Source organism: Pseudonocardia nematodicida (genome assembly GCF_040105385.1).
Classification (GTDB): domain Bacteria; phylum Actinomycetota; class Actinomycetes; order Mycobacteriales; family Pseudonocardiaceae; genus Pseudonocardia; species Pseudonocardia nematodicida.
In genome coordinates, this window is record NZ_JBEDNQ010000009.1 from 112,166 (window position 1) to 169,255 (window position 57,090).

The 57,090-nt window shown below is 73.3% G+C and carries 50 protein-coding genes (1 of these 50 running past the window's edge); 25 read left to right on the plus strand and 25 right to left on the minus strand.

What is annotated here, in order from left to right; genetic code table 11:
• Nucleotides 1-26: 26 nt before the first annotated feature.
• Nucleotides 27-251 (plus strand): hypothetical protein, encoded by a 225-nt coding sequence (locus tag WIS52_RS21170; protein ID WP_349300055.1) that lies wholly within the window; start codon nucleotides 27-29, stop codon nucleotides 249-251.
• 38 nt (nucleotides 252-289) lie between these two features.
• Here WIS52_RS21170 and WIS52_RS21175 read toward each other — a convergent pair whose 3' ends face one another.
• Nucleotides 290-646: a VOC family protein gene (locus tag WIS52_RS21175; protein ID WP_349300056.1), complete on the minus strand. Its 357-nt coding sequence runs from the start codon at nucleotides 644-646 to the stop codon at nucleotides 290-292.
• A gap of 186 nt (nucleotides 647-832) precedes the next feature.
• On the opposite strand from WIS52_RS21175, the gene WIS52_RS21180 reads away from it, so the two are divergent.
• Both WIS52_RS21180 and WIS52_RS21185 read left to right on the plus strand, forming a co-directional pair.
• Nucleotides 833-1,606 (plus strand): SDR family oxidoreductase, encoded by a 774-nt coding sequence (locus WIS52_RS21180; RefSeq protein WP_349300057.1) that lies wholly within the window; start codon nucleotides 833-835, stop codon nucleotides 1,604-1,606.
• Between the two features lie 19 nt (nucleotides 1,607-1,625).
• On the plus strand, nucleotides 1,626-2,636 hold the full coding sequence (locus WIS52_RS21185) for a zinc-binding dehydrogenase (RefSeq protein WP_349300058.1): 1,011 nt from the start codon (nucleotides 1,626-1,628) through the stop codon (nucleotides 2,634-2,636).
• Between the two features lie 115 nt (nucleotides 2,637-2,751).
• Here the strand turns inward: WIS52_RS21185 and WIS52_RS21190 are convergent, their stop codons facing one another.
• Entirely contained in the window at nucleotides 2,752-3,999 is a 1,248-nt protein-coding gene (locus WIS52_RS21190; protein ID WP_349300059.1) for an MFS transporter, read from the minus strand.
• A gap of 7 nt (nucleotides 4,000-4,006) precedes the next feature.
• Nucleotides 4,007-4,684 (minus strand): GntR family transcriptional regulator, encoded by a 678-nt coding sequence (locus WIS52_RS21195; RefSeq protein WP_349300060.1) that lies wholly within the window; start codon nucleotides 4,682-4,684, stop codon nucleotides 4,007-4,009.
• A 220-nt stretch (nucleotides 4,685-4,904) separates the two neighbouring features.
• Here WIS52_RS21195 and WIS52_RS21200 point away from each other — a divergent pair, with 220 nt between their 5' ends.
• Genes WIS52_RS21200 through WIS52_RS21230 form a run of 7 tightly spaced genes read left to right on the plus strand, consistent with a single transcriptional unit; the run spans nucleotide 4,905 to nucleotide 15,104 of the window.
• Nucleotides 4,905-6,248, plus strand: coding sequence for an MmgE/PrpD family protein (locus tag WIS52_RS21200; protein ID WP_349300061.1), 1,344 nt, complete (start codon nucleotides 4,905-4,907; stop codon nucleotides 6,246-6,248).
• Nucleotides 6,249-6,285: 37 nt separating this feature from the next.
• Nucleotides 6,286-7,434, plus strand: coding sequence for an acyl-CoA dehydrogenase family protein (locus tag WIS52_RS21205; protein WP_349300062.1), 1,149 nt, complete (start codon nucleotides 6,286-6,288; stop codon nucleotides 7,432-7,434).
• A complete protein-coding gene (locus WIS52_RS21210; RefSeq protein WP_349300063.1) occupies nucleotides 7,431-8,834 on the plus strand; it encodes an MmgE/PrpD family protein in 1,404 nt (467 codons plus the stop codon). The genes WIS52_RS21205 and WIS52_RS21210 overlap by 4 nt, the downstream gene beginning before the upstream one ends.
• Nucleotides 8,831-10,975 (plus strand): acetate--CoA ligase family protein, encoded by a 2,145-nt coding sequence (locus WIS52_RS21215; protein WP_349300064.1) that lies wholly within the window; start codon nucleotides 8,831-8,833, stop codon nucleotides 10,973-10,975. The genes WIS52_RS21210 and WIS52_RS21215 overlap by 4 nt, the downstream gene beginning before the upstream one ends.
• Nucleotides 10,966-12,165 (plus strand): ABC transporter ATP-binding protein, encoded by a 1,200-nt coding sequence (locus tag WIS52_RS21220; protein WP_349300065.1) that lies wholly within the window; start codon nucleotides 10,966-10,968, stop codon nucleotides 12,163-12,165. The genes WIS52_RS21215 and WIS52_RS21220 overlap by 10 nt, the downstream gene beginning before the upstream one ends.
• 3 nt (nucleotides 12,166-12,168) lie before the next feature.
• On the plus strand, nucleotides 12,169-13,932 hold the full coding sequence (locus WIS52_RS21225; protein WP_349300066.1) for an ABC transporter permease: 1,764 nt from the start codon (nucleotides 12,169-12,171) through the stop codon (nucleotides 13,930-13,932).
• A 29-nt stretch (nucleotides 13,933-13,961) separates the two neighbouring features.
• Entirely contained in the window at nucleotides 13,962-15,104 is a 1,143-nt protein-coding gene (locus WIS52_RS21230) for an ABC transporter substrate-binding protein (protein WP_349300067.1), read from the plus strand.
• 49 nt (nucleotides 15,105-15,153) lie between these two features.
• On the opposite strand, the gene fabG is transcribed toward WIS52_RS21230, so the two are convergent.
• From fabG to WIS52_RS21250, 4 genes are read right to left on the minus strand one after another with little or no spacing between them, the layout of a single operon-like run.
• Nucleotides 15,154-15,897, minus strand: coding sequence for a 3-oxoacyl-ACP reductase FabG (fabG, locus tag WIS52_RS21235; RefSeq protein ID WP_349300068.1), 744 nt, complete (start codon nucleotides 15,895-15,897; stop codon nucleotides 15,154-15,156).
• Nucleotides 15,894-16,700 carry an enoyl-CoA hydratase/isomerase family protein gene (locus WIS52_RS21240; protein WP_349300069.1) on the minus strand — a complete coding sequence of 269 codons (807 nt, stop codon included), beginning with the start codon at nucleotides 16,698-16,700 and terminating at the stop codon, nucleotides 15,894-15,896. The genes fabG and WIS52_RS21240 overlap by 4 nt, the downstream gene beginning before the upstream one ends.
• A gap of 46 nt (nucleotides 16,701-16,746) precedes the next feature.
• Nucleotides 16,747-17,430: a class II aldolase/adducin family protein gene (locus tag WIS52_RS21245; RefSeq protein ID WP_349300070.1), complete on the minus strand. Its 684-nt coding sequence runs from the start codon at nucleotides 17,428-17,430 to the stop codon at nucleotides 16,747-16,749.
• On the minus strand, nucleotides 17,427-18,290 hold the full coding sequence (locus WIS52_RS21250) for an alpha/beta fold hydrolase (RefSeq protein WP_349300071.1): 864 nt from the start codon (nucleotides 18,288-18,290) through the stop codon (nucleotides 17,427-17,429). Before WIS52_RS21250 ends, WIS52_RS21245 begins: the two co-directional genes overlap by 4 nt.
• A 154-nt stretch (nucleotides 18,291-18,444) precedes the next feature.
• Between WIS52_RS21250 and WIS52_RS21255 the strand changes: the two genes are divergently transcribed.
• Together WIS52_RS21255 and WIS52_RS21260 are read left to right on the plus strand one after the other, a co-directional pair.
• Complete coding sequence (locus WIS52_RS21255; RefSeq protein WP_349300072.1) at nucleotides 18,445-19,491, plus strand: M29 family metallopeptidase; 1,047 nt, start codon at nucleotides 18,445-18,447, stop codon at nucleotides 19,489-19,491.
• Nucleotides 19,488-20,237 carry a maleate cis-trans isomerase family protein gene (locus WIS52_RS21260; RefSeq protein WP_349300073.1) on the plus strand — a complete coding sequence of 250 codons (750 nt, stop codon included), beginning with the start codon at nucleotides 19,488-19,490 and terminating at the stop codon, nucleotides 20,235-20,237. Before WIS52_RS21255 ends, WIS52_RS21260 begins: the two co-directional genes overlap by 4 nt.
• A gap of 146 nt (nucleotides 20,238-20,383) precedes the next feature.
• Here the strand turns inward: WIS52_RS21260 and WIS52_RS21265 are convergent, their stop codons facing one another.
• The 11 genes from WIS52_RS21265 to WIS52_RS21315 all read right to left on the minus strand — a co-directional run bounded on the left by WIS52_RS21265 (nucleotide 20,384) and on the right by WIS52_RS21315 (nucleotide 33,669).
• Nucleotides 20,384-21,559 carry an outer membrane protein assembly factor BamB family protein gene (locus WIS52_RS21265; protein ID WP_349300074.1) on the minus strand — a complete coding sequence of 392 codons (1,176 nt, stop codon included), beginning with the start codon at nucleotides 21,557-21,559 and terminating at the stop codon, nucleotides 20,384-20,386.
• A gap of 270 nt (nucleotides 21,560-21,829) precedes the next feature.
• Complete coding sequence (locus WIS52_RS21270) at nucleotides 21,830-22,684, minus strand: alpha/beta fold hydrolase (RefSeq protein ID WP_349300075.1); 855 nt, start codon at nucleotides 22,682-22,684, stop codon at nucleotides 21,830-21,832.
• Nucleotides 22,685-22,702: 18 nt separating this feature from the next.
• A complete protein-coding gene (locus tag WIS52_RS21275; RefSeq protein ID WP_349300076.1) occupies nucleotides 22,703-23,341 on the minus strand; it encodes an isochorismatase family protein in 639 nt (212 codons plus the stop codon).
• The gene (locus tag WIS52_RS21280) at nucleotides 23,338-23,856 is read right to left on the minus strand and encodes a (2Fe-2S)-binding protein (protein ID WP_349300077.1); all 519 of its coding nucleotides are present in this window, start codon (nucleotides 23,854-23,856) and stop codon (nucleotides 23,338-23,340) included. The genes WIS52_RS21275 and WIS52_RS21280 overlap by 4 nt, the downstream gene beginning before the upstream one ends.
• Nucleotides 23,853-26,204 (minus strand): xanthine dehydrogenase family protein molybdopterin-binding subunit, encoded by a 2,352-nt coding sequence (locus WIS52_RS21285; protein ID WP_349300078.1) that lies wholly within the window; start codon nucleotides 26,202-26,204, stop codon nucleotides 23,853-23,855. The genes WIS52_RS21280 and WIS52_RS21285 overlap by 4 nt, the downstream gene beginning before the upstream one ends.
• A 38-nt stretch (nucleotides 26,205-26,242) precedes the next feature.
• A complete protein-coding gene (locus WIS52_RS21290) occupies nucleotides 26,243-27,028 on the minus strand; it encodes an FAD binding domain-containing protein (protein ID WP_349300079.1) in 786 nt (261 codons plus the stop codon).
• Nucleotides 27,025-28,410 (minus strand): MFS transporter, encoded by a 1,386-nt coding sequence (locus WIS52_RS21295; RefSeq protein ID WP_349300080.1) that lies wholly within the window; start codon nucleotides 28,408-28,410, stop codon nucleotides 27,025-27,027. The genes WIS52_RS21290 and WIS52_RS21295 overlap by 4 nt, the downstream gene beginning before the upstream one ends.
• A 12-nt stretch (nucleotides 28,411-28,422) precedes the next feature.
• A complete protein-coding gene (locus WIS52_RS21300) occupies nucleotides 28,423-29,691 on the minus strand; it encodes an FAD-dependent monooxygenase (RefSeq protein WP_349300081.1) in 1,269 nt (422 codons plus the stop codon).
• Nucleotides 29,692-29,869: 178 nt separating this feature from the next.
• Complete coding sequence (locus WIS52_RS21305) at nucleotides 29,870-30,382, minus strand: MarR family winged helix-turn-helix transcriptional regulator (RefSeq protein ID WP_349300082.1); 513 nt, start codon at nucleotides 30,380-30,382, stop codon at nucleotides 29,870-29,872.
• Between the two features lie 415 nt (nucleotides 30,383-30,797).
• The gene (locus tag WIS52_RS21310) at nucleotides 30,798-32,162 is read right to left on the minus strand and encodes an L-serine ammonia-lyase (protein WP_349300083.1); all 1,365 of its coding nucleotides are present in this window, start codon (nucleotides 32,160-32,162) and stop codon (nucleotides 30,798-30,800) included.
• Between the two features lie 79 nt (nucleotides 32,163-32,241).
• Entirely contained in the window at nucleotides 32,242-33,669 is a 1,428-nt protein-coding gene (locus WIS52_RS21315) for an MFS transporter (protein ID WP_349300084.1), read from the minus strand.
• 285 nt (nucleotides 33,670-33,954) lie between these two features.
• On the opposite strand from WIS52_RS21315, the gene WIS52_RS21320 reads away from it, so the two are divergent.
• The 10 genes from WIS52_RS21320 to WIS52_RS21365 all read left to right on the plus strand — a co-directional run bounded on the left by WIS52_RS21320 (nucleotide 33,955) and on the right by WIS52_RS21365 (nucleotide 45,906).
• Nucleotides 33,955-34,308 carry a bifunctional 3-phenylpropionate/cinnamic acid dioxygenase ferredoxin subunit gene (locus tag WIS52_RS21320; protein ID WP_349300085.1) on the plus strand — a complete coding sequence of 118 codons (354 nt, stop codon included), beginning with the start codon at nucleotides 33,955-33,957 and terminating at the stop codon, nucleotides 34,306-34,308.
• Nucleotides 34,308-35,510, plus strand: coding sequence for an NAD(P)/FAD-dependent oxidoreductase (locus WIS52_RS21325; protein WP_349300086.1), 1,203 nt, complete (start codon nucleotides 34,308-34,310; stop codon nucleotides 35,508-35,510). The genes WIS52_RS21320 and WIS52_RS21325 overlap by 1 nt, the downstream gene beginning before the upstream one ends.
• A gap of 129 nt (nucleotides 35,511-35,639) precedes the next feature.
• On the plus strand, nucleotides 35,640-36,977 hold the full coding sequence (locus WIS52_RS21330; protein ID WP_349300087.1) for a serine hydroxymethyltransferase: 1,338 nt from the start codon (nucleotides 35,640-35,642) through the stop codon (nucleotides 36,975-36,977).
• 6 nt (nucleotides 36,978-36,983) lie between these two features.
• Complete coding sequence (locus tag WIS52_RS21335) at nucleotides 36,984-38,216, plus strand: sarcosine oxidase subunit beta family protein (protein WP_349300088.1); 1,233 nt, start codon at nucleotides 36,984-36,986, stop codon at nucleotides 38,214-38,216.
• 23 nt (nucleotides 38,217-38,239) lie between these two features.
• Entirely contained in the window at nucleotides 38,240-38,530 is a 291-nt protein-coding gene (locus WIS52_RS21340) for a sarcosine oxidase subunit delta (protein ID WP_349300089.1), read from the plus strand.
• Entirely contained in the window at nucleotides 38,527-41,313 is a 2,787-nt protein-coding gene (locus WIS52_RS21345; RefSeq protein WP_349300090.1) for a 2Fe-2S iron-sulfur cluster-binding protein, read from the plus strand. Before WIS52_RS21340 ends, WIS52_RS21345 begins: the two co-directional genes overlap by 4 nt.
• Nucleotides 41,306-41,923, plus strand: a complete 618-nt coding sequence (locus WIS52_RS21350) for a sarcosine oxidase subunit gamma (protein ID WP_349300091.1) — start codon at nucleotides 41,306-41,308, stop codon at nucleotides 41,921-41,923. The genes WIS52_RS21345 and WIS52_RS21350 overlap by 8 nt, the downstream gene beginning before the upstream one ends.
• Before the next feature lie 27 nt (nucleotides 41,924-41,950).
• Nucleotides 41,951-44,413 carry a GcvT family protein gene (locus WIS52_RS21355; protein WP_349300092.1) on the plus strand — a complete coding sequence of 821 codons (2,463 nt, stop codon included), beginning with the start codon at nucleotides 41,951-41,953 and terminating at the stop codon, nucleotides 44,411-44,413.
• 27 nt (nucleotides 44,414-44,440) lie between these two features.
• Entirely contained in the window at nucleotides 44,441-45,061 is a 621-nt protein-coding gene (locus tag WIS52_RS21360) for a cyclodeaminase/cyclohydrolase family protein (RefSeq protein ID WP_349300093.1), read from the plus strand.
• Nucleotides 45,058-45,906, plus strand: coding sequence for a bifunctional 5,10-methylenetetrahydrofolate dehydrogenase/5,10-methenyltetrahydrofolate cyclohydrolase (locus tag WIS52_RS21365; protein WP_349300094.1), 849 nt, complete (start codon nucleotides 45,058-45,060; stop codon nucleotides 45,904-45,906). The genes WIS52_RS21360 and WIS52_RS21365 overlap by 4 nt, the downstream gene beginning before the upstream one ends.
• 5 nt (nucleotides 45,907-45,911) lie before the next feature.
• Here WIS52_RS21365 and WIS52_RS21370 read toward each other — a convergent pair whose 3' ends face one another.
• Nucleotides 45,912-46,577: a GntR family transcriptional regulator gene (locus WIS52_RS21370; RefSeq protein WP_349300095.1), complete on the minus strand. Its 666-nt coding sequence runs from the start codon at nucleotides 46,575-46,577 to the stop codon at nucleotides 45,912-45,914.
• An 80-nt stretch (nucleotides 46,578-46,657) separates the two neighbouring features.
• Here WIS52_RS21370 and purU point away from each other — a divergent pair, with 80 nt between their 5' ends.
• Entirely contained in the window at nucleotides 46,658-47,506 is an 849-nt protein-coding gene (purU, locus tag WIS52_RS21375; protein ID WP_349300096.1) for a formyltetrahydrofolate deformylase, read from the plus strand.
• A 51-nt stretch (nucleotides 47,507-47,557) separates the two neighbouring features.
• On the opposite strand, the gene WIS52_RS21380 is transcribed toward purU, so the two are convergent.
• Entirely contained in the window at nucleotides 47,558-48,709 is a 1,152-nt protein-coding gene (locus WIS52_RS21380) for an aromatic ring-hydroxylating oxygenase subunit alpha (protein WP_349300097.1), read from the minus strand.
• A gap of 477 nt (nucleotides 48,710-49,186) precedes the next feature.
• Here WIS52_RS21380 and WIS52_RS21385 point away from each other — a divergent pair, with 477 nt between their 5' ends.
• Nucleotides 49,187-50,242 carry a LacI family DNA-binding transcriptional regulator gene (locus WIS52_RS21385; RefSeq protein ID WP_349300098.1) on the plus strand — a complete coding sequence of 352 codons (1,056 nt, stop codon included), beginning with the start codon at nucleotides 49,187-49,189 and terminating at the stop codon, nucleotides 50,240-50,242.
• Here the strand turns inward: WIS52_RS21385 and WIS52_RS21390 are convergent.
• Genes WIS52_RS21390 through WIS52_RS21405 form a run of 4 tightly spaced genes read right to left on the minus strand, consistent with a single transcriptional unit; the run spans nucleotide 50,233 to nucleotide 55,936 of the window.
• Nucleotides 50,233-51,525, minus strand: coding sequence for a TRAP transporter large permease (locus tag WIS52_RS21390; RefSeq protein ID WP_349300099.1), 1,293 nt, complete (start codon nucleotides 51,523-51,525; stop codon nucleotides 50,233-50,235). The two genes, WIS52_RS21385 and WIS52_RS21390, sit on opposite strands and share 10 nt — an antisense overlap.
• Nucleotides 51,513-52,121, minus strand: a complete 609-nt coding sequence (locus tag WIS52_RS21395; protein ID WP_349300100.1) for a hypothetical protein — start codon at nucleotides 52,119-52,121, stop codon at nucleotides 51,513-51,515. The genes WIS52_RS21390 and WIS52_RS21395 overlap by 13 nt, the downstream gene beginning before the upstream one ends.
• Nucleotides 52,118-54,283, minus strand: coding sequence for a hydantoinase/oxoprolinase family protein (locus tag WIS52_RS21400; protein ID WP_349300101.1), 2,166 nt, complete (start codon nucleotides 54,281-54,283; stop codon nucleotides 52,118-52,120). The genes WIS52_RS21395 and WIS52_RS21400 overlap by 4 nt, the downstream gene beginning before the upstream one ends.
• 33 nt (nucleotides 54,284-54,316) lie before the next feature.
• Entirely contained in the window at nucleotides 54,317-55,936 is a 1,620-nt protein-coding gene (locus tag WIS52_RS21405; RefSeq protein WP_349300102.1) for an FAD-dependent oxidoreductase, read from the minus strand.
• Between the two features lie 157 nt (nucleotides 55,937-56,093).
• Between WIS52_RS21405 and WIS52_RS21410 the strand changes: the two genes are divergently transcribed.
• Nucleotides 56,094-56,645: a GrpB family protein gene (locus tag WIS52_RS21410; RefSeq protein ID WP_349300103.1), complete on the plus strand. Its 552-nt coding sequence runs from the start codon at nucleotides 56,094-56,096 to the stop codon at nucleotides 56,643-56,645.
• A gap of 1 nt (nucleotide 56,646) precedes the next feature.
• Here the strand turns inward: WIS52_RS21410 and WIS52_RS21415 are convergent, their stop codons facing one another.
• Nucleotides 56,647-57,090, minus strand: the 3' portion of a protein-coding gene (locus WIS52_RS21415) for a phosphoribosylanthranilate isomerase (RefSeq protein WP_349300104.1). 165 nt of this gene lie beyond the right edge of the window; the window shows 444 of its 609 coding nt (coding positions 166-609); its start codon lies beyond the right edge, outside the window; its stop codon occupies nucleotides 56,647-56,649.

Consider the following 57,090-nt stretch of genomic DNA (forward strand, 5'->3'; position numbering starts at 1 on the left):
TGAGTCATCGCGAGATTCTCACGACCGTGCAGATCGAGGACGACGACCGGATAGGCGGGACGGACGGCTGGGCCGTCAAGGGCGTGCTGCTCTCCGCGTCGCACGGCTACGGCTACAGCGACGTCCCCGGCGAGCGCTTCGCGTCCGAGTGCACCGTGACGCTGTCGACCGGGCCGCAGGGCCACACGAAGGTGTCGTTCATGGTCCCCGGCAGCACCCTCATCGCGGTGTTCGACCCGGACGGTCGCTGACCACCGCCGAGACCGCCGTGCGGGTGGCCGGCCGATGGTCAGGGCTCCCGCGGCTCCAGCAGGCAGAACTCGTTGCCCTCCGGATCGCGCATCACGACGCAGGCCGCGTCCGGCTCCTGACCGATGTCGGCCCGTTCTGCGCCACGGGTCTCCAGCGCGACGACCGCCGCGGCCTGGTCCTCGGCGTACAGGTCGAGGTGGAGCCGGTTCTTCACCGTCTTCGCGTCGGTGACCGGGGTGAAGAACAGGCTCGCGCCCCGGCCGTCCGGGGGCCGGACCTCGACGCCGTACCCGGTCTCGGAGGCCACCTCCCAGCCGAGGGTCTCGGCCCACCAGCGGCCGCAGGCGGCGGGGTCGTGGGCGTCGATGGTCAGCGCTTCCCAGCTCAACTGCACGGCCGCACGGTAGCGAAAACACCGGTGATCGACGGTTCCGGAGCGCACGGTTCGGGAGGCGAACGCCGCGCTCCGGAACCGTCGATCACCCGACGGCCGGGTGCCGCCGGTCACGGTCGATCATCGGAGGTCGTACGGCGACCGCGACCCGTTCGTCGTCGGCGACCTGGAGAGAGCGAGAGACCGATGACCGACCCGACCCCCTTCGGCGTCACCGGCAAGCTGGCCCTGGTGACGGGCTCGTCCCGCGGGCTCGGCCTGACCCTGGCCACCGGACTCGCCCGGGCCGGCGCCCGCGTCGTCCTGCACGGGCGCGACCCGGAGGCGCTGGCCACGGCGCAGGGGGAGATCGCCGCGGTGACGGGGGAGACCCCCGCGGTGGTCCGGTTCGACGTGGCCGACGCCGACGCGGTGGCCGACGGGATCGGTGCGCTGGTCGCCGAGCACGGCGTCCCGGACGTCCTGGTGAACAACGCCGGGATCCAGCGCCGGGCCCCCTTCACCGACTTCACCGTGGCCGACTGGGACGCGATCATCACGAACAACCTGTCCAGCGCGTTCTACGTCTCCCGCGCCCTCGCGCCCGGCATGGTCGAGCGACGCTCCGGCAAGATCGTCAACATCGGCTCGGTCCAGTCCGTGCTGGCCCGCGAGACGATCGCCCCGTACGGCGCGTCCAAGGGCGGGCTGGTGCAGCTCACCCGGGGCATGGCCGCGGACCTGGCGCGCTACGACGTCCAGGTCAACGCGATCTCGCCGGGCTACTTCGCCACCGACATGAACGCCGCGCTGGTCGCCGACACGGAGTTCGCGGCGTGGCTCGAGAAGCGGACGCCGGCCCGGCGGTGGGGCCGGCCCGAGGAGCTCGTCGGGACCCTGCTCTACCTGGCGTCGAGCGCCTCGGACTTCGTGTCCGGCCAGAACATCGTCGTCGACGGCGGCCTGACCGCGACCGTCTGACCGGATCGGAGCCCACCCCATGCGACGCATCGTCATCCGCGGGGCGACGGACCTCGTCGTCGAGGACGCCCCGGCACCCGAGCCGGGCCCGGGCGAGGTCCTGCTCCGGATCGCCTACGCCGGGATCTGCGGGTCCGACCTGCACTACTACGCCGACGGCGCGAACGGCGCGTTCACCGTCCGCGAGCCGCTGGTCCCCGGGCACGAGGTGTCGGCCGTCGTCGAGCACGACCCGTCCGGGACGTGGTCGGCGGGCGCGCCGGTCACCGTGCACCCGGCGACGTTCGGCGACCCGCACACCGGTCCGGCCGGGGCGCCGCACCTCTGGCCCGGCGGTGCCTACCTGGGCAGCGCCTCGACCTGGCCGCACACCCAGGGCGGGATGGCCGAGCTGCTCGTGGTCCGCGCCGACATGCTGCGCCCGCTGCCGCCGGAGCTCCCGCTGTCCCGCGCGGCGCTGGCCGAACCGCTCGCGGTCGGTCTGCACGCCGCCGGCCTCGCCGGGGACCTGACGGGACGGTGTGTCCTGGTCAGCGGGTCGGGGCCGATCGGGCTGCTCGCCGTCGCCGCCGCCCGGGCGCGCGGTGCCGCGCACGTGACCAGTACCGACACCCGGCCCGCCGCGCTGGACCGGGCGAGCGCGGTCGGCGCCGACGGGACCGTCCTGATCGGACGGGACGAGGTGCCGGCCGGGATCGCCGACGTCGTCCTGGAGTGCTCCGGGGCTCCCGCCGCGATCTCGGCGGGGATCGTCGCCGCGCGGGCGCGGGGGACGCTGGTGCAGGTCGGGATGATGCCGAACACGCCGCAGCCGGTCCTGCTCGCCCCGGCGATCTCCAAGGAGCTCACGATCCGCGGGTCGTTCCGGATGCACGACGAGCTGGGCGAGGCCGTGCGCGTGCTGGCGGCCGACGACCGGGCCGCGGCCGTCGTCACGCACACGTTCGCGCTGGGCGACGCCGTCGAGGCGTTCGGGACGGCGGGCGACGCCGACCTCTCCGGCAAGGTCCTGATGGAGCTCGGCGGGTAGGAACGCCGCGCGGGCCGCCCCGCCCCGCGATCCCCCGCCGAGATACGGACCAGCGGGAAATGTCGATCTCTGCGGCCCTCTGAGGCGTATCTCGGCGGGGCGGTGCGCCGGCCGGTCAGGTCGCGCGGTCGTGCGCGGCGACGGGCGTCGCCGGGGTGCGCCCGGGGTGGTCCGGCAGGTGCCGCGCCGAGAGGAAGGTGCACACCGCCGAGGACAGCAGCAGCACCCCGCTCGCGTGGAAGACCGCCCCGACCCCACCGGTCAGCCCGGCCAGCCCGCCCGCGGCGAGCGGTACGACGACCTGGCCGATCCGGTTGCCCGCCAACCGCACCGACAGCGCCGCCGCGCGGTTGCGGGCGTCCGCGACCAGGGTCACCCAGGACATCGTCAGCGGCTGGCCGAGCCCCCAGAAGAACCCGACGACCAGCATCGCCACGGTCAGCAGCACAACGTCGTCGGTGAGGGGGAGCAGCACCATCGGCACCCCCGACGCGAGGGTGGCCGAGACCAGCAGCCCGCGGCGCGGCACCCGGCGCAGCAGCACCGGCATCGCGGCCCGCGAGACCACCGACGTCACGCTGCGCGCGGTCAGCAGCAGCGTGACGGTCCCGACCGACAGACCCATCTCCTGCCCGAGCACCGGCAGGTAGGCCATCACGAGATCCATGCCGGTGAGCACGGTGAAGCTGGAGTACATCGCGGGCTTCATCCCGCGCGTCCCGAGGATCGCCCGGGTGGACTGCTGCGAGCCCACGGCCTCGGTCCGGCTCACCCGCGCCCGGCTGACCGGGACGAAGCAGAACGCGAACGGCACGGCGAGGGCGGCCATGCCCGCCATCACCAGCAGCGCCGGCGTCGTGGCGACCTGCTCGGCGGCACCGCCGGGGTTGGTCAGCGTGGCGACGAACCCCGCGACCGGGAAGCCGAGGAGCTGACCGGCCGAGACGCCGAGGGTCAGCTGGCCGAACCGGGAGTCGACCTTCTCCGGCGGTGACCACAGCGGGATGAGGCTCTGGCAGGCCACGGTGTGCAGCATCTGACCGAGGCCGAGCGCGGCACTGGCGACGACCAGCACCGCCAGTCCGGGGCTCACCGCCGCCACCGCGACCGCGGCGACCGAGAGGATCAGTCCGAGCCGGATCGCCAGCACCCCGCGACCGCGGTCCACCGCGCGGCCGATCTGCAGCGCGACGACCAGCGGTAGCACCGCGAACGCCCCGGTGACCAGGCCGACGGCGAGGGCGTCACCACCGAGCGAGAGCGTCCGGTAGGAGATCAGCGTCCGCGCGCCGGACAGCACGGCGTGCGAGAGCAGGGTGACGAGGACCAGGCAGGGGAACCAGGGGGGCCGGGGGAGGGTCACCCGCAGATCAGGAGGCCGAGGCGCCGGTGGCCCGGAGCTCGGCGCTGGTCTGCCGCAGCTCCCAGGCGTGCATGACGTGCGCGTGCATCGCGGCGCGGGCGGCCGGGCCGTCCCGCCGTTGGAGCGCGTCGAGGATCGCGACGTGGTCGCGGTCGAGCTCCCGGCTGAACTCGCCGACACTCCACAACGTCACCGACGGGCTGAACCGCGCCCAGAGCAGCTGGATGCCCTCGACCATCACCGGCGAGGTGCACCGGTAGATCGAGAAGTGCAGCTCCTTGTTCAGCAGCGACAGCGTCGCGGAGTCCGCGCCCGCGGTGGTCTCGCGGACCAGTCGCTCGTTCGCGGCGACGATCGTCGCGTAGTCCTCGTCGGTCATCCGCTCGACGGCCACCTCGCAGGCGAGCCCCTCGAGCTCGGCGCGCATCCGGTAGAGGTCCTGCGCCATCTGCGGGGTGAAGTCGCGGACCGTCGCGCCGCGGTGGCTGGTGTACTCGATCGTGCCGTCGGCGGCGAGCACCCGCAGTGCCTCGCGGACCGGGGTCGGGCTCACGCCGTAGCGCTTGGCGATCGCGGTCTGCCGCAGCTGATCCCCGGGGTTGATGACGCCCTGCTGCAGATCGGCCTTCAGCCGCTCGAGCACGTAGGCGGTGCGGCTCTTCGGCAGCGCGTCCATCTCGCTCATCCGGTCTCCCCGCCGTCCGATCCCTGGTGGTCCGGGCGCGAACGGCCCCCGATGCCGGACAGTAGCACGCGGTCTACTTTCAATGGTCGATGGAAAAGATTTTATAGAATCTATTGACCACGTCGAGTGCCCGTGTTTGCCTCTGTCTGCCCAGTCACGTGACACCGGTCACCCGGTCGGTCCCGTGTGCGATCACAGGAGATCACCAGGAGGCAGCCCGGTGGACATCGCAACCACCTCGAGCGCGGCCGTGAACCGCTGGTCCGCACTGGACGCCGGCCACCGGGAGCAGCTGTGCCACCTGCTCGCCGACGCGCTGGGCCTGGCCGCCGCGGGCGCGGCGAACGACGACGCCCGGCGGGTGCTCGACGGCCTCGCCGCGGTCTCACCCGGCGAGGTCGCCGTCCCGTGGACCGGGCTGCGCCTCGCCGCACCGCAGGCCGTCACCGCACTGTCCACGCTGGTCCACGCCTGGGACTTCGACGACACCCACGACGAGGCCGTGGTGCACACCGCCGCGGTCGTGGTGCCCGCCGCGCTCGTCGCCGTGAGCACGTCACCGGTGCCGGGGAAGCGGGTGCTCGACGGCGTCGCCACCGGCGTCCAGGTCCTCTCCCGGCTGGCCCGGCTGGCCGGTCCGAGGCCCGGCGTGATCCGCACGGCCGGGCTGGGCGCGTTCGCCGCCGCCGCGACCGCGGCCACCGTGTGGGGCCTCGACGACGACACGACCGGCAACGCGATGGCGCTCTGCCTCGGGTCCGCGCTCGCGCCGTACACCCGGCAGGCGGTCGTCGACGGTTCGGTGGCCAAGCGGGTCCAGCCGGGACTGGCCGCCGCGCACGGGCTGACCGCGGCGTCGCTGGCGCGGGCGGGCGTCGCCGGGCCCGCGGGCTGGCTGGGCGGCACCTTCGGCCTGCTGCCGGACTCCGGGACGACGCTGCACGACCTGCTGGCCGGACCGGCCGAGCTCGACGGCGTCGCGCTCAAGCCCTACCCGGCCTGCCGCTACACCCACGCCGCGCTCGCCGCCGCCGAGGCGCTGCACGCCCGGCACCCCGGGGCGGGGTCGGTCGGCCGGATCGTCGCGCACCTGCCCGCCGGCCCGGCCTACGAGCTGGTGTCCCGGCCGTGGCAGGACCGCGGCACCCCGCTCGTCGACGTCCAGTTCTCGCTGCCCTGGCAGCTCGCGGCACTGTGGACGACCGGTCGCTACGACCTCACGACGCTGACCCGCGATCTCGGCCGGGTCGACGTCGCCGCGCTCGCCGCCCGCGTCGAGGTCCGCCAGGACCTGCCGGCGAGCACCGTGATGGCCGGTGCCCGGGTGGAGCTGGAGACCCCGGACGGCACCCGGGACACCGCCGAGGCCCGGATGCCCGGCGCCGGTGCCGACCGGCCGGACCGCGCGGGCGTCGACCGCAAGCTCCTCGGCTGCCTGGAGGTCGCCGGGGTCACCGACCCGCGCGGTGCCGCCGACCGGGTGTGGGACCTGGCCACCGACCTGCCCGCTCTCACTCCGGACGCGGTCACCGCCGCGCTGCGCGCCGCGACCCTCCTGAACTGATCCACCCCTGACCGACGACGACAAGGAACCCGCCGGCATGGACTTCAGCCTCACCCCCGAGCAGAAGGCGCTCGTGGAGTCGGTCACCAAGCTCGCCGAGCGCGAGTTCGGCGACCGGGCCTTTCAGCGCACCGAGTTCGCCTGGGACTCGCTCAAGGTGCTCGCCGAGCACGACCTGACCGGGCTCACCCTGCCCGTCGAGCTCGGCGGGCAGGGCGCCTCGCTGCTCGACGCGGTACTGGTGATGACCGCGATCACCAAGGTCTGCCCGCACAGCGCGGACGCGCTGCAGGCCAGCAACTTCGGCGCGATCCGCCAGGTCGCCGGGTTCGGCTCCGAGCACGTCCGGCGCGAGGTGCTGCCGCGGTTCCTCTCCGGTGACGCACTGGTCACCGCCGGGATGAGCGAGCCCGACGCCGGCAGCGCGCTCACCGACCTGCGCACCACCGCCCGCTACGACGGCGACCACGTGGTGCTCAACGGCCAGAAGTGCTGGAACTCGCACGGTCCGGACGCGACGCACTCGGTGATCTGGTGCCGGTTCGGCCCGGCCTCGCGCGACATCGGCGCGGTCCTGGTGCCGTTCGACTCCCCGGGCTTCTCTCGGGGCAAGCGCGAGCTGCACATGAGCGGCGAGTCGCACTGCCAGCTGTTCATGGACGACTGCCGGGTGCCGAAGGAGTACGTGCTCGCCGACAGCGGCGCGCTGCGCACGATGCTGTCGATCTTCGGGGTGGAGCGGATGGGCAACGCCTCCCGCGCGCTGGCCCTGGCCGAGACCGCCTACGAGCGGGCCGTGGAACACGCGAAGTCCCGCAAGGCCTTCGGCAAGGACCTCTGCGAGTTCCAGGGTCTGCAGTGGAAGTTCGCCGACATGCGCGTCGAGCTCGACGCGGCCCGGATGCTGCTGTGGCGGGCCGTCGCGAACGCCGACGCCGGCACCCCGGACGCCACCGAGGCCTCGATCGCCAAGCTGCACGCCAACCGCACCGCGTTCACCGTCGCCAACGAGGCCCTGCAGGTCTTCGGCGCGTCCGGCTACAGCCAGGAGTTCCCGCTGGAGTACATCGTCCGCCGCACCCGCGGCTGGATGATCGCCGGCGGCTCGGTGGAGATCCTCAAGAACACGATCGCCGGTTCGATCTTCGGCCGGCGCTTCGACCAGCGGGCGGGGGCCGGGGCATGAGCACCACGGAGGCGGCCCGGGAGACGCACGTCCTCGACGGCGCCACCGACGTCCTCGTCGACTGGGTGGTCGCGGCGCGCGACACCGCGCTGCCGCCCGAGGTGATCCACCACGTGCGACGGCTGCTGGTCGACTACACCGCCGCCGTCGTCCCCGGCTCGGCCACCGACGTCGCCCGGGCGGTCGCCGGGCACGTCGCCGCGACGTACGGCACCACCGGCCGGCCCGCCACCGCGGTTGGGCTCGGCCCGGTCTCCGCGCCCGGCGCCGCGCTGCTCAACGGCACCAGCGCGCACAGCCTCGAGGTCGACGACGGCTACACCCCGGGCAGCGTGCACCCGAGCAGCGTCTGCTTCCCGGCCGTCCTGGCGGCGGCCGAGGCCCGCGGCAGCGACCCGGACACGACGGTCCGCGCGCTGGCCGTCGCGCTGGAGGCGGTGTCCCGCCTCGCCGCGGCCGGGCACCCCACGACCTGGCGAAACCACTTCCACAACACCCCGCTGGCCGGCGTCGTCGGCGCGGCCTGCGGTGTCGCCGTCCTGCACGCCCTCGACGCGGACCGCACGCACGACGCGCTCGGGATCGCGGCCTCGCACGCCGGTGGGCTGTTCGCGTTCCTGGGCAAGAACGCCGAGGTCAAGCGGGTGCACCCGGGCAAGGCCGCACGCGACGCGATCGCCAGCGTGGAGCTGGCCGCGGCCGGGGTGACCGGCCCGCGGCCGATCCTGGAGACCCGGCACGGCTACGTCGAGGCCTTCGCCGACGGCGGGTTCGACGCCGCCGTGCTGCTCGACGGGCTCGGCGAGCGCTGGGTGGTGCTCGACTCCTACGTCAAGCCCTACCCGTCCTGCCGGCACCTGCACGGCCCGATCGACGCGATCCTCGCCCTGCGCGCCGCGCACGGCGTCACCGCCGCCGACGTCGAGCGGGCCGAGGTCGCGACCTACACCGTCGCCTCGCACCACGCGAGCACCGAGGTCGCCTCGCTGCTCGACGCGCAGATGAGCATCCCGTTCGCGGTCGCGACCGCGCTGGTGCACGACGAGGTCGGGCTCACCGAGTTGGGGCCCGCCGCCCGCACGGACGCGACAGTGCTCGACCTGGTCGGCCGGGTCGCGGTCCGGGTCGACCCGCAGGCGGACGCGGACTACCCGCTGCTGCGCACCGCCATCGTCACGCTGACCCTGCGCGACGGCCGCGAGCTCACCGAGCGGGTCCCGCTGCCCTACGGCGAGCCGGGCAACCCGGTCAGCGACGACGAGATGACCGCCAAGCTGGTCCGGCTCGCCACGCCGGTCATCGGGCGCGAGGCCGCGACCGCGCTCGCCGCGCGGCTCTGGGCGTTCGACTCGCTCGACGTCGTCGCACTGGTGGACAGCCACGTCCGGGGTGGCGCATGACCCAGCTCTCCGACCGCACCGCCGCGGCCCCGGCGCGTTCCGAGCTCGGGCGGGCGCTGCTCGACCCCCGCTCGGTCGCGATCATCGGGGCCTCGGACGACCCGCGGAAGACCACCGCGCGGCCGCTGCGGTTCCTGCGCGCCGCCGGCTTCGCGGGTCCGGTGTACCCGGTCAACCCGCGCCGGGAGACGGTGCTCGGCGAGCGCGCCTGGCCGGACGTCGCGTCCCTGCCCGAGGTCCCCGACCACGTCTTCGTGCTCACCGACACCGCACGCGTCATCGATGCGGTCCGCGAGTGCGGCGAGGCGGGCGTGCCGCTGGTGACGATCCTGTCCGGCGGGTTCGGCGAGGGCGGACCGGAGGGCCGGGAGCGGCTCGACGAGCTGCTCGCGACCGCGCGCCGGTACGGGGTGCGGCTCGTCGGCCCGAACAGCATCGGGGTGGTCAACCCGCGCACCGGGATGATGCTCACCGCCAACGCCGCGTTCGCCGAGGCCGGGGTGCCCACCGGGCCGTCGTTCGTGGCGTCCCAGTCGGGCAGCGTGATCGGCGCGCTGATGACCCGCGCCAAGGCCCGCGGCCTGGGCTTCGCCGGGTTCGTCTCCACCGGCTCGGAGTCCGACCTGACGCTCGGCGAGATCTGCGAGGCGACCCTCGACGACCCCGGCATCGGCTCCTACACGCTGTTCGTCGAGTCGATGGAGAACGCCGGGCCGCTGGCCCGGTTCGCCGCGGCCGCCGCCGAGCGGGGCCGGCCGGTCACCGTCTACAAACTCGGGCGCAGCGACGCCGCCGCCGCGCTGTCGGTATCGCACACCGGCGCGCTCGCCGGGGAGGACGACGAGGCCGACGCGTTCTTCCGGGCCTGCGGCTTCGCCCGGGTGGACAACTTCGAGGCGCTCATCGAGACCGAGGCGCTGCTGCGCCGGGTCGGCCCGCCCGGACCCGTTCCGGCCGACCGGATCGGGGTGATCACCTCGACCGGCGGCGGCGCCGCGATCGTCGTCGACCAGCTGGAGACCCGCGGGGTGACCGTGGCCCGGCCGAGCCCGGAGGTGTTCGCGCGGCTCGCCGCGCTCGGGCTCGACGTCGCCCAGAACCTGATCGTCGACCTGACCCTGGCCGGGACCCGGCACGATCTCGTGCTCGGCGCGCTCGACGTGCTGCGCTCCAGCGGTGAGTTCGACCTGGTGCTGTTCGTGGTCGGGTCCTCGGCCCGGCTCAACCCGGAGCTCGCGGTGGCCGCGCTCGCCGAGGCCGCCGACGGGCCGGTCCCGCTCGCCGCCTGGGCGCTGCCCGACGCGCTCGAGTCGCTGCGCCTGCTCCACGACGCCGGCGTGCCCGCGTTCCGCACCGCGGAGGCCTGCGCCGAGGCGGTCGCGGCCACGCTCGCCCGGCGCCCGGCCGACCCCGAGGTGCTCGCCCGCCGCGAGGTCCCGGCACCGCACGGTGCGGTCCGCACCCTGGACGAGGTCGCGTCGGCCCGGGTGCTGGGCGGGCTCGGCGTGGCCTTCCCGGCGACGACCACCTGCGACGTGACCGGCGCCCCGGACACCGCCCCGGTGTACCCGGCCGTGGTGAAGGCGCTGTCGAACCGGTTGCCGCACAAGTCCGACGCCGGCGCGGTGGTGCTCGGCGTCGCCGACGCGCCCGCGCTCGCCGGTGCCGTCGCGACGATCACCGCGAACGTCGCCGCGCACGACCCCACCCTGGACCTCGACCGTTTCGTGGTGCAGGAGATGGTGGGCGACACGGTGGTCGAGGCGTTGGTCGGCTACCGGGTGAGCCCGACGGTCGGCCCGCTCGTCCTGCTCGCCGCCGGCGGGGTGCACACCGAGCTCTACGGCGACTCCGCGCTGCGGCTGGCCCCGGTCACGGACGCGGAGGCCCGCGAGATGGTCGAGGAGGTGACGGCGATGCGCGTCGCCCGCGGGTTCCGCGGCGGGCCGGTCGGCGACCTCGACGCGCTCGTCGAGACCGTCGTCGCCGTCTCCCGGCTCGCCGTCACCCATCCCGACGTCGTCGAGGCCGAGATCAACCCGGTCGCCGTCCGCCCGCAGGGGAGCGGCGTCGTGGCCCTCGACGCGCTCGTCCGTACCGCCGACACCCGACACCCACCCGAGGGACCAGCATGGACGTGAAGATCAAGGATCTGTCGCTCGCCTACGGCGACGTCGCCGCGGTCGATCACCTGAGCCTCGACATCGCCGACGGCGAGTCGCTGGTGCTGCTCGGGCAGTCGGGCTGCGGCAAGACCAGCACGATGCGCTGCGTCGCCGGGCTGGAGGACCCGGACGCCGGCTCGATCACCATCGGCGGCCGGCCGGTGTTCGACGCGGACTCCGGCGTCGACGTCGCGCCGAACAAGCGCAACGTGGGGTTGGTCTTCCAGTCCTACGCGGTCTGGCCGCACATGACGGTGATCGAGAACGTCTCGTTCCCGCTGAAGATGAAGCGCCGGGCGCGCAAGGAGATCCGCACCCGGGCGCTGGAGACCCTCGAGCTGGTCGGGCTGGCCCACCTCGCCGACAAGGGCGCCAGCCTGCTGTCGGGCGGGCAGATGCAACGGGTCGCGCTGGCGCGGAGCCTGGCGATGGAGCCGAACGTGATGCTGCTCGACGAGCCGCTGTCCAATCTGGACGCGCGGCTGCGCGAGGACCTGCGGGTGGAGCTGCGCCGGCTGCAGCTCGAGCTCGGCCTCACCTCGATCTACGTCACGCACGACCAGGGCGAGGCGCTCGCGCTCGCCGACCGGATCGCGATCATGCAGGACGGCCGGATCGCGCAGCTGGCGACGCCCGTCGACACCTACCGCAGCCCCGCGTCCGCCTCGATCGCGCAGTTCCTGGGCGTGGCGAACATCTTCCGCATCGCCGCACCGGAGCCGGGCGCACGGCGGCTGCGGCTGGCCGACCACGACCTGGAGGTCGTCGTCGACGCCCCGGTCGCGGCCGGCACCGGGGAGGCCAGCGTGTGCGTGCGGCCCGAGCACGTCCGCCTCACGACCGAGCCCGCGGCCGGGCCCAACACCTGGCCGGGCACCGTGCTGGTCAGCGTCTTCCAGGGCTCGTTCGCCCGCGCGACGGTGGCGCTCGACGCCGGGCCGACCCTCGAGGTGCAGACGGCCGAGGACGTCGCGACCGCGCTGCGCCAGCACGACCGGGTGCACGTCGGGATCGACCCGCGGGACGTGCAGGTCCTCCCGCAGGAGGTCGGCGGGGCCGGTGCCGCGCCGGCCCGGCCGGTCGCGGCGGACACCCCGGACGACGGCGGTCCCGCGCACGACCGTCCGATGGCCGCGCACGCCGCGACCGCGTCCCGGGAGGCCTGAGCCGTGGCGATCCTGGCCGACCCGCCGGAGGCGACCGCGACGGCGACCCCGCCGCCCGCGCGCGGACGGCCCACCGGCCGCCGGGCCGGCGGCGGGTGGCGCCGCCGGCTGCCCGGCGGCCTGGTGCTCGTCGTGCTCACGATCCTCATCGTGCTGCCGGCCGCGCTGGTGCTGCTCGCCGCGTTCAGCACCGACGTGCCCCGCCCCGGGAACATCACCTGGGACCTGACGGCGGGGAACTTCGCGGTCTTCGCCGAACCGCAGACCCGGGTCGCCTTTCTCAACTCGCTGGTCATCGGGGTGACCGCGACCGCGCTGGCCTGCGTCATCGGCGGCGCGCTCGCGTTCCTGGCCGCGCGCAGCGACATCCCGCTACCTCGCTTCGTCTACCTGATCGGCCTGATGCCGATCTTCCTGCCGTCCTACGTCGGCGCGCTGGCCTGGTCGATGCTCGGCAGCCCGAACGCCGGCCTGCTCAACATCGCCCAGAGCGACCTCGGCACGTCGCTGCCGCTGAACCTGTACTCGATGCCGGGGATGATCTTCGTCTTCGCCGTGTACTACTCGCCCTACACGTTCCTGCTCGTGCACGGCGCGATGTCGATGATGAGCCCGGACCTGGAGGAGGCCGCCCGGGTGCACGGCGCCGGCTCGCACCGGATGCTGCGGCTGATCTCGTTCCCGCTCGCCACGCCCGCGCTGATCGGCTCGGCGCTGCTCACCTTCATCCTGGTCTTCGAGAACTTCCCGGTCGCTCAGGTCCTGGGGACCCCCGGCGGGGTCGACACGCTCCCGACGCTGATCTTCCGGTTGCTCAACACCAGCCCGTCGCGCGGCAACGAGAGCGCGGCCATCGCCGTCGTGCTGGTCGCGGTGGTCCTGCTGGTCACCTGGCTGCAGCAGCGCATGCTCGCGAAGCGCTCCTACACCACGATCACCGGCAAGGGCGTGCGGCAGAAGAAGGTGGCGCTGGGCCGGGGCCGGATCCCGGCGCTGGTGGCCGTGCTCGCGTTCTTCGGGCTGTCGATCGTGCTGCCGGTGCTCGCGCTGGTCGTCGTCGCCGGGCAGAGCTCGCCGTACATGAGCTCGCTGGCGCAGCTGGCCGAGCCGGGCGGGCTGGACTTCAGCTCGTTCGGCGACGTGCTCGCCTCACCGGGCTTCCACACCGCGGCCTGGCACAGCGTGGTGGTGAGCCTGTTCGCGGCGAGCTTCGGCGTCGTGCTCGCGTTCGTCTGCGGCTACCTCGTCTACCGGACCCGGGTGTCGGGCCGACCGCTGATCGAGGGCATCTCGATGGTCCCGCTCGCGCTGCCCGCCGTGGTGCTCGGCATGGGTCTGCTGTGGACCTGGCTGGTCATGCCGGTCCCGCTCTACGGCACGCTCGCGGTGCTGGTCATCGCGTTCCTCGCGGTCCAGTCGCCGCAGGGGTTCCGCGGGGTGACCGCGTCGATCATGGCGACCGACCGCGACCTGGAGGACTCCGCGGTCATGCTCGGCGCCTCCCGCACCCGGGCCGTCACGACGGTGACCGTGCCGCTGATGAAGGCCGGCCTGCTCTCGACGTTCGTGCTGCTGCTCATGCTCAGCATGCGCGAGCTCACCGTCCCGCTGTTCCTCTACACGAGCGACACCCAGATCCTCTCGATCGCGATCTACGACGCGTTCGAGAACGGCGGCGCGCTGCGCGAGGCCGCGGCGATGAGCGTCGTCTACACCGCGTTCATGTTCGTCCTGTCCTACATCCCCCGCCGCCTCGCCCGGCAGTGACACCCACCCTCAGCAAAGGGGCTGATCCCATGAAGAGAACACGCCTGAGCGTGCTCGCCGCGGCGCTCACCGCGTGCGCCCTGCTCCTCGCCGGCTGCGGGGGAGGGGGCGGTTCCGGCGCGGCCGGCTCGGTCGCCGAGGAGATGCTCCCGATGCCCTCGGTGGACGACTCCGACGGCCTGGTCCTCGACGGCGAGCAGGTCGCCGACCCCGCGCTGCTCGAGGCGGCACGCGCGGGCTCGCTCGCCTGGTTCACCGGCTCGGGCGCCGAGAGCGCCGAGCTCACCGCGGCCCGGTTCACCGCCGAGACCGGCGTGCCGGTCGAGATGACCCGGATGCCCTCGGGCAAGCTCAACGAGCGGGTGCTCAGCGAGGCCGGCGCCGGGCGGCTGTCGGCCGACGTCGTCCTGGTCACCGACCCGGAGATCGCCGAGGGCATGGTGGACCAGAACGTGTTCGTGCCCTACACCGGCATGCCCGTCCACGACCAGCTCGCCGGCCAGGACGACGTCGTGTGGCACGACGGCGCCTACTACACCTCCTACTACTCGGCCTACGCCTTCGCCTACAACGACCAGGCCGTCGACCCGGCCGACGCCCCGGCGAGCTGGAACGACCTGCTCGACCCGGCGTGGAAGGGCCGGATGGGCGTGGTCAACGCGGGCGCCGGCGGCACCGTGCAGGGCCTGGCGGCGTTCCAGGAGGAGGTGCTCGGACCGGACTACTGGAGCGGGCTGGCCGCGCAGGAGCCGCGCATCTTCGACACCACCTCGGTGCAGCTCGAGGCGCTGGCCCGCGGCGAGATCGAGATCGTGACCTCGGGCTTCAACAGCACCTACGGTGCCGAGCAGGCCGGGGCACCGATCACGCTCGTCGTGCCCGAGGAGGGCGTCTCGGGCACGTTCAACATGCAGGGGCTCACCACGGCCGGCGAGGACAACCCGGCCGCGCAGCTGTTCATGAACTGGACCTGGTCGAAGTCGGGCCAGGAGTTCGCCGCGGCGCAGGGCTTCGTCGGGGCACGCACCGACATCGAGCAGGTCCCGTCCGGGCCCTACCAGCTGCCCAAGGCCGACGACGAGACGTTCGTCGTCTACACGCCCGAGCAGGCCGCGCAGCAGGGCGCCGACATCGTCGCGCGGTGGAACCAGGCCTTCGGCTTCAGCGGCTGACGCACTCCCCGGGGCCGGCGCCGTACGTCGTCGGCCCCGGGGCGGCGAGTCACACGAACCGGCCGCCGGTCACCTCGGCGGTCGTGCCGGTCATGTACGACGACAGCGACGACGCGTAGAACAGCGCCACGTTCGCGACCTCGTCGACCTCGCCCACCCGCTGCATCGGGATCTCGGACATCTTCTGGTCCCAGGCCTTCTGTGGCATCGCCTCGGTCATCGCGGACCGGATCAGCCCGGGCTGGATCGCGTTGACCCGCACACCGTGGTGGGCCATCTCCTTCGCCGCAGCCTTCGTGAGGCCGACGATGCCGGCCTTCGCCGCCGAGTAGTTGGTCTGTCCGACCATGCCGACCTTGCCCGACAGCGAGCTGATGTTCACGATCGACCCGGACTTCTGCTCCCGCATCCGGGCCGCCGCGACCCGGGTGCCGTTCCAGGTGCCCTTCAGGTGCACGGCGACGACGAGGTCGAAGTCCTCCTCGGACATCGTGCGCATGGTGGCGTCGCGGGTGATCCCCGCGTTGTTGACGAACACGTCCAGCGACCCGAATGCCGACACCGCGGTGTCCGCGAGCGCCTGTACCTGCCCGGCGGCCACCACGTCGCACCGGGTGCCGACGGCGACCGCGTCACCGCCGAGCTCCTTGGCCGCGGCCTGCGCGGCCGCCTCGTCGAGGTCGCCGAGCACCACCCTGGCGCCGTGGGAGACGAACGTGCGGGCGACGGCCAGTCCGATCCCGCGGGCGCCGCCGGTCACGACGGCGGTGCGGCCCTCCAGCAGTGCGGTCATGTGCGGTCCTCTCGATCGTGGGCGGTGAAGCGGGGTTCGCGTTTCGCTGCGAAGGCGGCTCGGCCCTCGGCGGCGTCCCGCCCGTGCCCGGCGAGCGCGACGGCCGTCCGTTCGGCGGCGAGGAACGCGGGCAGTTCGGCACGGGTGTGGGCGGTGAGGCGCTTGGTGAGCGCGTTGGACTCCCGCGGTCCCGCGGCGAGCCGGTCGGCGGTCGCCCGGGCGCGCACGGTGGCGGTCCCGGGTGGGACGAGCTCGCTCACCATCCCGGCTCCGGCCGCGTCGACGGCGCCGAGCCGCTCGCCCAGGAGCAGGTGCCGGGCCGCGCGCTGCGGGCCGAGCAGCCGCGGCAGGTGGTAGGCGGTCCCGCCGTCCGCGGTGAGACCGCGCGCGGCGAACGGGGCGGCGAAGAAGGCGTCGTCGGCGGCGACGACCAGGTCGCAGGCCAGCACGAGACCCCAGGCGACGCCGACGGCGTAGCCCTCGACGGCCGCGACCACCACGAGGTCGGAACGGCCGATCGTCTCGATCACCTCGTGCGCCCGTGCGAGCCGGGACGCCGCCCCGAACAGACCGTCGGCGGCGGTGGGCATCGAGCCGACGTCGCCTCCGGAGGAGAAGTACGCGTCACCGCCGGTGAGGACGACCGCCGCGTCGCCGCGCCGCTCCGCGTCCCGCAGCGCGGCGAGGAGGAGGTCGAGCGTCGCGATGTCCAGGGCGTTGCGCCGGTGCGGGCGGTGCAGGCGCAGGGTCGTCACGCCCGGGGCGACCTCGACGGCGAGCGGGGCGGCGGTGTCCGGCTCCATACTCTATAGAATGTAGACGGCTCGACCCCGCTCGTCGAGTAGGGCGTCACCGCCGTTCCCCGCGGTGTGGTCGGGGCTGTCCGTAGCCCGCGAGCCCTGCCCGCACCTCCTCGATCTCCTCCGGATCCAGGGTGCGCAGCGGGCGGCCGGTGGCCATCGCGCGCAACGCGATGTCGCAGACGTACTCCAGGTAGGCAGCCCGGTCCAGCGCCGCTCCCGCAGTCTTCGAGATCAGGATCGCGCCGTGGTTACCCATCAGTGCCGCGCTGCGGTCCTGCAGGGCTGCCAGCACGACCTCTGCCAGCGCGTCGGTACCGAACCGGCGGTAGGGCGCGACCCGCACCGCCCCGCCGAAGAACTCCGAGTAGTAGTGCGTCAGCGGCACCTCGTCGGCCACGGTGGACAGTGCGGTCGAGGCCGGAGCGTGGGTGTGCAGCACGACCTCGCCGGGCTCGGCCCCGGGACGGGAGTGCACCAGCGAGTGCAGCGCCAGCTCGGAGGTCGTGCGCAGCGGGGTGCTGACCGGGGTCCCGTCGAGCTCGTGCACGCACACGTCGTCGGCGACGAGCTCGGTGTAGGCCATACCGCTCGGGGAGACGGCGACGAGGTCGCCCTCGCGGACCGACACGTTGCCCGCGGTGCCGACCACGAGTCCGCGCTCGACGAGATCCCGGCACAGTCCGACGACCGCTTCCCGGGCGGCGGGGATCGGCGCCGGCGTGGCCGTCACCGTCCGGGCCGTGGTGCCGTTTGGGCGAGCACCGCCGTCGCCACCTCCGCGTGTGCCCGGCGGGGGAGCTCCGCGCCGACCCCGTCGAGTACCCGCAGGGCCGCGCCCGGGATCTCCTCGGCCAGCGCCTCCGCGTTGCCCACCGGGAAGAACGGGTCCGCGGCACCGTGCACCACCAGCGTCGGTGCCGTGATCTCCGGGAGCCGGTCGCGCCAGCGTGGCGCGCAGTCCAGCGTCGAGAACATCATGCTCATCAGGCCATTCCGTGCCGAGGCCGGGTGCGGGCAGGAGCGGTCGAGGATACGAGCCGCGTGGGCGCGGGCCTCGGCGGCGTCGAACTCCGGCGAGCCGGAGAGGACGCGGGCCGTGGCCACCGAGGCGTCCAGGATGGACGTGCGGTCGGTCCAGTCGACCGGTGGGGCACTGCCGAAGTGGGTCATGACCGCCGGCGAGTGCTCGGGCAGGTCGTCGTCCACCGGACCGGGCGCGACCGGACGGGTGCCGATCAGCACGAGCGACGCGACCCGCGACGGGTGGTCCAGCACCAGGAGCTGTGCGAGGAAACCCCCGGTCGCGAGGCCCACGACGTGCGCGCGGGCGACGCCGAGCCCGTCGAGCACGCCGACGGCGTCGGTGACGAGGTCGCGCAGTGTGTAGCCCGGCGAGCCGGGGTCGCCGGTGGTCGACCGGCCGGCGTCGCGCAGGTCGTAGCGGATGACGAAGCGGCCGGAGAGCCGCTCGACGAACTCGTCGTCCCAGGTGGCGACGGTGGTGCCGATCAGCAGCAGTGCCGGGTCGGTCGGCGAGCCGACGGTGTCGACGCACAGCTCGACGTCGCCGACCGGAATGAGAGCCTCCATGCTCGGAGGACCCGGCGGGTCGGCGGGACTCATCGGTGGCGCGCGCCGGAGGTCGCGCCGCCGCGGCGCGTGACCGTCATGTTTCCGTTCCCGTCAGGTCTTGCGCCCTCGGATAGTACGTGCTCGGATTAATTGGTACGGAGACGGAGGCGCCATGGACCAGAACCTGTTCAACGACATCTGCCTGCAGCAGCTGACCCTGTCCGGGGTGCACGAGGGCGAGACCGTGGTCGTGCTGACCCGCGGCGCCGAGCGGACCGAGTACGCCGACGCGTTCCTGTGGGCCATCCAGAAGCTCGGCGCCACCGGCTACCACATGCGGCTGCCGTCGCCGGCGAGCGCGGGCGGCGCCTGGGCGGTCGGCGACTCCGGTCTGGGGAGGATCCCCCTGGCCGTGGACGCGCTCAAGGCCGCGGACATGGTCGTCGACTGCACGTTCCTGCTGTTCTCGCGCGAGCAGTTCGCGATCCAGGACGCCGGTACCCGGATCCTCACCGCCGTCGAGCCGCCGGAGCTGCTGGCCCGGCTGATGCCGACGACCGAGCTGCGCGAACGCGTCGAGACCGGCGCCGAGCTGCTGGCCAAGGCCTCCACCATGCGGATCACCAGCCCGCACGGCACCGACGTCACCTACCGGCTCGGCATGTACCCGACGATGAGCGAGTACGGCTACACCGACACCCCCGGGCGCTGGGACCACTGGCCGGCCGCGTTCGTGTTCACCGGGGCGTCCGACGACGGCGTCGACGGGCGGATCGTCCTCGCGCCCGGAGACGTACTGCTGCCGTTCAACACCTACGTCCAGACCCCGGTGGAGATCACCATCGAGCAGGGCTTCGTCCGCGACATCCGCGGCGGCGCCGGCTCCTCGGGGCTCGACGCCGACCTGCTGCGCTCCTACATCGAGAGCTTCGACGACCCACGCGGCTACGGCATGAGCCACGTCGGCTGGGGTCTCGACGAGCGCGCGCACTGGCACGGCCTGACCCAGTTCGGTGGTGGGATGGGCATGGAGCTGCGCAGCTTCTACGGCAACGTCATGTTCTCGATCGGCCCGAACAACGAGCTCGGCGGCCCGAACGACACCGCCTGTCACTTCGACATCCCGATGCGCGGCAACTCGCTGTTCCTCGACGACGAGCTGATCGTCGACGCCGGTGAGCTGACCGTTCCCGAGATGCGTCCGGTGCACCGCCGATGAGCCGCGACCATCATGTGGGGATGATCGTGCCGTCGTCGAACCTGACGATGGAGACCGAGCTGCCGCGGATGCTGCGCGCCCGCGAGGACGTGCTCCCGGACGACCGGTTCGTCTTCCACGCCGCCCGGGCCCGGATGCAGCACGTCACCCCCGAGCAGCTGCGGGCGATGAACGACCAGGCCCGCCGCGCGGCGATTGAGCTGGCCGACGCCCGCCCGGACGTCGTCGCCACCGCCTGCCTGGTCGCGATCATGGCCCAGGGTCCCGGCTACCACTGCACCGCCGAGGACGACATCACCGAGGCTCTGCGGGCGGAGGGCAGCAATGCCCCGGTGGTGTCCAGCGCCGGAGCGCTGCTGTCCGGGATCGAGGCCCTGGGCGCGCGCCGGGTCGCGATCATCACGCCGTACATGCAGCCGCTGACCGACGCCGTCGTGGCCTACCTGACCGACGCCGGCGTCGAGGTCGTCGACTCGCTGTCGCTGCAGGTCCCGGACAACCTGGCCGTCGCCCGCCTGGACCCGGCAGACCTGCGCGAACACCGGCGCAAGCTCGATCTGACCGGCGCCGACGCGCTGGTGCTGAGCGCCTGCGTGCAGATGCCGTCGCTGCCCTCGATCGAGCGGGTGCAGGACGAGGTCGGCATCCCGGTGCTCTCCGCGGCCACCGCGACGACCTACCGGATCCTCACCGAGCTCGGTCTCGAGCCCCGGGTCCCCGGCGCGGGGGCGCTGCTCGCCGGCTGACCGGCGAGATCGGCCCGGGCCCGTCGCATCCCCGCCGAGATGCGTCTCAGTGGGCCGCAGAGATCGTCAAGTCGCCCTGGTCCGCATCTCGGCGAGGATCGTCCGTGTCCGGACGGCCCAGCGCGTCCCCGGCCGGTCCGGTCCGGCTAGGGTCCGCCCGGGGTGTAGCCCACGAGCCGGTCGCCGAGCCGGATCAGCACGCGCCCGTCCGGTGCGACCGCCAGCTCTCGCAACCCGGGCCGACCGACCGGGACCGGGGTGCCGTTCCCGGTGCGCGCGTCGACCCGGACGAGTTCGTTGGGGCCGCCGGCCCAGACGCCGTCCCGGTCGGCGACGAGCACCTGCTGGTCGGTCCCGGTGGTCCGGCCCGCCGTGCGCTCCCACAGCAGCGTGCCGGTGGTCGCGTCGAGCCCGCGCAGCCCGGCCGGACGGCCCTCGCCGTCGAAGTCGTTGGTGACCACCACGCCGTCGGCCATCGTGCTGCCGGGGTGCTCGCCGCGGCCGTGCAGCGGTGCGGTCCAGCGCGCCGGCCCGGCCGGATCGGCGGCATCGACGGCGACCAGCTCGTCGTCCCGAACGAGCACCGCGGTCACCTCCCCGGTCGCCACGACCTCGGCGCCCGGTTCGGCGGCGTTCCCGGCACCGGACGCCGCGTCGAGGAACCGGCCCGACCCGGTGAGCACGCCGCCGGGGACGGGGTGCAGCGAGCCCGCGCCGCCGGGAACCGTCCACAGCTCCCGCCCGGTGTCGACGTCGACCGCTCCGATCGTCGGCCCGCCGGCGTCGTCGTCCCAGGAGGTGACGGCGACCGACCCGCTCACCGCCAGCGGCGCCCACCCGCCGGGGGCCACGTACCCGCCGGTGTCCACCGATCCGAGCCCGTGGCAGGACCGGATCCCGCGGACCCGGGCGTCGAGGGCGAAGATCCTTGCCTGCTCGTACAGCGTGGCGCCGACGACCTGCAGCCCGGTGGTGGCGAGTTGCACCCCGGCCCCGGGGACCCCGACGCTCCAGCCGACCCGCCCGGTGCCGGGGTCGAGGCCGGAGAGCACGGCGCCGCCGTCCTCGTCCGGGACCGTGACGACGACATCGGTGTCCGGTGTGGACACGATCTGCAGCGGCCGGTCGACGGCGACGGCGTACTGCGGGCGCAACCCCCACACCGACAGGTCCGGGACGTCGTCGAGGTCGGCGTCGGTCACCGCCGGGCGGTCCGCGTCGTCCACCGTGCAGTCCGGCCGGCTCCCGACGACGAACACCGTGCCGACGACGGCCACCAGGCCGAGCGCTGCCAGGAGCGCCGTCCGGCGCCGTACACTCACGACCCGGGACGCTACCGAGGGAACGGGACGACCGGGCCGGAACGGACCGATCGCCCGTCGTGCACCCGGGCCGGTGGCGCGGGGAGCACTCCTCCGACGTCCGCGCACCTCGTCCCGCCCGGCGCAGGAGCACCGCCGAGATGCGCTCCGGTGCTCGCCCCGTCCGCGCCGAGATGCAGACCAGTGCGCTGCCCGGGCCTGTCGGGGAGCCCTGGGGTGCATCTCGGCGGGGATCGTCCGGGCCCGGACCATCCGGCGCGGGTGCGGTGCTCAGCTCCGGGTCAGGGGCAGGAGTACCTCGCGCAGCACGGCGAGCGCGCCGACCGGGTCGTCCCAGAACACCATGTGCCCGGTCGCGGGGACCCCGACCAGGTCGGCGTCCGGATGCGCGGCGGCGATCTCCGCGGCGCCCTCGGCGGTGACCACCGGGGAGTCCACGCCGTGGATCACGGTGGTCGGCGCGGGCACCGAGCCCCAGGCGTCGAAGAAGTCCTCGCTCTCGAACCCGGCGTGCGTGGCCCGGATCGCCGCCTCGTCGCACGAGGACAGCCAGCGCGCCCGGAGCGCCTGCTCGGTGCGCGGCCAGCGCGGCCAGGCGCGGGCGACCTCGTCGGCGTCGGTGCCGCGCTGCGCCTCGTGCAGTTGCCCGAGGAACGCTTCGAGCGTCGTCGGGTAGGTGCCGCGGCCGGGGCCCGAGAGCGGCGGGTCGACCAGCACCGTCCCCCGCAGGGCCCGGCGCGTCGCGGCGAGCGCGGCGATCCGCGCGCCCATCGAGTGTCCGATCAGGACGCTGTTCTCGCCGAGGCCCAGGCCGTCGAGGACGGCGAGGACGTCGCCGGCGTAGTCGTCGAGGGTCCAGGAGTCGCCGGAGTCGGACAGGCCGCGACCGCGGACGTCGAGCACGATCGGCCGGCACAGGTCGGTCAGCTCGCGGGCGACGAAGTCCATGGTGATCGCCGGGCTGGTGATGCCGGGCAGCACGAGGGCCGGGGTGCGGTCGCCGCCGTAGTCGAGCAGGTGCAGGCGCAGGTCGCCGCGGCGCACCCAGCGCGAGGTCGCGGGGACGTCGGCCAGGTCGGCGAGCGCGTCCTGCCGGACGGCCCTGGTGGTGAGTGTGCCGGTCACGCCTGATCCCTCCTCATGTCACAGTCCCTTCAGGTAGCCGAGCGCGTCGTCGAGGGCGATCACGTCGCCGTACTTGGCGTCGATGTCGAACAGGTTCGCCTCGTGCGGCCCGGCCGCCCGGTCCCCGACGGCCTCACGGGGCACGAGCACGCCGAACCCGGACTGCACGGCGTCCACCGCGCTGGCCCGCACACACCCGCTGGTGGTGGCACCGCAGACCAACACGGTGTCCACGCCGGACGCGGTCAGGAACGACGCGAGCCCGGTGTCGAAGAACGCCGACGCGCCCTTCTTGGTGACGACCAGGTCGTGCTCGTGCACCGGCAGCCGGGTGTCGAGCGCGACGGCGTCCGAGCCCTCGACGAGCCCCCGCATACCGGGCGCCTTGCGCAGCCAGGGCAGGGTGTCGAGCTCGGCGGGGGAGTAGGCGATCGTCGTCCAGACGACCGGGACGCCGGCCGGGCGCGCGGCCTCGGCCAGCGCCGACGTCGCCGTGACCACATCGGACAGATCGCTGCCGGTCGGGTACGCCGGGTCGGTGAACCCCGCCGACAGGTCGACGACGACGAGCGCCGGCCGTGGCCCGCGCCGCGTGCCCGCGCCGAACCCGGCGGTGGCGTAGGTGGCGTCGGTGTCGGCGCCGTGCAGGCTGCTCATGAGGTGTCCACTCCGGAGTCGAGCGCGGACTGCAGGGCCGCGCGGCGGCGGGACGCGCAGTCGTCGACCGCGTCGGTGATGGTCTGGTAGCCGGTGCAGCGGCAGAGGTTCGACGCGACGACCTCGCGGATCTCCTCGCGGGTCGCGTCCGGTTCCTCGGCCAGGAAGCCCTCGGCCAGCATCAGGAAACCCGGCGTGCAGAACCCGCACTGCAGGCCGTGGTGCTCGGCGAAGCAGGCCTGCAGGTCCGACAGCTCGCCGTCCGGACCGGCCAGCGACTCGACGGTCCGGATCGCGGAGTTCTCGACCTGCGCGGCGAACAGCAGGCAGGCCCGGGCCGGGGCGCCGTCGACGAGCACGGTGCAGGCGCCGCAGATCCCGTGCTCGCAGCCGACGTGCGTGCCGGTGAGCCCGAGGTCGTGGCGCAGCACGTCGGCCAGCGTGCGGCGCGGCGGGATCGCGAGGTCGTGGCGCTCACCGTTCACGGTGAGCTCGATCAGCTGGACGTCGGTCACGGGGCCTCCTTCAACGCTTCGTGGACGGCCGCGCGGGCGATCGGCGTGCGGTCCAGCTCGACGCCGGTGTGCCGCAGGGCGTGGTTCACCGCGTTGAGCACCGCGGCCGGGGCCCCGATCGTGCCGCCCTCGCCCGCGCCCTTGGCTCCGTTCGCGGTGAAGGCGCACGGGGTCTCGAGGTGCTCGATGCGGACGTCCGGGATCTCGGCGGCGGTCGGCACCTTGTACTCCATCAGGCTCGGGGCCATCGGCTGGCCGAGCTCGTCGTAGACGACCTCCTCGAACAGTGCGCCGGCGATCCCCTGCGCGATGCCGCCGCGGGCCTGGCCCTCGACCACCCGCGGGTGGATCGCGACGCCGCAGTCCTCGACGCAGACGTAGCGCAGGATCTCGACGCCGCCGGTGCCGGGATCGAGCGCGACGACGCAGCCGTGCGTGGCGTTGGAGAAGGTGCCGTCCCCGCCGACGTCGAAGCTCGCCGTCGCGGTCAGGCCCGGGCCGACGTCCTTGGGCAGCAGGTGCGCGCGCAGGTAGGCGACGTCGGCGAGCTCGGTGAACGGAAGCGTCCGGTCGCCGGCCCGCACACCGCCGCGCCCGTCCAGCTCGGTCGAGTCGAGATCGACCTCCGCGAGGTGCGCGGCCAGCGACCGGAGCTGGTCGCCGAGCTTCGCCGCGGCCGCCGACGCCGCGGACCCGCCGATGGTCACCGAGCGGGAGGCGAACGACCCCCAGCCGTAGGTGATCCGGTCGGTGTCCCCCTGGACGATCTTCACCTTGTCGTAGCCGATGCCGAGCCGGTCGGCGACGATCTGGGCGAACGTCGTCTCGTGCGACTGGCCGTGCGAGAGCGTGCCGGTGGTGACGGTGACCGTCCCGTCCAGGTCCATGGTGATCTGCGAGAGGTCGAACCCGGGCACGACCTGCATCTTCCGCTGTGCGAACGCGCCGGAGCCGTAGCCGGTGCGCTCGGAGAAGCACGCGTAGCCGACGCCGACGATGCGGCCGGGTTCGGTGTGGGCGAGCCAGCCCTCGTCGCGCAGGACCTGCTCGCACAGGTCGAGGGACTCCCGGTAGGACCCGGGGTCGTAGGTGACCTCGTTGATCCCGCGGTAGGGGAACTCGGTGATCAGGTTGCGGCGCCGGACGTCGAGCGGGTCGAGCCCGAGCTCGCGGGCGGCGCGTTCCATCAGCCGTTCCATCACCATCACGTACTGCGGCCGGCTCACCCCGCGGTAGGGCGCGGTCGGCGCCTTGTTCGTGGTGACCGCGCGGCCGCGGACCCGGTACGACGGCACCCGGTAGACGCTCGGCATCTCCGCCGAGGCCATCAGCGGCTCGATCCCGGCCGTGAACGGGTAGCAGGAGTAGGCGCCCATGTCGCAGACGACGTCGGCGTCCAGCGCGAGGATCTCGCCGTCGCCGGAGAAGGCGGCGCGGGCGGTGTAGTGCTGCTCGCGGGCCAGGAAGCTCGCGGTCAGCGCCTCGCGGCGGTCCTCGATCCACTTCACCGGGCGGCGCAGCCGGCGGGCCGCGGCCGCGGCGGCGATCGCCTCCCGGCCGACGACGCACTTCTGCCCGAACCCGCCGCCCATGTCCGGCACCAGCACCCGGACCTGGCGCTCGTCCAGGCCCGCGCACCGGGCCAGCACGGTGCGGACCTGGTGCGGGACCTGGGTGCAGGTGTGCACCACGAGCTGCTCGGCGCGGTCGTCCCACTCGGCGACGGCGCCGCGGGTCTCCAGCGGGAGCGCGTTCTGCCGCCCGGTGTGGGCCTCGACGCGCACGACCGTATGCGCGTCGGTGAACACCTCGTCGATGCCCTCGGTGGCGAACAGCGAGACGTCGACGAGCACGTTGCCCGGCGCCTCGTCGTGCACCGGCGGTCCGGCCGCGGCCAGCGCCGCCTCCTCGGACACCACCGGGTCCAGCGGTTCGTACTCGACGACCGCCGCCTCGACGCCGTCCTCGGCCGCGTACGGGTCGGTGGCCAGCACGATCGCGACCGGCTCACCGGCGTAGCGGACCTTCTCGCGCGCGAGCACCGGCATCGACGTCGGCGTGAACTGCTCGGCGGGGCGTTCCAGCAGCGCGGTGATGTCGCCGAGCGCGAGATCGGCCGCGTCGAAGGCGGCGACGACGCCGGATACCTCGCGCACCTCCGACAGGTCCACACCGGACAGATGAGCGTGCGCCTCGGTGCTGCGGACGAACGCGGCGTGCAGCATCCGGGGCAGCGTGATGTCGTCGACGAACCGGCCGCGGCCGGTGAGCAGCCGGGGGTCCTCGCGGCGGGGGACCGACGCGCCGACCCAGGTGCCGTCACGGCGCAACCCAGGCGGCTGCGCCACCTGTGAGTACTTTTCGTTGCACTGACCACGAAAAGTACTCACAGGCGGCTCGCCGCCTCTCGCGCCCGCCCGACCAGCGTGCGCACCAGGTCGCGCCGGTAGGACGCCGGGACGCCCGGCTCGTCGCGCAGCTCCAGCGCGTCGGCGATCTCGTCCTGGGTGCCCGCGTCCTCGACCAGGACCGGCGTCGTCCCGACCCCGCCGAGCACGACGTCCCCGGTGTCGAGGTCCACCCCGGCCGCGACGATCGCGAAGTCGCCCCGCCGGTCGGCGTACTCGGTGACGGCGGCCCGCGGCGCCGGCCGGCCGAACACGATCTCCACGATCACCTCGTCCGCGTCGAGGGCGGTGGTGAAGGGCCCGAGGAAGAAGCCCCGCGCGGGGATCTCCCGGCGCCCGGCCGGTCCCTCGCAGACGACGGCCGCGTCCAGCAGCACGGCGAGCAGGCACCACTCGGCGGTGGCGTCGGCGTGCGCGATCGAGCCGCCGACCGTCCCGCGGGTGCGGATCGGCAGGTGCCCGACCCAGCGCATCGCATCCGACAGCACCCGGAAGTCCGGCCCGAGATCGGCCTTCTCGACCGCGCGGTGCGTGGTGAGCGCGCCGATCCGCAGGCCCGCGCCGTCCCGCCGGATCCCGGCCAGGCCCGGGACGTGGGTGATGTCGACGAGGTGCCCGGGCCGGGACATCCGGTAGTTCATCATCGCGACCAGGCTCTGCCCGCCGGCCAGGATCTTCGGGTCGTCGTCGGCCAGCTCGCCGAGCAGGTCCACCGCATCACGCACCGACGACGCCCGGTGGTAGGCGAACGCGGCGGGCTTCACGCGGGGGTGTCCAGCTTCTCCTCGGTCCCGGTGATCCGGTCCAGCTCGCGGCCGCGGGTCTCCGGTGCGCAGAAGGCCATGAACACCACCGCGGCGACGACCAGCAGCGCCATCACCGTGAAGGTCAGCGGCAGCCCGAGCACCGGCCACAGCAGCGTGCCGAAGATCAGCGGGACGAACCCGGTCACCGCCCGGCTCGACGACGACGCCCACCCGAAGCCCGACGCCCGCAGCTCGGTCGGGTACAGCTCGGAGACGTAGGCGTACATCACCGGGATCACGACCAGGGCGAAGAAGCCGAAGACCGCGATCGTCGCGATCGCCGCCGTCGGCGAGTCCATGACCAGCGCGAACACCACCAGTGCGAGACCCGCCAGCGGCCCGGCGACGCCGATGACCCACTTGCGGCCGACCAGCTCCACCAGCAGCACCGAGGTGATCACGCCGAGGATGCCGACCGCGTTCATGATCGTGGTCGAGGCGAAGGCCGCGACGTCGTCCATCCCCTGCGAGCGCAGGATCGACGGCATCCAGGACAGCGCGGCGTAGTAGACGACCATCACCGAGATGAACAGCGACCAGGCGACGCCGGTGATCTGCGGGGAGAACGACCACACCATCCGCAGCTGCTCGACGCCGGCGGCCAGCCAGCGCTTGTCCGAGGTCGTCGCCCCGGGGGCCGCGGCCGTGATGACGTACGGCTCGGGCGTCGCTCCGGTGCGGCGGACCATGTCGTCGATGACCGCGCGGGCCTCCTCCTCACGACCGGTCCGGGCGAGGTAGAGCGGTGACTCCGGGACACCCCGGCGGATCCAGACCAGCAGCAGCGCGGGCAGCACCATCAGGGCGAGCATCCACCGCCAGTTGCCCGCGAACGGGACGAGCAGCGTGGCCGAGACGCCGGCCATGGTCGCCCCGATCGGCCACCAGCCGTCCATCGCCGCGAGGATCTTGCCGCGCAGCTTCGCGGGGGAGAACTCGCTGACGATCGCGTAGTCGACCGGGATGCAGCCGCCCAGGCCGACGCCGGCCAGGAAGCGCAGCAGCAGGAAGATCTCCCAGTTCGGCGACAGGGCACCGAGTACGGAGAACAGCGCGAAGATCGCGATCGTGATGCTGAAGGCGCGTTTGCGGCCCATCCGGTCGGCGATCGTGCCCCACAGGACCGCGCCGACGGCCATGCCGACCAGGTTCGCGGTCGCGACGAGGCCGCGCTGGCCGGTGCTCAGCCCGAACTCGAGGCCGAGCAGCGGGGTGAGGAAGCCGTTGAGGGCGACGTCCCAGGCATCGAACATGTAGCCGAGGCCGCCGATGATGAAGATCTTCCCCTGGACGTTCCACCGCCAGGGCAGGCTCTGGACGACCTGTTCTCCGGTGCGCATGTCGGTGCTCCTCTAGCGGGCGAAGGGGTAGGTGATGGCCTCGTTGTCGGGGTCGTTCAGCGGCGAGCCGCGCCACAGCCAGTCGTAGGACAGGTCGGACTCGCCCTCGAAGCGGCGCAGCTTCTCGTCGCGCTCGCGCTGCTCCGGGCCGTCGGGCAGGTGGTAGAAGGACATGTTCTGGAGTGAGGCGTCCTGCACCAGGCCGGCGTGCTTGGCCCGCCGCTGGACGTACCGGGCGAGCGCGCCGTCGATCCCGGACCGCCCCGCCGCACCGAGCTCCTCGGCGAGCACCGCGGCGTCCTCCATCGCCTGCGAAGCCCCCTGGGCCTGGTAGGGGAGCATCGCGTGGCAGGCGTCGCCGAGCAGGGCGACCCGGCCGTCGATCCAGACCGGGTCCCGCCGGCGGCGGTAGAGCGCGAACGCGGCCACGTCGTCCTTGGCCTTGGACAGCATCGCCCCCACCCGGTCGTCCCAGCCGGCGAAGGCCTCGACCATCTCGTCGGCCGTGGCAGGGGCGGTCCACTCGCGCTCGACCCGCTCCGAGCACGGGACGATCGCCACGACGTTGAGGTACTCGCCGCGGCGGATGACGTAGTGCACCAGGTGCTTGTCCGGGCCGTACCAGATCGTCGAGTGGTAGCGGTCGACGAGGAACCGGGTGGCCGGGTCGGCCGCGATCAGCTCGCCGGGGATCAGCGCCCGGTAGGCCATCTCGCCGGAGAACACGAGCGAGTCGTCGAACCCGGCGAGATCGCGGACGGCCGAGCGGATCCCGTCCGCCCCGACCAGCACGTCGCCCTCGACCCGATCCCCGCGGCCGGTGACGGCGACCGGCCGGTCGGCGTCGGTGCGGTCCAGCGCGACGACCGCGGCGTCGGTGCACACCACGACGACCGGGCCCGGACCGTCCGGGTCCAGGCAGGCGTCGAGCAGGATCCGGTGCAGGTCCGCGCGGTGGTAATGCCAGTACGGGGCGCCGTAGGCGTCGACGACGGACTGCCCGAGCGGGAGCTGGGCGATGATGCTGCCGTCCGCCCACCGGCGCCGAACCTGGTCCTGCGGTGCGGTGTGGATGCGCTCCATCCCGGCGCGCAGGCCGAGTCCCATCAGGACGCGGCTGGCGTTGGGCGCGGTCTGGATGCCGGCCCCGACCTCGCCGAGCTGGGCGGCGGCCTCCAGGACGGTGACCCGGAAGCCCTGCCGGCGCAGGGCGAGGGCCGCGGTGAGCCCACCCAGGCCACCCCCGACGACCGTGACCTGCAGGGACTGGCTCGGCGCCACGACGTACCTCCTCACATCCGCGGTGCCGCCACGGTGTGACGTGGCCCGCACGAGAAGTGATCCGAGCACGTACTATCCGGATACGCAAGAGTTTGCGCGGAAGGAACCCGGACCGAAACGTCGCGTGACGCGGTGTTCACACGCGCCGTGGCCGCCGCCACGCCGGGTTCACGCGCGGCTACTCCGCGGCCCGGATCGGCGGCCGTCCGGCGACCGACTCCCAGTGCGCGCCGAGCGTGTTCAGCAGGACGGCGATGTCGCCGCGCTGCTCCTCGGGCACCGCGGCCAGGAGCTCCTGGTCGAGCCGGCGGGTACGACGGGTGATCTCGTCGAGCGCCGTCGCGCCGTCCGCGGTGAGGGAGAGGATCTTGCGACGGGCGTCGTGCGGGGACTCCGCCCGGGCGATCAGCCCGCGGCGTTCCATCCGCCGGCAGACGTCGGCCATCGTCGAGGTGTCGAGGGCGACCGCGCCGGCCAGCGAGCTCTGGTCCGAGTCGGGGTAGGCGCGGATCGCGGAGAGGACGGCGAACTGCGGGCCGGTCAGGACGTCGTCGACGTGCCGGCTCCAGGCCGCGAGGTAGGCCTGGTACATCCGGCGGGCGCCGTACCCGGGCGCGGCGACCAGGTCGGCCGGGGGTGCGGCGGAGGCGGTGGCTCGCCGGTCCCGGCGGCTGCGGAGCGCCTCGCCCATGATCCCTCCGTGGCCGGCCCGGGTCACGTGCCCGGGACTCGGCACGATGTTACGTGCCCGGACGACGACCGCCGCGGGCCGGGCGGCGCCGGCGCGGGCTCGGCTGCCCGCCGGAGCGGACGATGATCGACGGTTCCGGAGTGCAGCGTTCGCGAGACGGACGCTGCGCTCCGGAATCGGTGATCATGGTGTGGGCCAGGAGGGCTGACGGCCGGCCGTCACCCGTCCGGAGTGCGGTCCATCCTGATCAGGAGCTCGGATATCGCCTCGGCCTCGGCGGCAAGTCCGCGGCCTCGTCCGCCCGGGCGCGGGATTCCCGCGAGCCCCCGGAGATCCCGGTCCGCGAGAGCCGGGCCGCGAGCTCACGCTCCCGCCGATCCCGTGCGGTCCGCTCCGCCGCGCGCCGGGCGATCACTCAGCACTCCACGATGTTCAGCGCCAGCCCGCCGCGGGCGGTCTCCTTGTACTTGTCCTTCATGTCCGCGCCGGTCTCGCGCATCGTCTTGATCGCCTTGTCCAGCGACACGTGGTGGACGCCGTCGCCGTGCCGGGCCATCCGGGCGGCGGTGATCGCCTTGACCGAGGCCACGGCGTTGCGCTCGATGCACGGGATCTGCACCAGCCCGCCGACGGGGTCGCAGGTCAGCCCCAGGTTGTGCTCGATCCCGATCTCGGCGGCGTTCTCGACCTGCTCCGGGCTCGCGCCGATGATCTCGGCGAGCCCGGCCGCGGCCATCGCGCAGGCCGAGCCGACCTCGCCCTGGCAGCCGACCTCGGCGCCGGAGATCGAGGCGTTCTCCTTGAACAGCACCCCGACCGCGCCCGCGGTGAGCAGGAAGCGGACGACGGCGTCGTCGTCGAACCCGGGCAGGAACCGCTCCGCGTAGTGCAGCACCGCCGGGACGATCCCGGCCGCACCGTTGGTCGGGGCGGTGACGACCCGCCCGCCGGCGGCGTTCTCCTCGTTGACGGCCAGCGCGTAGAGGGTCACCCACTCCATCGCGTGCAGGGCGTCGGGCTCGCCGGTGGCCGACTCCAGGTGTGCGCGCAGCGTGGCCGCGCGGCGCCGCACCCGCAGCCCGCCGGGGAGCACGCCGCCGGTCGTCGTGCCGCGCTCGACGCACTCGCGCATCACCGACCAGATCTGCGCCAGCTCGGCGCGCACCTGCTCCTCGGTGCGACAGGACAGCTCGTTGGCCAGCATGATCTGCGCGATCGACAGGCCGTGCTCCCGGGTCAGGCCGAGCAGCTCGGCGCCGGTGGTGAAGGGGTAGGCGACCGGCGTGTCGTCCTCCACCACGGACGCGGTCCCGGGATCCAGCACGAAGCCGCCGCCGACGGAGTAGTACTCGCGGCGCTCGACGACCTCCCCGGCGTCGTCGAAGGCGTGCAGCACCATGCCGTTGGAGTGGAGGTCCAGCCGCCGGTTGCGGTGCAGGACCACGTCGTCGCCGACCGAGAACGCGATCTCGTGCCTCCCGGCGAGCCGGATCCGGCCGGTCTCGCGGACGGCGTCGGCCAGGGGGTCGGCCGCCACCGGGTCGACGAGGTGCGGCTGGTGGCCGGACAGCCCGAGCACGACCGCCTTGACGCTGCCGTGCCCGTGCCCGGTCGCCCCCAGCGACCCGAACAGCTCGACGCGGACGGCGGCGGTGCGCGCCAACCGGTCGTCGCCGGCCAGCCGGGACACGAACATGTGCGCGGCCCGCATCGGCCCGACCGTGTGTGAGCTCGACGGTCCGATACCCACCTTGAACAGGTCGAACACCGAGATGGTCATGCGCGCTCCTCCCGATGACGGCACTACCGGGCTGGACTCTGGACGATACTAGACTGATATATCAAGAGTCGGGAAGGCGTCAGCGGTGGTGCGGCGGCTCCATCGGGACGCCGTGCCGGTTGCGCGGGAGCGGCGGCAGGTCCGCACTGGACGTCAGCGGCGCCGCCCCGGGCAGCGGCTTCCCCGCGGTCTCGGGCAGGAAGAACACGCTGATCACCCCGATCACCCCGGCGCCGATCAGGTAGTAGCCGGGCCAGTCGAGGTTCCCGGTGGTGATCACCGCGGTCTCGATGATCGTCGGTGCGGTGCCGGCGAAGACGGAGACGAACACGTTGAAGGTCACCGACAGGCCGCCGTAGCGGATCATGGTCGGGAACATCGCCGGCAGCGTCGACGGGGCGACGGCGGCGAAGCAGACCAGCGTCCCGCCCAGGATCAGCAGGCCGACGACCTGCCCGAGCAGGCCCTCGCGCAGCAGCCACACCGCCGGCAGGCCGAGCACGATCAGCGCCACGCTGCCCGTCATCAGGATCGGCTTGCGCCCGATCCGGTCGGACAGCCGCCCGATCACGACCACCACGCAGAGCATCAGCAGCATGACCCCGACCTGCAGGCCCGTCGCCACCGCATCGCTGGTCCCGCGCACGCCGTGCAACGGCAGCGTGCCGGTCAGGTAGGTCGGGATGTAGTTCGTCAGCACGTAGTTCGTGACGTTCCAGGCGATCACGATCCCGCCCGCGACCAGTGCCGCGCCCCGGTAACGCCGGAAGAGGATCTGCATGGAGCGCCGGTAGGTCATCGTCGCGAGCGCCGGGGAGCGCTCCATGAGCTGGCGGAACGCCGGGGTGTCCTCGAGCCGCATCCGCAGGTAGATCCCGGTGATCCCCAGTGGCAGCGCCAGCATGAAGGGCAGTCTCCAGCCCCAGGCCAGCAGGTCGTCCTCGGGGAGGATCGCGATCACCGTCGCGGTGACGCCCGCGCCCAGGGCGTAGCCGGTCAGCGTCCCGAACTCCAGCCAGCTGCCGAAGAAGCCGCGGCGACGGTCCGGTGCGTACTCGGCGACCACGGTCAGCGCGCCGGTGTACTCACCCCCGGCCGAGAAGCCCTGCAGCATCCGGATGAGCAGCACCAGGATCGGGGCGGCGACGCCGATCGTGTCGTGGCTGGGGACCAGGCCGAGCGCGATGGTCGCGCCGGCCATCAGCAGCACGGTGTAGGCCAGCACCCGGGTCCGGCCGATCCGGTCGCCGAGCACGCCGAACACCAGACCGCCGAGCGGGCGGACGAGGAACGCCGCCGCGAACGCGCCGAGGGTGAGCACCAGCGACCACTCGCCGGCGTCGGGGAAGAACACGCGGTTCAGCACCACTGCGGCCAGGTACGAGTAGATCCCGAAGTCGTACCACTCGGCCACGTTGCCGACCGACGCCGCCGTCGCGGCCCGGCGGACGGTCCGCTCCTCCTCGATGGCCCCCGGCGTCGACCTCCGGCGGGGTCGCTCGGTCATGCGCCTCCCTCGTCGCGGACCGCTTCCGCGTCATGCGGTCACGCGAGCCCGGCACCGTCGCCGCGGGGTACGTCACACCGTGCCATGATCAAACCCTGTACTGATATATCTGAGCACGCTAAGTGGTGGCCCCGCTGACGGCAAGGTCTCGTTTCGTTCACGAACGCTGTCGAAGGCTGTTCACGAATCGCGGAAATTCGCCCGTTGACGACGGAGTGGCACGGCTTGCATCCTGCAGTTGCGCATAGCGGTCAAGTGTTCCGCGATAGGCAACAGGAGGCACCTATGATCTTCGTGGGCGAGCTATCCGACATCCCGGTCGGGGAGTCCGTTCGTGTCCAGGGGGAGGTGGCGATCGCCGTCTTCAACGCCGACGGCGAACTCTTCGCGATCGACGACACCTGCACCCACCAGGACGCCTCGCTCTCCGACGGGTGGCTCGAGGGCTGCGCGGTCGAGTGTCCGTTGCACGCCGCGTGCTTCGACCTGCGCACCGGAGCGCCGAGCGGTCCGCCCGCGAAGACCCCCGTCCGTACCCACGAGGTCGTGATCGACGACGGCCTGGTCTACGTCCGCGAGTCGGCTCCCGTCGGCGCGCCCGCGACGGTGGACGCCGTCGTCGCCGGCGCCGTGCTCTGATGCCCCCGACGTCTCCGGCGGTTCCGCCGCGCGACGTGACGGTCGTCGGTGCCTCGCTCGCCGGGCTCGCCGCCGTGCGGGCCCTGCGCGCACAGGGCTTCACGGGGCGGATCGTGGTGGTGGGCGAGGAGAAGCACGCACCCTACGACCGCCCGCCGCTGTCGAAGGAGTTCCTGGCCGGTGCGGCGTCCGACGAGGACATCGCGCTCACCGAGCCGGACGACACCGAGCTCGGCATCGAGTGGCGGCTGGGTCGCACCGCGATCGGGTTCGACGGTCCCGGCCGGGTCGTCGAGCTCGACGACGGCGAGCGCCTGACCTCCGACGCGGTCGTGCTCGCCACCGGTGCCCGGGCCCGGACCCTCCCGGGCGATCTCCCGGGGGGAGTGCACACCCTGCGCACCCTCGACGACGCCCGCGCGCTGCGGACCGACCTGGTCCCCGGCCGGCGCCTGGTCGTGGTCGGGGCCGGGTTCATCGGTGCCGAGGTCGCCTCGACCGCCGCCGGGATCGGACTCGAGGTCGACGTCGTCGAGGCCGCGCCGGTGCCCCTGGCGCGCGCCCTCGGGCCCGAGATGGGTGCGGCCTGCGGGCTCCTGCACGAGCGCAACGGCGTGCGGCTGCATCTCGGGGTCGGCGTCGCACGCCTGGTGGGGGAGTCGCGGGTGAGCGGCATCGTGCTCGACGACGGCCGGGAGCTGCCCGCCGACGTCGTCGTGGTCGGGATCGGCGCCGCACCGAACGTCGAATGGCTGGAGGGGTCGGGGCTGACGCTGGACGACGGCGTCGTCACCGACGCGCGCGGGATGACCGCGCTCCCGGGAGTGGTCGCGGTCGGGGACTGCGCCAACTCGCACCGGGACTTCACCGGCGACCGGCTGCGCCTGGAGCACTGGACCAACGCGCTCCAGCAGCCCGCGGTCGCGGCCGCCGCGCTGCTCGGCACCGAGCACTCGCTGCCCGCGCACCACGCCGTCCCGTACTTCTGGTCCGACCAGTACGGCCACAAGATCCAGTTCGCCGGCCACCGCGTCTGCGAGGGGTCGGTCCGTGTCGACGAGGGGGACCCGGCCGAGCCGGGCGGGTTCCTGGCACTGTTCCTCGACACCTCCGGCGAGCCCGTCGGGGTGCTCGGGGTCGACCGGCCGCGGCCGTTCGGCCGCTGGCGGCGCGAGCTGGTCGGGCGACTGCGTCGCCTGTGAGTACTTTTCGGGGCCGGGACCCCGAAAAGTACTCACAGGCCCGCAGGGCCTTGCTCTTCTCCCGACCAGCGTGCCAGTCTGCGAACACTTGATATATCAGTCCGCCAGCGAAGATATTCGGAGATGACCATGACGACGATCGCCGTGGACCACGACCGGCCGGCGGGGAGCACCGGCGGCAGCGTGCCGGGCGGGTCCCTCGCCGAGGTCGACCCCGAGGTGCACGCCGCCGTGAGCGCCGAGCTCGGCCGCCAGCGGCAGACCCTCGAGATGATCGCGAGCGAGAACTTCGCGCCGCTCGCGGTCATGGAGGCGCAGGGCTCGGTCCTCACCAACAAGTACGCCGAGGGCTACCCGGGCCGGCGCTACTACGGCGGGTGCGAGCACGTGGACGTCGTCGAGCAGCTGGCGATCGACCGGCTCAAGGAGCTCTTCGGCTCCGAGAGGAGCGCAGGCGGAACGAGCATCGGCGCGGAGTACGCCAACGTGCAGCCGCACTCGGGGGCGCAGGCCAACGCGGCGGCGATGACCGCGCTGCTCGACCCCGGCGACACCATCCTCGGGCTGGACCTCGCGCACGGCGGGCACCTGACGCACGGGATGCGGCTCAACTTCTCCGGCAAGCTCTACGACGTCGCGGCCTACCACGTCCGCGCCGACGACCACCGGATCGACATGGCCGAGGTCGAGCGCCTGGCCCACGAGCGCAACCCGAAGCTGATCATCGCGGGCTGGTCGGCCTACCCGCGCCACCTCGACTTCGCCGAGTTCCGCCGGATCGCCGACGCGGTCGGCGCGTACCTGATGGTCGACATGGCGCACTTCGCCGGACTGGTCGCCGCGGGGCTGCACCCGTCGCCGGTGCCGCATGCCGACGTCGTCACCTCCACCACGCACAAGACCCTCGGCGGCCCGCGTGGCGGCGTGATCCTGGCCCGCGGCGAGCTGGCGAAGAAGTTCAACTCCAGCGTGTTCCCCGGCCAGCAGGGCGGGCCGCTGGAGCACGTGATCGCGGCCAAGGCGGTGGCGTTCAAGCTGGCCGCCGAGCCGGCGTTCCGCGAGCGCCAGGAGCGGACGCTGACCGGGGCCCGGCTGCTGGCCGAGCGGCTGCTGTCCGAGGAGAACGTGGGCGTCGTCTCCGGGGGTACCGACGTGCACCTGGTCCTGGTCGACCTGCGCGACTCCGCACTGGACGGCAAGCAGGCCGAGGACCGGCTGCACCGGGTCGGCATCACCGTCAACCGCAACGCGGTGCCGTTCGACCCGCGCCCGCCGATGGTCAGCTCCGGGGTCCGGATCGGCACCCCGGCGCTGGCCGCCCGCGGCTTCGGCGAGGCGGAGTTCGCCGAGGTCGCCGACGTCGTCGCACGCGCGCTGCGGCCCGCCGCCACCGACGACGAGCTGGACGCGCTGGCCGCGCGCGTCACCGCGCTGGCCGAGGCCCACCCCCTCTACCCGGAGCTCTGAGCACCGATGACCTCTCCTGGCCCCGGCGCCGACCTGCCGGAACACCCGGACTTCCTCTGGCGGCTGCCCGAGCCGAAGCGCTCCTACGACGTCGTGATCATCGGCGGCGGCGGGCACGGCCTGGCCACCGCGCACTACCTGGCCAAGAACCACGGGATCACCGACGTGGCCGTCCTGGAGAAGGGCTGGCTGGCCGGCGGGAACATGGCCCGCAACACCACGCTGATCCGGTCGAACTACCTGTGGGACGAGTCGGCCGCGATCTACGAGCACGCGCTGAAGTTGTGGGAGGGCCTCGAGGACGACCTCGGCTACCCGATCCTGTTCTCCCAGCGCGGGGTGCTGAACCTGGCGCACACCGAGCAGGACGTCCGGGACTCGGTGCGCCGGGTGGAGGCCAACAAGCTCAACGGGATCGACGCCGAGTACCTCGGGCCCGACGACGTCGCGAAGCTCTGCCCGATCCTCAACGTCTCGACCGACATCCGGTACCCGGTGCTCGGCGCGACCTACCAGCCGCGCGCGGGCATCGCCAAGCACGACTACGTCGCCTGGGGGTTCGCCCGCCGCGCCGACGAGGCCGGGATCGACCTGATCCAGGACTGCGAGGTGCTCGGGTTCTCCACCGACGGCGACCGGGTCACCGGGGTCCGCACCACCCGCGGCGACATCGCGTGCGGGCGGGTCGCGTTGTGTGCGGCCGGGCACACCTCGGTGCTGCTCGACCAGCTCGGCGTGCCGGCCCCGCTGCAGTCGCACCCGCTGCAGGCGCTGGTGTCCGAGCTGCTGGAGCCGGTGCACCCGACGATCGTCATGTCGAACGCGGTGCACGTCTACGTGTCCCAGGCGCACAAGGGCGAGCTGGTGATGGGCGCCGGGGTCGACGCCTACAACGGCTACGGCCAGCGCGGCGCGTTCCACGTCATCGAGCGGCAGATGGCCGCGGCGGTGGAGCTGTTCCCGGTCTTCGCCCGCGCGCACCTGCTGCGCAGCTGGGCCGGGATCGTCGACACCACCCCGGACGCGTCGCCGATCGTCGGGCGCACGCCCTACGACAACGTCTATCTCAACTGCGGGTGGGGGACCGGCGGGTTCAAGTCCACCCCCGGGGTGGGCTGGTGTCTCGCCGACACGATCGCGCACGACGAGCCGCACCCCTACATCGCGCCGTTCAGCCTGGACCGCTTCGTCACCGGCGCGCTGGTCGACGAGCACGGCGCCGCCGCCGTGGCCCACTGATCCATCCACAAAGGAGGCTCATCGTGCAACTGATCGCATGCCCGCACTGCGGCCCCCGCGAGGAGGTCGAGTTCCACTACGGCGGCCAGGCCCACGTCGACTACCCCGCGGCCCCGCAGGAGCTGACCGACGAGCAGTGGGCGCGCTACGTGTTCTTCCGGGACAACCCGAAGGGCCCCTTCGCGGAGCGCTGGAACCACTCGGCCGGCTGCCGGCGCTGGTTCAACGCCGTCCGCGACACCGCCAGCTACCGGTTCCTCGCCGTCTATCAGCCCGGCGAGGCCCGGCCCGTCATCCCGGAGACCCGCACATGAGCCGCATCGACGGGTACGGCCGCATCGACCGCACCCGCACCCTGTCCTTCACCTTCGACGGCACCGTCTACACCGGACACCCCGGCGACACCCTCGCCTCGGCGCTGCTCGCACACGACGTGCACGCGGTGGGCACGAGCATCAAGCTCGGCCGTCCGCGCGGGATCGGCGCGTCCTGGAACGAGGACCCGACCGGCCTGGTGCAGGTCGAGGAGCCGTTCCCGGAGCCGATGCTGCAGGCATCGGTCGTCGAGCTGACCGACGGCCTGGTCGCCCGTGGCGTGAACGGCCGGGGCCGGCTCGCGACCGTGCCCGACACCGCGCGCTACGACCACCGGCACGCGCACTGCGACACGCTCGTCGTCGGGGCGGGGCCGGCCGGGTTGCTGGCCGCGCGCAGCCTGGCCCGGCGCGGGGACCGGGTCGTGCTGGTCGACGACCGGCCCGAGGCCGGTGGCAGCCTGGCGCCGACCGACCGGATCAACGGGCGCGCCGCGCACCGGTTCGTCGCCGACGTCGTCGCGGAGCTCGCCGAGTACCCGGACGTGCTGCACCTGCAGCGCACGACGGCGTTCGGGCACTGGGACGACGGGTTCGTGCTGGCACTGGAGCGCAGGACCGATCATCTCGGGGCCGACGCACCACCGAACCGGTCCCGGCAGCGGGTGCACCGCATCCGGGCCGGCCGGGTGATCGTCGCGGCCGGCGCGCACGAGCGGCCGGTGACCTTCGCGAACAACGACCGGCCGGGCATCATGCTCGCCGCCTCGGCGCGGGACTACCTGCACCGCTACGGCGTGCTCGCCGGCCGCGAGGTCGTCGTGTTCACGACCGACGACGCCGCGTACGAGACCGCCGCCGACCTCGCCGGGGCCGGGGCGCGGGTCACCCTGCTCGACGCCCGCCCCGAGGCCCCGGCGGAGCGCGCGCAGCACTGCCGGGAGTCCGGTGTGGACGTCCGGACCGGGGCGCTCGTCGTCGACACCTCCGCGGGTGATGGCGGCCGTGTCAGCGCCGCGCACGTTCTCACCGACGGCGCCCCGACGACGCTGCCGTGTGACCTCTTGCTGGTCTCCGGCGGCTGGACCCCGGCCGCGCACCTGTTCAGCCACGTCCGCGGCGGCCTGGTCTACGACTCCGGCCTCGGCGCGTTCCGGCCCGGCGCCGAGCTCGCCGGCACCGACGTCATCGGTGCCGCCAACGGCACCCTCGACCTGGCCGGCTGCCTGTTCGAGGGCTCCGGCGGCGACGCCCCGAGCAGCCCGCCCGAGCCGCCGCGCACCCCGACCCGGGTGCTGTGGCGCACCGGCGGCGACCCCGAGCAGCAGTTCGTCGACATCCAGCGCGACGCGACCGTCGCCGACGTCGAACGGGCCGTCGGCGCCGGCCTCCGCTCGGTCGAGCACATCAAGCGCTACACGACGATCGGCACCGCACACGACCAGGGCAAGACCTCCGGCATGATCGCCGCCGGGATCGTCGCCGAGCTCCTCGGCCGCCCGGTCGCCGACCTGGGCACCACCACGTTCCGCCCGCCGTACGTCCCGGTCGCGTTCGCCGCGCTGGCCGGGCGCGAGCGCGGCGACCTGTTCGACCCGGTCCGCACCACGCCGGTGCACCCCTGGCACGTCGCGGCCGGGGCGGTGTTCGAGGACGTCGGCCAGTGGAAGCGTGCCCGCTACTACCCGCAACCGGGTGAGGACATGGACGCCGCGGTGCTGCGCGAGTGCGCGGCCGCCCGGCGCGACGTGGCCATCATGGACGGCTCCACCCTCGGCAAGATCGACGTCCAGGGCCCGGACGCCGGCGAGTTCCTGGACCGCGTCTACACGAACCTGATGTCGACGCTGAAGGTCGGCCGCGTCCGATACGGCGTCATGTGCGGCAACGACGGCATGGTCGCCGACGACGGCACCGTCGCCCGGATCACCGAGAACCGGTTCCTGATCACCACCACGACCGGCAACGCCGCGCCGGTGCTGGAGAACCTGGAGGACTGGCTGCAGACCGAGTGGCCGGACCTGCGGGTACACCTGGCCTCGGTCACCGAGCACTGGTCGGTGTTCCCGGTCGTCGGGCCGCGGTCCCGGGCGCTGATCGGGGAGGTGTTCGCCGACGTCGACGTCTCCAACGAGGCGTTCGGCTTCATGACCTGGCAGGACACGACGCTGGACGGGATTCCCGTCCGGCTGGCGCGGATCTCGTTCTCCGGCGAGCTGGCCTGGGAGGTCAATGTGGACTCCCGGTACGGCCTGGCGATGTGGGAGCGCCTCGTCGGCGTCGGCGCGCTGTGGGGGATCACCCCGTACGGCACCGAGACCATGCACGTGCTCCGGGCCGAGAAGGGTTACCCGATCATCGGTCAGGACACCGACGGCACCGTCTCCCCGCACGACCTCGGCATGTCCTGGGCGGTGTCGAAGAAGAAGGACGACTTCGTCGGCAAGCGGTCCTACTCCCGCGCGGAGAACGCGAACCCGCTGCGCAAGCAGCTGGTCGGCCTGCTGCCCACCGACTCGTCGACCCGGCTGCCGGAGGGCTCGCAGATCGTCGCGTTCGCGGAAGACGGCACGCTGCCCCCGCCGCCGGTCCCGATGCTCGGCCACGTCACCTCCAGCTACCACAGCGCCGAGCTGGCCCGGCCGTTCGCACTCGCCCTGGTCAAGGGCGGACGCGAGCGGATCGGCGAGATCGTGCACGTGCCGTACCAGGGCTCACTCGTCCCGGCCGAGATCACCGGCCACGTCCTCGTCGACCCGGAGGGAGCCCGCCGTGATGGCTGAGACCCGCCCGCTGCGCGCCGTCCACCCCTTGGCCGCGTGGGAGCCGGCGTTCGCCACGCTGTCCCGCGAGCTGGGGGACCGGCCCGGCGCCGACCTCACGATCGAGCTCGTCCACATCGGACTCGCCACGAACCTGCGGCTCTCGCCGGGCCCGGCGGCGGACGCGGTGTCCGCTGTGCTCGGCGCTCCCGTGCCGACCCGCGCGAACACGTTCACCAGCACCGACGACGGCGAGATCGTCTGGCTCGGGCCCGACGAGTGGCTGGTCACCAGCCGGCACGCACGCCCGCACGCCGGAGAAGCGGCTCTGACCGCGCTGGTCGCCGAGCACGGCGGCTCGGCAGTCGACGTCTCCGGGCAGCGGGTCGCGCTGCGGCTGCGCGGCGCGCTCGTCCGGGAGGTGCTCGCCACGCTGTGCGCGCTGGACCTGCACCCCTCCGAGTTCCCCGCCGGGCGGAGCGCGCAGACGCTGCTCGCCCAGGTCGGCGTCGTCCTGCTCGCCCTCGGGCACGGCGACGACTACCTGCTCCACGTCCGGCCCTCGTTCGCCGGCCACCTGGCCGGCCGGCTCCTCGACGCGGCGCAGGAATTCCGCGTCGCCCCTCGCTGACCCTCCTCGACAGATCAGGAGAAGACCATGACTCCTCGCGTCGTCATCATCGGAGCCGGGATCGTCGGGACGAACCTGGCCGACGAGCTCACCGAGCGCGGCTGGACCGAGGTCACCGTCGTCGACCAGGGCCCGCTCCCGCTGACCGGTGGCTCCACCTCGCACGCCCCGGGCCTGGTCTTCCAGACCACCGGGTCGAAGACCATGACCGCGTTCGCCACCTACACCGTCGAGAAGCTCAAGAGCCTCGAGGTCGACGGCGGCTGGTGCTTCAACCAGGTCGGTGGCCTGGAGGTCGCGACCACCCCGCAGCGCCTGGCGGACCTGCACCGCAAGCAGGGCTGGGCGATCTCGCGGGGCGTGCCGGCCGCCGTCGTCGACCCGGAGGAGTGCGTCCGCCTGCACCCGCTGCTCGACCGCGACCGGATCCTCGGCGGGCTGCACACGCCCACCGACGGCCTCGCCAAGGCGACCCGCGCGGTCGTCGCGCTGACCCGGCGCGCCGAGTCCCGCGGCGCGCGGTTCCAGGGGAACACGCAGGTCACCGGTATCGCCCGCGCCGGCGGCAGGGTGACCGGCGTCGAGACCGACCAGGGGGTGATCGACGCCGACATCGTCGTCTCGTGCGCCGGGTTCTGGGGCCGCGAGCTGGGCACGCTCGTCGGCATGCGGGTGCCGCTGATCCCGCTGGCCCACCAGTACGCGCACACCTCGCAGGTCCCGGAACTCATCGGTCGCAACGGGGCAGACGTCGAGGCCCGGCTGCCGATCCTGCGCCACCAGGACGCCGACCTCTACTACCGCGAGCACGACGACCACCTCGGCATCGGCTCCTACGCGCACCGCCCGATGCCGGTGTCGATCTCCGATCTCCCCGGGACCGTCGACGTCAGCGAGTCCACCCAGCCCTCCATGCTGCCCTTCACCGACTCCGACTTCGCCGCGCAGTGGGAGCAGAGCCAGGAGCTGCTGCCCGCACTGGCATCGGCGAAGGTCGAGACCGGGTTCAACGGCGTCTTCTCCTTCACCCCGGACGGCGGCCCGCTGATCGGCGAGTCCGCCGACGTCGCCGGGTTCTGGATCGCCGAGGCGGTCTGGGTGACCCACTCGTCCGGCGTGGCGCGCGCGGTCGCGCAGCTGCTCGTCGACGGGCGCAGCGAGCTCGACCTGCACGGCTGCGACGTGCACCGGTTCGACGAGGTCGAGACCGCAGACGCCTACGTCGACGAGACCGGGCAGCAGAACTTCCGCGAGGTCTACGACGTCATCCACCCGCTGCAGCCCAAGCTCTCCCCGCGCGAGCTGCGCACCAGCCCGTTCCACGACCGGCAGCGCGAGCTCGGGGCGCTGTTCCTGGAGTCGCACGGCTGGGAGCGCCCGCACTGGTACGAGGCCAACTCCTCGCTCGTGCGCGAGCTGCCCGCCGAGTGGCGCGAGCCCTCCCGGGACGGCTGGTCGGCGATGTTCCACTCGCCGTGCGTCGCGGTCGAGGCGTGGAAGACCCGCACCGCGGTCGCGATGTACGACATGACCCCGCTTCGGCGGCTCGAGGTCGAGGGACCCGGCGCGTGCGCGTTCCTCGACCGGCTCACCACCGGCAAGATGGACAAGTCGGTCGGTGCCGTCACCTACACCCTCATGCTCGACGAGGCCGGCGGGGTGCGCAGCGACCTCACCGTCGCCCGGCTCGCCACGGACCGGTTCCAGGTCGGTGTGAACTCCAACCTCGACACCCGCTACCTGCTCTCCGAGCTGCCCGGCGACCGCAGCGTCTCGGTCCGCGACATCACCGGCGGCACCTGCTGCATCGGCGTCTGGGGCCCGCGGGCCCGGGATCTGGTTCAGCCGCTGAGTGCCGACGACTTCTCCCACGAGGGCCTGAAGTTCTTCCGCGCCACGCAGGCGCACATCGCCGGGATCCCGGTGACCGCCATGCGACTGTCCTATGTGGGCGAGCTCGGCTGGGAGATCTACACGAGCGCGGAGTACGGCCGGAAGCTGTGGGACGTGCTGTACGACGCCGGCCGCCCGCTCGGCGTCGTCGCCGCCGGCCGGGCCGCGTTCAACAGCCTGCGGCTGGAGAAGGGCTACCGGTCCTGGGGCGCGGACATGAGCACCGAGCACGACCCGTACTCGGCGGGGCTCGGGTTCGCGGTCCGGCCGCAGACCAAGGGGAAGTTCGTCGGCCGCGCGGCGGTGGAGGCGATCGCCCCGGACGCGGTGACCCGGCGGCTGACCTGCCTGACCGTCGACGACCGGCGCAGCGTCGTGCTCGGCCACGAGCCGGTGCTCCTCGACGGCGAACCGGCCGGCTACGTCACCTCGGCCGCGTTCGCGCACACCCTCGGGACGCCGGTCGCCTACGCCTGGCTACCCGCCGGTCTCGAGGTCGGCAGCGGCGTGGAGATCCAGTACTTCGACCGGCGGATCCCCGCGACCGTCGCCGCCGAGCCCCTGTTCGACCCGGAGATGAGCCGCATCCGCCGCTGACTCCGCCCGCACCGAAAGAGTTGGCCCATGCGCTCCGAGAGCATCGACAACTTCCTCTGGAACCTCGCCGCGCGGGTACCGGCCCCCGGCGGAGGTGCGACGGCGGCGCTGCACCTCGCCCAGGCCGCCGCGCTGCTGGGCATGGTCGCCCGCTACAGCGACAGCGACCGGTACGCCGAGCACGCCGAGACCGTGATCGCGGTCCGGAACCGGGCCGACGAGCTGCGGGTCGTCGGGCTCGGGCTCGCCGAGCTCGACGGATGTGTGTTCGGCGCCGTCGCCGAGGCCTACCGGCTCCCGCGCGCGACCGCGAAGGAGGCCGAGACGCGCTCCCGGGCGATCGGCGACGCGCTCGTCGAGGCCGCGCGGGTCCCGGCCCGGGTGATCCGCAGCGCGGAGCAGGTCATCGAGCTGGCCGAGCGGCTCTGCCCGGTCGGGAACCCGAACGTCATCACCGACGTCGCCGCCGCGACCGAGGCCGCCCGGGCCGCGGCCGGCACCGCGCGGCTCAACGTCGAGATCAACCTCGCCGGGATCACCGACCCGCTGGCCCGCATCGAGCTGGGGGAGACGCTGATGGGCGTCGACGACCTGCTGGTGCGCGCGGACAAGGTGACCGCGACCGTCCGCGAGCGGATCAGCCGATGACGGCGGCCGTCCTGGACGGGACCGCGCCCGCCCGCGCGATCCGCGAGCGGGTCACCACCGCCGCGGCCGGCCTGGTCGGGCGCGGCATCGTGCCGAAGCTCGCCGTCGTCGTCGCCACCGACGACCCGGGTGCCGGCTGGTACGTCCGCTCGCTGGCCGCCGCCGCGGGCCGGGTCGGGATCACCTGCGAGGTGATCTCGCTCGGTGCGGATGCCTTCACCGACGACATCCACCGGACCCTGCTGCGGCTGAGCAGCGACGACACCGTGCACGGCATCGTGCTGCAGGCCCCACTGCCGGACGGGGTGCGGGTCGAGGACCTGGCCGCCGCGATCGCCTGTGAGAAGGACGTCGACGGCGCCAACCCGCTCTCGGCCGGCCGGCTCGCGGCCGGGCTGCCCGCCTACCCGCCGGCGACCGCCGCGGCGGTGCTGTGCCTGCTCGACCACCACCAGATCGAGCTGACCGGGCGCAACGCCGTCGTCGTCGGGCGCTCGCTGGTGGTCGGTAAGCCGACCGCGCAGCTGCTCCTGCAGCGCGATGCGACGGTCGCGATCTGCCACCGGCACACCAAGGACCTCGCCGCGCACACCCGGTCCGCGGACGTCCTGGTCGTCGCCGTGGGCCGGATCGGCCTGATCCGCGCCGAGCACGTCGGGGACGGGGCGGTGGTGGTCGACGTCGGCACCAACACCGCGCCGGACGGCTCACTGGCAGGCGACGTCGACGCCACCGACGGCCGCGCCGCCGCGATCTCGCCGGTCCCGGGCGGGGTGGGGCCGGTGACGACGGCGCTGCTGCTGGAGCACACCGTGCAATCGGCCGGAGCGGCGTGGTGTTCCTAGATTTCTCAGACCACCTGCCGGATCGCCTTCTCGAAGCCGAGGACGTGGTCGCGGGCCAGCTGCTCGGCGTCGTCGGCGCGGCGGTCGGCGATCGCCCGCAGCAGACCGGAGTGCTCGCCGACGTGCTGGTCGAAGTGGGACATCCGGTCCAGGAACAGGCAGAAGATCCGGGTGGCGAGGTTGTCGTAGCGGATCAGCGTGTCCTCGAGGTGCGGGTTCGCCGCGGCGGCGTAGATCGCCCGGTGCACGTGCAGGTCCCAGCGCATCAGCGCATCACGGTCCAGGGTGCGGACGTCGATCCGGTCGATCGTCTCCGCCAGATCGCGCAGCTCGGCGAGCACACCCGCCCCGGCGACCTCGGCGGCCCGGCGGGCGGCCAGCGGCTCCAGCTGCACCCGGATGTCGGAGATGTAGGCGAGGTCGGTGATGTCGACGCCGGTGGCGAACGTGCCCCGCCGCGGGTAGGAGATCACCAGCCGGTCGATCTCCAGCCGCTTGAGCGCCTCACGGACCGGGGTGCGGCCGACCTCGAGCGAGCGGGCCAGGGCGACGTCGTCGATCGCGGTCATCGGCGCGATATCCAGCATGATCAACCGGTCCCGGATCTCCGCGTAGGCCTTGTCGGCCAGTGAGGTGAACTCCGGCTCGGCGGTGTCGGGAAGAGCGGTCACGCGCCCGATGGTAACTCCGTCGCCGCACCGGCCACCGTTCGCCGCCGATTGATACATCAATGAGATACCAAGGAGCTCCCATGAGCCGCTCGTTCATCCTCACCGTGAGCTGCCCGAACCGGACCGGGATCGTGCGCGCGGTCAGCGCCTTCCTGTTCGAGCACGGCTGCGACATCGGCGAGTACCAGCAGTTCGACGACGCGGTCGGCGGCCGCTTCCACCTGCGCACCCAGGCCGGCGCCCCGGACGGCGTCGACCTCGTCGCGCTGTCCCGGGCCTTCGAGCAGGTGGCCGCCGAGTTCGGGATGACCTTCGCCGTCAGCGACGGCGCGCCCGCCCGGATCGTGGTGATGGTGTCCCGGCTCGGGCACTGCCTCAACGACCTGCTCTTCCGCTGGCGGGCGGGCAGCCTCGGCGCCGACATCGTCGCCGTCGTGTCCAATCACGAGGACCTGCGCCCGATGGCCGAGGCCGCCGGGCTGCCCTACGTGCACATTCCCGTCACGCCCGAGACCAAGCCCGACGCCGAGGCGCAGCTGCTGCAGGTCGTCGACTCCTACGGCGCGGAGCTGGTCGTGCTGGCCCGCTACATGCAGGTGCTCTCCGACGAGACCTGCAAGGCGCTCTACGGCCGGGCGATCAACATCCACCACTCGTTCCTGCCCGGGTTCAAGGGTGCGCGGCCCTACCACCAGGCCTACGAGCGCGGGGTCAAGCTGGTCGGCGCGACCGCCCACTACGTCACCCCCGACCTCGACGAGGGCCCGATCATCGAGCAGGAGGTGATCCGGATCGACCACGCCCACGACCCGAAGTCGCTGCAGACCGTCGGCCGGGACGCCGAGGCCCTCGCCCTGTCCCGGGCCGTCCGCTGGCACTGCGAGCGCCGGGTCCTGCTCTCCGGTGCCCGCACCGTCGTCTTCCGGTAGGCGGCTACGCCGCCTGTGAGTGGTTTTCGTGGTTGGGGCCACGAAAACCACTCACGAGTGCCGGAGGCGCTCCCGCACCCAGTCGTGGAACTCGCCGATGTGGTGCTCGCTGGGCACCAGCACCCCGCCCTTCGCATACGACCACGAGTCCATCGCGACCTGGCACCGCTCGCAGGCCTCGAAGTCCTGCAGGTTGACCCGGTGGAACAGCTCGACGGACCGGGTGATGTCGGCGCCGGAGTCGACGACATCGGGCAGGTAGAGCCAGTCGCAGATCACCTGGGTGCGCTCGGGCGTCAGCGGGAACATCCGGTGGAACACGACGTGGTCGGGCACCAGGTTGATGAACACCTGGGGGCGCACGGTGATCGCGTAGTAGCGGCGGTCCTGGTCCTGCGAGACGCCCGGGAGCCGCTCCAGGCCGGCCGACCCGTCGACGGTGAAGCCCTGGACGTCCTCGCCGAACTCGGCGCCGTGGCCGACGAAGTACTGCGCCGCGAGACCGTCCGCGAACTCGGGCAGGACCTCGGTCAGCTCGGGGTGGATCGTCGCGCAGTGGTAGCACTCCATGAAGTTCTCGACGATCTGCTTCCAGTTCGCCTTGACGTCGTAGGAGATGCGCCGGCCGAGCTTGAGGTTCTCCACGCCGTAGCCGACGATCTTCTCCGGCGAGCCGAGCCGGGTGGTGACGTCCCCGATCACCGTCTCCTCGAACGACGGCGGCGTCTCGGCCAGGCACAGCCACACGTACCCGAGCCACTCCCGCACGTGCACCGTGTGCAGGCCGTACTCCACCTTGTCGATGTCGGGCATCGATGTCAGGTTGGGCGCCGCGACGAGCTTGCCGTCGAGACCGTAGGTCCAGGCGTGGTACGGGCACTGGAACGACCGCCGCACCTCGCCCCTCTCCTCGGTGCAGATCCGCGCCCCGCGGTGCCGGCAGACGTTGAGCAGCGCGTTGACCCGGCCGTCCCGCCCACGTGTGACGATCACGCTCTCCCGTCCGATCTGGACGGTCTCGTACTGGCCCGGCCGCTCGAGGTCGGCGCTGAGCACCGAGCAGAACCAGCCCTTGTGGAAGATGGCGTCCTGCTCGGCCCGGAAGATCGCCGGGTCGGTGTAGTAGTGGCCGGCGAGGGTCTCCCGCAGGCTCTCCGGCAGGCCCTGGCCCTCGGCAGGACGGGACAGCTCACCGGTCGTCATGGCAGTGCTCCTCGTGAACGGGGGCGGACGGACACGCCGAAGGCGGCGTGCGGGAGAACCACAACTGGAAGCGGGAGCGGTTGCGTCGAACGCAACTGATTGCTCAATACGCACCATGGGACCGCGTTGCCCGGTGCGCTGTCAAGGGGCGCCCGTGCCGATGTTGCGCAGGACATTCGTGCAGGCAGGTGGCGGGTTGTGTCGTGGAGAACGGGGTACCTCCGCGGGCCTCCCGGGGCGGCGTCCGGCCTGAACCCCTCCTGACCGACAGTGAGAGCCCACTGTATCGGCGGTAGATATATTAGTCGAGTATCTCTAGAGCGGACGGCTCCGGTCGCAACGTGGTCGTCGGTAGCGCGGTGTCTCCGCCGGACGGCGCGGTGGCGGGCGTCCTGGGTGGTCCCTGCCCGTCCGATGCTCATCCGTATCAGCCCGGGCCTAGGCTGGGGTGGCCGCGAATCGGAGGGTGGGCGCACGGTGGCTGCACGAGCGGGGAAGGTGACCCAGCGCCAGATCGCCGAGCTGGCGGGGGTCAGTCAGGCTGTGGTCTCGCTCGTGCTCAACGGCAAGGCCAACGACGCCACCCGGATCCCGGACCGGACGCGCGAGCGGGTCGAGCAGGTCATCGCCGAGACCGGATACACCGCGAACGCCGCGGCGCGGCGGCTGGCGGGGGTCGGCAACAAGATCGTCGGAGTGTTCACCTACGAGCCGGCCTTCCCGACCGGGGCACAGGACTTCTACACGCCGCTGCTCGCCGGGATCGAGGCCGAGGCCGAGCAGCTCGGCTGCGACCTGCTGATGTTCACCAGCGCCCCGGTGCGCGACGGCCGGCGGCGGCTGCTGCACGGCAACAGCCGGCTCCGCCTCGCCGACGGCTGCCTGCTGCTCGGGGTCCGGATGGACGGCGACGAACTGGGCGCCCTGCAGGCCGAGGGGTTCCCGTTCGTCGCGGTCGGGCGGCGCGACGTCGAGGGCGTCCCCTACGTCGGCCTGGACTACGTGGCCGGTGCGGCGACGCTGACCGGCCGGGTCGTCGAGGCCGGGCACGCGCATCTGGCGTACCTGCACCTCGAGCAGGCCGGAGAGTCCATCGTGGACCGGATGCGGGGCGTCGAGCGGGGGTGCGCCTCGGCTCCGGGCATCCGGCTGGACACCCGCGAGGTGGACGAGCACGCGATCACCGCGGACCTGCTGACAGGACTGCGGGCCGGCGGGGTGACCGCGGTCGTGGCGGAGACGGCCGCACAGGCCGCCCGGGTGTGGGAGGTCGCGACGGGGCTCGGGTGGGATGTCCCGCGGGATCTGTCGGTCGTCGTGCTGGCCGATCCACCCCGCGCCGGGTCGCGCCTGCCGGACTTCACCCGGCTGCGGCCGCCGCGCACCCGGCTGGGCGCGGAGTCGCTGCGGCTGCTCGGGCGGATCCTCGATCCGGCCGACGAGCTGCCGGACCGAGAGCGGCGGACCCTGCTCGACTGCGAGGTCGTCGGTGGGCGGACGCTCGCCGCGCCCGCCCACCCGGCTCAGAGGTAGAGCACCGCCGAGGTGATCACACCGCCGACCGCGACCACCCAGACGTAGGGCAGCGTCCGGAGCATCACCTGCTGCGGGCTGACCCCGGAGTACTGCGCCGCCCACACCGTCTGCGTGCTCGTCGGGTCGGACACCCCGAGCACCTGGTTGTAGGACGCCATCAGGCCGAGCACCGCCATCGTCGGGTAGATGCCCACGGCGGTGAGCGCGCCGGCGATCCCGGCGCCGAGGCCGTAGATGTTCATCGGCCCGCGGAACAGGCACAGCGGGACCAGGAGCGAGAACACCAGCACGTAGAGCCACGGCTCGCTCGGCGCCAGCACCTCGACGACCGGGGTCAGCGCGCCGACCGCACCGGGCAGGTTCACCGCCTCGAGCAGCATTCCGATCGCGACGAACAAGGTGATCGGGGGAGCGGCGACGGTGAAGCCGTCGTAGAGCGAGCGCAGCATGGTGGTGCCCATGTCCCGCGGCCGCGTCGTGGTGAGCACCGCGTAGAGCACGCCGCCGAGCAGCGACGGGATGATCGGCACCTCGAACCCCAGCGCCAGCACGATCGGCACGAGCGGGGTGAACAGCGCGTACCAGGGCGCGTCGCCGAGCCGCTCGCGGCGCGAGGGTTCCCCGGTGCCCGGCTCGGCCGGCATGGCCAGCGACCAGGCGTGCACGGTCCCGCGCCGCCGGGTCTCGATGAGCACGAACGCGACCGCCGCGACCAGCGCGAACGGGAACAGCATGATCAGGAAGCTGCGGACCTCGGCGATCGTGAGGTCCAGCGCGCTGGAGAAGAACTGCCAGATCGGCAGCTCGAACGGCACCCCGACGGCGATGCCCATCAGGATCGTCCCGGCCGCGGTCACCTTCGGGACACCGACGGCGACCATCGCGGGGATCCCGATGACCCCGGCGAGCAGCGCGGCCGGCGCGGACCCGGTGACGGTGCCGACCAGGGCGGCGACCAGCAGCATGCCGAGCGCGACGACGACCGGGCGGTCCCCGGCGAACTCGACGGTCTTGCGGACCAGCGTCTTGGCGATCGCGGTGTCGCGCATCAGCGAGCCGAGCCAGGAACCGATCAGGATCGCGATCATGGTGGCGGCGAGCCGGGTCGCACCGTCCTGCATGACGGTCTCGAGGACGCTGCCGTCCTCGCCGAACAGCGGTGCGCCGGCGGCGAAGCCGATCCCCACGGCGAGCGCGACGAGCACGAAGGCGGTGGGCACCTTCCCGCTGAGGATCACGGCGACACCCACCACCATGATCGCGAGGATCACGATGCCCATGTCGAAGCCTCCTTGACGGTCCTGGCGCGGCGGTCGAGGGCGGCCGAGGCGGCCGCGGTGACGAGCAGCGGGGAGCGGCCGAGCCCGAGCCGGCGGGCGGCGTAGGCGTGCGCGGCGAGCTCCTCGGCGCCGGCGACGTGTGCCCAGTGGACCCAGCGCCCGATCCGCAGCGCCGGATGCCCCACGGCGACCCGCAGGTCGCGCGCGTACGGGCCGGCCAGCAGGTGGTGCGCCCGCTCGTGCAGCACGGCGGCGGCCCGGACGCTCCCGGCCGGGAAGTGTGCCCGCCAGCCGTGGGTGTCCACGAGGGACTCGCAGAACGCGATGCTGTCGGTGAACAGCTCGATGGTGCCGCTGCGGTGCAGGAACCGGGCCAGCACAGGGGTGTCGCGGTCGAGCCCGCCGGTGCGTTCGACGACCCGGTGCCCGCCGGTCGGGTCGCCGGGGGCGGGGGCATCGAGGTCGGCGAGCCGGTGACCGAACGCCCGGGCGCGCTCCGCGACGGTGCGCAGCAGCTCCGGTGACCGCGCCTCGTTGGTCGGGATCCCGGACAGCAGCCGGGCGCCCAGCGCGACGTCGTCGGGGTCGGGGGTCATCGCCGCACCTCCAGGACGGCGACCAGGTCGTCGTCGCGGTTCTTGCCGTCCAGTTCGGACCGGGCGAGTGAGATCAGCGCGCTCTCGTCGAGCACCCCGGACAGGTCCGCGAGGGTCGGCCCGGCGATGAGCTGGACGGCGGGGGCACGGGAGCCGCCGTCGCCGTAGCTGGTGAGCCGGGTGACGGCCGAGGCCAGCAGGTTCGCGCCGCCGCCGACGGTGCCCCGGACGACCTGCGCGTCGGCCGAGGCGAACCGGATCACCCCGTCGCGGTCGACGACGCGGACCGGCCGCCGGGCCCGGCGGAACCGCCGTTTCCGTTCCGGGGCGCCGTAGACGACGTGGTAGGGCGTCTCGGCGAGCACCTCCAGGTGTTCGGGCCCGATCCGCAGGCTGCGTGCCGCGACCGGGTCGAGCTCCGCGCGTCCGGGCTTGTCGGTGAGGTCCTGGGTGCGCAGCTCGGTGGCGCCGGTAGCGATGGCGCGCACCGTGTTCGACTGCGGGTCGACGGTCACGTCGACCGAGATCGCACCCGGGGCCGCGCCCTGGTCGAGCAGCGCCTGCTCGGCCTCGCGGCGCACCGCGAGCACCTGCTCGTCGGTCGCGCCGGGGATGATCCGCTCGACCTGCTCGCGCAGCAGGGCCAGCGCGACGCCGATCGGGCTGATCACCTCGCCGTGCGCGGCGAGCGTCCACTCCCGGTCACCCGCCCCGCCGAGGAACGGGGTGACTGCCGCGGCACCGCCGCCGCCCCCGACCAGCCTGACCGCGTCGTCGTCCAGGTCGTAGTCGGTGACCAGCGCGGTGACGACCTTCTCGATCGGCGCGGCGGCCGTCTCCAGGATCCGGCGGGCGGCGGTGTCCACGTCGACGCCCAGGGCGTCGGCGACGGGCTGCAGGGCGCGGCGGGCGACGGCGGGATCGGCGCGGGCGTAGGCCTCGGCCGGGACCAGCCCGAGCGCGTTCGCCGCGCAGGTGAGCGTGACCGCGTACCGGCCGCCGGCGGCGTCGAGGGTGACGTGGTCGTCCGGGTCGCCCGGGCGCGGGGCGACCGGGACCAGCCGTGCGCCGTCGAGGTCCGCGAGCGTGGCGAAACAGGCGTAGGGGAGTCCGGCGATGTGCGCCGACCGCGGGCCGACCGCGGTGATCCGCGGGCTGCCGTCGTGCTGCATCCGGATCATCGATCCGCCGCCGATGCCGATGGTGCGCACATCGAGCGCGTTGAGGTAGGTCGTGCTGCCGCCGAAGCTCGTGTACCGCACGGCCACTTTGCCGCGGCGCACGACCGAGACGTCGGTCGAGGTGCCGCCGGTCTCCAGGAAGATCCCCTCACCGAGACGCTCCTGCATCAGCGCTCCGGCCACGCCCGCCGCGGGTCCGGACAGGACGGTGAGCAGCGGGCGTCGGCGCATCTCCTCCAGCGACATCACGCCGCCGTCGCACCGCATGACCATCAGCGGTGCGGTGATGCCGGCCTTCTCGATGCTGGTCTGCACGAGATCCGCGGTGGCGAACATCCGCGGCAGGATGACGGCGTTGAGCACCGCCGTACGCGTGCGCTTGCTCAGCCCGTACAGCGAGGTGATCTCGTGCGTGGCGGTGACCAGGAACCCGCGCTCGCGGGCCACGGCGGCCACCGCGTCCTCGCCGAGACTGTCGTCGACGCTGAACGGCTCGGTCACCACGACCGAGCTGATGCCCCGCTCGGCGAACCCGTCGAGCAGCGCGTGCAGCGCAGCGGTGTCGCCGGCCCGCTTGAGGTGGCCGTACTCCAGGGGCAGGTGGGTGCCCGGGGTCAGCTCGATCTTCCGGAGCGCGGCGAGGCGGCGCAGGAACAGCGCCGGTACCCCGGAGCCGATCCCGATCAGCCCCACCGGGGCCACGTCGCCCTCGAGCAGCGCGTTCGTGGCCTGGGTGGTGCCGTGCGCGAGGAACACGACGTCCTCGGGCGAGCGGCCGATCTCGTCGAGCAGCCGGTGCAGGCCCTCGATGATGCCGTGCGCGACGCCGTCGGGATGGTCGTGGCTGGTCGGGGTCTTGGTCTGGCCGATCAGCGCGAGCGTGCGCGCATCGACGGCGACGGCATCGGTGAAGGTGCCGCCGACGTCGATCCCGATACGGATCGGGGACCGGGCTGCGGGGCTGTCGGGGTCGTCGGTCACGGCGATGTGATCCTTCGAGAGGGGACGGTCGGGTCAGTAGGCGCCGACGACGGGCCAGCGGCGCTCGACGCCGAGCCGGTCCAGCCGGTGGGCGAACTGGTCGAAGCGGTCGGGGTCGGCGTGCACCTCGTGCGGGGTGACACCGGTCGTCAGCGCGTGCACGGCCAGCGCACCGGCGACCTCGCCCACGTTCCACTCCACGGGGTGCAGCCGGAAGCATCCGTTGCTGATGTGGGTGGTGCCGAGGTTCTTGCCGGCCGGCAGCAGGTTGGTGACCCGCACCGGCAGCATCGCGCCGAGCGGGATCTCGAACGGCACGCTCGGCACGTCGATGTAGTTGTCCCCGCCGGTCGAGGGGTGCAGGTCGAGCCGGTAGCTGCCGACGCCGACCGAGTCCTTGCGGGTCAGCGGGCCGGAACCACCGAGCAGGTCGGCGGACACGTCGTGCTCGGTCACCGTGGTGACCGCGTGGATCCGGCGGGACTCGCGGACGTAGGCGGCCTTGGCCAGGCCGTCCGGCGTGCCGGTGACGTCGCCGCGCGGCTTCAGGCCGGGGAAACCGGTGCCGCCGTCCGGGCGCGGGGCCTCGGTCTGCAGCCAGTACAGCAACGACCGGGACAGCTCGCGGGCCTCCGCCTCGGCCTTCGCGGTCGTCGCCGGGTCGTCGGCGACGTGCGGGGTCAGCCAGTAGTCGTTCAGCGGCCAGTTGACCAGGCAGATGTCGGAGTCGAAGGCACCCTCGGTGAACAGCTTGCGGGCCAGGATCCGGCGGAACCCCCACAGCTCCTTGTCGCCGGCGTCGGCGCTCTGGTCGGCGTCGACGTCGAGCGGGTCGTTGTCCGGGTTCGGGACGAAGGTGCGCCCGTGTGCCTCCAGCGTGCGCGGGTCCGGGGCGAGGAACCCGAGCAGCGGGCCGGGCCAGAACTCCGGGGTGTAGGAGCGCCAGAAGTCGTAGGACTCCGGGCGGTCGATCGTGTGGTCGGAGCCCTCGTGGTGCGAGACCGCGAAGCAGAAGGTGATGCCCTGCTGGTTGTGCGGCTGCGCGGTCTCCGGGGCGTGCGGCTCGTCGTGTGTGGAGCGGGCCTCGGCGCCGGTGACGTGCTCGACCCCGCCGAGCTCGAGGAGCTCACCGGTCTCGGTCGCGTCCAGGACGTAGGGCGCGCGGAGCACGGCCTCGACCCCGTCGCGGCCCCGGACGGTGACCGACTCGCAGCGCGGGCCGTCCGTGGCGACCGCGACCGGGCGGTGCTCGGTGAGCACGGTCAGGAGACCGGCGCTGCGCAGCGGGGCGAGCATCTCCTCGATCACCGCGACGGCGACGCGCGGCTCGTGACAGAGCTTGCTGACCCGCCCGGCGCCCGGGTTGAGCGTGGCCGAGCGGGCCGCCTCGGGGCGCAGCGGGTACGCGCGGCGGTAGTAGGCGCGGATGCCCTCGCGCAGCTCGCGGTAGGCGGCGGTGGCGCCGAACTGCTCGATCCACGGGTGCTCGTCCGGGGGGACGGCCTGCGAGGTGAGCTGGCCGCCGAGCCAGTCGGTCTCCTCGGTCAGTACCGCGCGTCGTCCCGAGCGGCAGACGGCCAGCGCGGCGGCCACGCCACCCATGCCGCCGCCGATGATCGCCACGTCGGTCTCGTACTCGTGCGGTGCGTCCACTGAGGTCGTTCTCCTTCACCTGGTTGCTAATGCGGATTAGCAGATGGGTGTGCGGAGTGTGGCATCACAGTGGGTGGGCGCACAAGGGGACGCAGCGCTCGGGTGTCGGTAACCGGCCGGTGCTACGTTGCCCCGCTGCCGAGCGGAAGGTCGCACGATGCCCGAAGACCCCCTGACCGACGACGCCCTCGCCCGGCTCCTCGTCCGGGGCCTGCAGCCGGTGTGGGTCTCTCTCCGCGAGTACGACCCGGCCTGGCCCGCCCGCTACGCCGCACGGGCCGCGCGGCTGCGCGAGATCCTGGGCGACCGGGCCCGGCTGATCGAGCACATCGGCTCGACCTCGGTCCCCGGCCTGGCGGCGAAGCCGGTCATCGACATCGTGGTCGGCATCGACGACCCGGACGACGAGCCCGCCTACCTGGCCGACCTGGAGGCGATCGGGTACGAGCTGCGGGTGCGCGAGCCCGGGCACCGTTGCCTCCGCACGGGCGAGCCGGTCAACCTGCACTGCTACCCGCCCGGCGGTGACGAGGTCCGCAGGTACCTGATCTTCCGGGACCGTCTGCGCGCCGACGAGGCCGACCGGCGGCTCTACGAGTCCACCAAGCGCGGCCTCGCCGGGCGCGAGTGGCCGGACATGAACTACTACGCCGAGGCCAAGGGCCCGGTCGTCCGCGAGATCCTGCAGCGCGCGGGGTGGCGCGGGTAGGTCACCCGGCGGCGCGGGCGGCGGCCACGAACGCGGTGATCCGGTCGTGGTCCTTCACCCCGCGGGTGGACTCGACCCCGCTGGACACGTCCACACCCCACGGGGCGACCTGGGCGATCGCGTCGGTGACGGTGTCCGGGTCGAGACCGCCGGCGAGCAGCCACCGGCCCGCGGGACGGCGCTCGGGCGGCAGCGTGGTCAGGTCCCAGGCGTGCCCGGACCCGGCCCGCGGCGAGTCGAGCAGCAGTGCCTCCTCGCCGAACAGGCCGACGGTCGGCTCCGGTTCGGAGCGCAGCGACGTCGCCCGCCACAGCCGTACCGACCAGCGGTCCGCCGCGGCGTAGTCCTCGACGGTGCGCGCGCCGTGCAGCTGCAGGACGTCCGCGCCGATCTCGTGGGTGATCCGCGCGGCGTCCCCGGCGGCCAGGTCGGCCACGACGACGAC

Coding starts and splice junctions, on each gene's coding strand:
- WIS52_RS21310 (WP_349300083.1), bottom strand. CDS start 32,162: ATGACCATCTCGGTGTTCGACCTGTTCAAGGTGGGTATCGGACCGTCG.
- WIS52_RS21355 (WP_349300092.1), top strand. CDS start 41,951: ATGACTCCTCGCGTCGTCATCATCGGAGCCGGGATCGTCGGGACGAAC.
- WIS52_RS21410 (WP_349300103.1), top strand. CDS start 56,094: ATGCCCGAAGACCCCCTGACCGACGACGCCCTCGCCCGGCTCCTCGTC.
- WIS52_RS21260 (WP_349300073.1), top strand. CDS start 19,488: ATGAGCCGCGACCATCATGTGGGGATGATCGTGCCGTCGTCGAACCTG.
- WIS52_RS21215 (WP_349300064.1), top strand. CDS start 8,831: ATGACCCAGCTCTCCGACCGCACCGCCGCGGCCCCGGCGCGTTCCGAG.
- fabG (WP_349300068.1), bottom strand. CDS start 15,897: ATGACCGCACTGCTGGAGGGCCGCACCGCCGTCGTGACCGGCGGCGCC.
- WIS52_RS21220 (WP_349300065.1), top strand. CDS start 10,966: ATGGACGTGAAGATCAAGGATCTGTCGCTCGCCTACGGCGACGTCGCC.
- WIS52_RS21275 (WP_349300076.1), bottom strand. CDS start 23,341: ATGAGCAGCCTGCACGGCGCCGACACCGACGCCACCTACGCCACCGCC.
- WIS52_RS21390 (WP_349300099.1), bottom strand. CDS start 51,525: ATGGGCATCGTGATCCTCGCGATCATGGTGGTGGGTGTCGCCGTGATC.
- WIS52_RS21325 (WP_349300086.1), top strand. CDS start 34,308: ATGCCCCCGACGTCTCCGGCGGTTCCGCCGCGCGACGTGACGGTCGTC.
- WIS52_RS21195 (WP_349300060.1), bottom strand. CDS start 4,684: ATGAGCGAGATGGACGCGCTGCCGAAGAGCCGCACCGCCTACGTGCTC.
- WIS52_RS21180 (WP_349300057.1), top strand. CDS start 833: ATGACCGACCCGACCCCCTTCGGCGTCACCGGCAAGCTGGCCCTGGTG.
- WIS52_RS21380 (WP_349300097.1), bottom strand. CDS start 48,709: ATGACGACCGGTGAGCTGTCCCGTCCTGCCGAGGGCCAGGGCCTGCCG.
- WIS52_RS21335 (WP_349300088.1), top strand. CDS start 36,984: ATGACCTCTCCTGGCCCCGGCGCCGACCTGCCGGAACACCCGGACTTC.
- WIS52_RS21210 (WP_349300063.1), top strand. CDS start 7,431: ATGAGCACCACGGAGGCGGCCCGGGAGACGCACGTCCTCGACGGCGCC.
- WIS52_RS21250 (WP_349300071.1), bottom strand. CDS start 18,290: ATGGAGGCTCTCATTCCGGTCGGCGACGTCGAGCTGTGCGTCGACACC.
- WIS52_RS21305 (WP_349300082.1), bottom strand. CDS start 30,382: ATGGGCGAGGCGCTCCGCAGCCGCCGGGACCGGCGAGCCACCGCCTCC.
- WIS52_RS21320 (WP_349300085.1), top strand. CDS start 33,955: ATGATCTTCGTGGGCGAGCTATCCGACATCCCGGTCGGGGAGTCCGTT.
- WIS52_RS21350 (WP_349300091.1), top strand. CDS start 41,306: ATGGCTGAGACCCGCCCGCTGCGCGCCGTCCACCCCTTGGCCGCGTGG.
- WIS52_RS21360 (WP_349300093.1), top strand. CDS start 44,441: ATGCGCTCCGAGAGCATCGACAACTTCCTCTGGAACCTCGCCGCGCGG.
- WIS52_RS21205 (WP_349300062.1), top strand. CDS start 6,286: ATGGACTTCAGCCTCACCCCCGAGCAGAAGGCGCTCGTGGAGTCGGTC.
- WIS52_RS21295 (WP_349300080.1), bottom strand. CDS start 28,410: ATGCGCACCGGAGAACAGGTCGTCCAGAGCCTGCCCTGGCGGTGGAAC.
- WIS52_RS21230 (WP_349300067.1), top strand. CDS start 13,962: ATGAAGAGAACACGCCTGAGCGTGCTCGCCGCGGCGCTCACCGCGTGC.
- WIS52_RS21345 (WP_349300090.1), top strand. CDS start 38,527: ATGAGCCGCATCGACGGGTACGGCCGCATCGACCGCACCCGCACCCTG.
- WIS52_RS21255 (WP_349300072.1), top strand. CDS start 18,445: ATGGACCAGAACCTGTTCAACGACATCTGCCTGCAGCAGCTGACCCTG.
- WIS52_RS21365 (WP_349300094.1), top strand. CDS start 45,058: ATGACGGCGGCCGTCCTGGACGGGACCGCGCCCGCCCGCGCGATCCGC.
- WIS52_RS21185 (WP_349300058.1), top strand. CDS start 1,626: ATGCGACGCATCGTCATCCGCGGGGCGACGGACCTCGTCGTCGAGGAC.
- purU (WP_349300096.1), top strand. CDS start 46,658: ATGAGCCGCTCGTTCATCCTCACCGTGAGCTGCCCGAACCGGACCGGG.
- WIS52_RS21395 (WP_349300100.1), bottom strand. CDS start 52,121: ATGACCCCCGACCCCGACGACGTCGCGCTGGGCGCCCGGCTGCTGTCC.
- WIS52_RS21240 (WP_349300069.1), bottom strand. CDS start 16,700: ATGGAGCCGGACACCGCCGCCCCGCTCGCCGTCGAGGTCGCCCCGGGC.
- WIS52_RS21315 (WP_349300084.1), bottom strand. CDS start 33,669: ATGACCGAGCGACCCCGCCGGAGGTCGACGCCGGGGGCCATCGAGGAG.
- WIS52_RS21330 (WP_349300087.1), top strand. CDS start 35,640: ATGACGACGATCGCCGTGGACCACGACCGGCCGGCGGGGAGCACCGGC.